Genomic DNA, 57038 nt, shown 5'->3' on the forward strand with positions numbered 1-57038 from the left:
GACTTGATCCTCAAACCGGCGGTTTGAGGATCAAGTCAGCACGCTCGACGCCCGTCAGGGGGTGAGCTCGCGGACGACGGAGTCGGCGAGCAGGCGGCCCTGGCGGGTGAGCACGACGCGGCCGCGCACGGCCTCGACCCCGTCGAGCAGGCCGCGCGCCACGAGTCCGGCGACCGCCGCCCGGCGCGACGGGTCCAGCGCGTCGACGTCCAGGCCCTCGCGCACGCGCACGCCGAGCAGCACCCGCTCGAGCTGGGCCTCGGCGGTCGTGAGCAGCTCTCGCCCGGCGCCCGGGGACGAACCGTCCTCCAGGAGCGCCGCGTACCGACGAGGGTGCTTGACGTTCCACCAGCGCACGCCGGCGTGCTCGCCGTCGTCCGCGCCGGCCACGTAGGAGTGCGCCCCGGGACCGACGCCCCACCAGTCGTCGCCGCGCCAGTACGCCTGGTTGTGCCGGCACGCGTGCTCGGGCCCGCGCGCCCAGTTGCTCACCTCGTACCAGCCGAGGCCTGCCTCGGTGAGGAGGTCGTCGGCCAGCTCGTACTTCGCCGCCTGATCGTCCTCGTCGGGCAGGGCGACCTCGCCCCGCCGCACCTGGGCGTGCATCTTCGTCCCGGGCTCCACCACGAGCGCGTACGCCGACACGTGGTCGACGCCGGTGGCCAGCACGGCCTCCAGCGACGTCCGCCAGTCGTCGAGGGACTCCCCGGGCGTGCCGTAGATGAGGTCGAGGGAGACGTCCAGGCCTGCGTCACGGGCCCAGCGCACGACGTCGGGCACGCGCCGCGGGTCGTGGGTGCGCTCCAGCGTGGCCAGCACGTGCGGCACGGCCGACTGCATCCCGAACGAGACCCGGGTGAAGCCTGCGTCGGCGAGCACCTGCAGCGACTCGGGGGTGACCGAGTCCGGGTTCGCCTCGGTGGTCACCTCCGCGTCGTCGGCCAGCCCCCACGCGTCGTCCACGCCGCGCAGCACCCGCGCCAGGTCGGCGGCAGGCAGCATGGTGGGCGTGCCGCCGCCGAAGAAGACGGTGGAGACGGGACGGCCGCCCAGCCCCGCGTCGTCGAGCACGCGGGCGGCCAGAGCGACCTCCCGCAGCGCCGTCGTCGCGTACGCCGCCTGGTTGGCGCCGCCGCCGAGCTCGGCCGCCGTGTACGTGTTGAAGTCGCAGTACCCGCACCGGACCGTGCAGAACGGCACGTGCACGTACACGCCGAACGGCCGGGCACCGGCCGCCCCGGCCGGCGCGCGCACCCACTCGGGCAGGGCGCCGTCGGCCGGCACGGGGACGCCGTCAGGCAGAGCGGGCACTACTTCTTCTTGTCCTTGGCGTCCTTGCCGCCGCCGCCGTCGGAGGAGAGCGCGGCGATGAAGGCGTCCTTCGGGACCTCGACGGACCCGATGTTCTTCATGCGCTTCTTGCCCTCCTTCTGCTTCTCGAGCAGCTTGCGCTTGCGGCTGATGTCGCCGCCGTAGCACTTGGCGAGGACGTCCTTGCGCATCGCGCGCACGGTCTCCCGGGCGATGACGCGGGCTCCGACCGCGGCCTGGATCGGCACCTCGAACTGCTGGCGCGGGATGATCTCCTTGAGCTTCGCCGTCATCATGACGCCGTAGTCGTACGCCTTGTCCTTGTGCACGATGGCGCTGAACGCGTCCACCTGCTCGCCCTGGAGCAGGATGTCGACCTTCACGAGGTCGGCGGCCTGGTCGCCCGAGGGCTCGTAGTCCAGCGACGCGTAGCCGCGGGTGCGGGACTTGAGGTGGTCGAAGAAGTCGAACACGATCTCGGCGAGGGGAAGCGTGAAGCGCAGCTCCACGCGGTCCTCCGAGAGATAGTCCATGCCGAGCATCTGGCCGCGCCGGTCGTTGCACAGGCCCATGACGGTGCCCACGAACTCGCTCGGCGCGAGGATGGTCGCGCGCACCACGGGCTCGCGGACCTCCTTGATCTTGCCGCCCGGGAACTCGGACGGGTTGGTCACCTTCACCTCGGTGCCGTCGTCGAGCGTGACGTCGTAGACGACGTTCGGCGCGGTGGAGATGAGGTCCAGGTCGAACTCGCGCTCGAGCCGCTCGCGCACGATCTCCAGGTGCAGCAGGCCGAGGAACCCGACGCGGAAGCCGAAGCCCAGCGCTACCGACGTCTCCGGCTCGTAGTTGAGCGCGGCGTCGTTGAGCTTGAGCTTGTCGAGGGCGTCGCGCAGGGCCGGGTAGTCGGTGCCGTCCACCGGGTACAGGCCCGAGAACACCATCGGCTTGGGGTCGCTGTACCCGCCGAGCGCCGTCCCGGCCGGCTTGGCCATGTTGGTGACCGTGTCGCCGACCTTCGACTGGCGCACGTCCTTCACACCGGTGATGAGGTAACCGACCTCGCCCGGGCCCAGGCCCTTCGTGGGGATCGGCTCCGGCGAGATGACGCCGATCTCGAGCAGCTCGTGCGTCGCGCGCGTCGACATCATCGCGATGCGCTCGCGCGGGTTGAGGTTGCCGTCCACGACGCGCACGTAGGTGACGACGCCGCGGTAGGTGTCGTAGACCGAGTCGAAGATCATCGCGCGGGCCGGGGCGTCGGCGTCGCCGACCGGCGCCGGGATCCGCTCCACGATGCGGTCGAGCAGGGCCTCGACTCCCGCTCCCGTCTTGCCCGAGACCTTGAGCACGTCCGCCGGGTCGCCGCCGACGAGGTTCGCGAGCTCCTCCGCGTACTTCTCCGGCTGCGCGGCGGGCAGGTCGATCTTGTTGAGGACCGGGATGATCTCGAGGTCGTTCTCCATCGCCAGGTACAGGTTGGCGAGCGTCTGGGCCTCGATGCCCTGAGCGGCGTCCACGAGCAGGACGGCGCCCTCGCACGCCGCGAGGGAACGGGACACCTCGTAGGTGAAGTCCACGTGGCCCGGCGTGTCGATCATGTTGAGGGCGAACGGCTCGTCGGCCACCTGCCACGGCATGCGCACGGCCTGCGACTTGATCGTGATGCCACGCTCGCGCTCGATGTCCATGCGGTCGAGGTACTGCGCCCGCATCGCCCGGGGCTCCACGACGCCGGTCAGCTGCAGCATGCGGTCGGCGAGGGTCGACTTGCCGTGGTCGATGTGCGCGATGATGCAGAAGTTGCGGATGAGCTCCGGCGCAGTGGCGTTCGGCTCGATGCGCGCACGCAGCGCGGGTCCGGGGATGGGCAACGCGATCTCGCTCCGTCAGGGTCTCTGGGTGGGTGCCGTCGGTGGTGGCGAGGCCCGGCCATTGTCCCACGACCCCGCCCCGTGCCGTCCGGCCCCCGCGACGTCGCGCGCGCCGGCGCCGCGACCCACCCGCGTGCGGGCATCCCGCGTCGCTGCCTACGGTCGGGGAACACCCGGCAAGACGACGTGAGGAGCCCTGACATGGCCGACCAGACCGACCTGACCGGCAAGCGCGTGCTGGCGATCGCGACGAGCTACGGCGTCGAGCAGGACGAGCTGGTGGTCCCGCTCGAGCACCTGCGCGGCGCGGGAGCCGAGGTCGTCGTCGCCTCGGACGAGGCGGGCGAGGTGCGCACCCTCGTCGGCGACAAGGACCCCGGACGCACCGTGCCCGCCGACACCGGCCTCCAGGACGTCGACGGCGCGTCGTTCGACCTCCTGCTCGTCCCCGGCGGCACGCTGAACGCCGACGCCCTGCGCCTGCAGGACCGCGCCGTCGAGCTCGTCCGCGAGTTCGCGACGTCCGGACGTCCCGTCGCGGCGATCTGCCACGGCCCGTGGGCGCTGGTCGAGGCCGACCTCGTGCGCGGCGCGACGCTCACCTCGTACCCCTCGCTGGCCACGGACGTCCGCAACGCCGGGGGCACCTGGGTGGACCGCGCCGTCGTGCACGACGACGGCGCCGGGTTCCCGCTGGTGACCTCGCGCACGCCCGACGACCTGGACGACTTCCTCGGCCAGGTCGACGCCGTCCTCACCGCCTGACCTGCGAGGGCGCTAGCCTCGGCGCATGCGCGAGCCCACCGCAGCCCCGTCCCGTCCCGACGTCGACCCGCGGACCGGGCGTCGCACCGACCGCGGGCCCGAGCCGGACCGGCTCGCGCTGCTCGCCACGCTCCAGCACGAGTTCGCCGCGGCCGTCGCCGACGCCGACCTCGACGCCCGCGTCCCGGCGTGCGGCGACTGGCGGGCGCGCGACCTGGTCCTCCACCTCGCCGGGGTGCACCACTGGGCGGCCGGGATGGCGGTGGGCGACCCGACCCGGTCGGAGGAGCTGCCCGAGCCCGCGGGCGGGGCGCCCGGGCTCGCCGCCCTCTACCGCCGGCACGCGACCGCCCTGCGCGCCACGCTCGACGCCGCAGGACCGGACGGCGCGGCGCGGACCTTGCTCGGCGACGGACCCGCGTCGTTCTGGTGGCGGCGGCAGGTGCACGAGACGCTCGTGCACCTGCACGACCTGCACGCAGCCCGCGCCGGCTCGGCGACGGCCGCCCTCGGCGACGTCGCGGTCGAGGCCACCGTGTGGGGGGACGCCGTCGACGAGGTGATCACGATGTTCCAGCCCCGGCAGGTGCACCTGGGGCGGATGGCACCGCCCGCCGACGCCGTGCGCGTCGAGGCGACCGACCTCGGCTGGTCGTGGCTGCTCGGCGCCCCCGAGGCTGACGCCACCGCGGCCGTGCGCGGGCCCGCGCACCGGCTCGCCCTGCTCCTGTGGGGGCGCCTGACGGCCGAGGAGGCCGGCATCGTCGTCGACGGCGACGCAGCCGCCGCGCGGCGGCTGCTGGACGCACCGCTCGTTCCCTGACGGCCAGACCTGGCCGGACCTGGCCGGACCACAGCAGGGACGCGGCCCGGCGCCTGCCACGCGGGGACACCGGAGACGACGGCGGTCCCCCGCCCCGGATTCGCTCTCGGACGAGCCGCACGTAGGCTGTCGGCCGTGGCGAACCGATGGCTGAACCTGCTGGTGGACGTGCTGCGCTCGGCGACACGGTCGTCCTCTCGAGGGTCGTCCCGCACGACCACGAAGCCCCGCTCCCAGCACGCGGCCCCGACCTCCCCGCACCCCGGGGGCGCGGGCTACCCCGGCGACTACTCCGGCCCTGTGAAGACCGTGTACGCGCCGCGGCCGGACGGCGACCCGGACCCGGGTGAGGTCGTGTGGACCTGGGTGCCCTTCGAGGAGGACCACGCGCGGGGCAAGGACCGGCCGGTGCTGCTGGTCGGCCGCGACGGGCCGTGGCTGCTCGGCCTGCAGCTCACCAGCAAGGACCACGACCGCGACGCGGCCCAGGAGGCGCGGTACGGGCGGCTGTGGATGGACGTCGGCACCGGTGCCTGGGACTCGCAGGGTCGCCCGAGCGAGGTCCGACTGAACCGGGTGATCCGGGTGGACCCCGGGGCCGTACGCCGCGAGGGCGCGGTCCTGGACCGTCGGACGTTCGACGAGGTCGCCCGGGCGATGGCGCGAGCGCGTCGCTGACGACCGCTGGATGCTCGACCTGGCGCCCCGCGGTGCGGAACGCCACACACTCCGGCGGTTCTCCCGCCGAGGAGCCCTCTGCTATCGTTGATGTTTGCGTGTCCGCCCAGGTCGGCGGGCACCGCCGCAGTTCCTCTCCACGGGTTCCCCACCCCAGTCCCGGAGCTGTGGCCGCCCTCTACGACCTATCCGCTCGCCGGCAGGCGAACACACCAGGAAGTCCACACGTGGCCAACATCAAGTCCCAGATCAAGCGCATCAAGACGAACGAGAAGGCGCGCCAGCGCAACAAGGCCGTCAAGTCTGAGCTGAAGACCTACGTGCGCAAGGTGCGCGAGGCCGTCGCCGCGGGCGACAAGGAGGCCGCTGCCACCGCGCTGCAGGCTGCCTCGCGCAAGCTCGACAAGGCTGTCTCGAAGGGCGTCATCCACGCCAACCAGGCCGCGAACCGCAAGTCGGCCATCGCGAAGTCCGTCGAGGCTCTCTGAGTCGTCGCGCTCGGCCCGTCTGACGGCGGGCCGGCAAGACTTCGAAGGGCGTCGCACCTCCGGGTGCGGCGCCCTTCGCGCGTCCCGGCCGACGTTGTGGGCGGGCTGTTGGCCCTCGAAACGGCGGGACGAGGGCCAACAGCCCGCTCACAGCACAGCGGGCGGTCAGCCCCGGCGGGAGCCGGCGATGGTCAGCACGGCCTTCTCGACCGCGTAGACCGGGTCGCGCCCGCCGCCCTTGACGTCGGCATCGGCCTGCGCGACAGCACCGATGGCGGTGGCCAGCCCTTCGGGCGTCCAGCGGGACAGGTCTCGCTGGGCGTTGCGCACCTGCCAGTCCTGCAGCCCCAGCTCGCGTGCCGTGACGGCACCGCCGCGGATCGCCGCGACCCGTGCGAGCGTCCGGAGCCGCAGGGCCAGGGCTGCGACGATCGGCACGGGGTCGGCGCCCGTGGCCAGGGCGTGCCGCAGGAGCGCGACGGCGCCGCCGGCGTCGCCCGCCACCGCGGCGTCCGCCACCTTGAAGCCCGTGGCCTCGACCCGGCCGCCGTAGTAGCGGTCGACGACGGTCTCGCTGATGGTGCCGGTCGTGTCGGCCACGAGCTGGGAGCACGCCGAGGCGAGCTCGCGCAGGTCGCTGCCGAGAGCGTCGACCAGCGCGCGGACCGCGGCAGCGTCCGCCCGGCGACGCGCCGCCCGGAACTCGGCAGTCACGAACTGGACCTTCTCGGCGTCCTTGGTGATCGGGTCGCACTCCAGCACCGGCGCGCCGCTGGCGATGATCGCGTCCAGCATCTTCTTGCCGCGCTGCCCGCCGCCGTGCACCACCACGACGACCGTCTCCGGGTCGGGTGACGCGACGTAGGCGACCACGTCGGCGACGAGGTCCTCGGTGGCCGCCTCGGCGCCCCGCACGACGACCACGCTCGGTTCGCCGAAGAGCGACGGGCTGGCCGCGACGGCGAGCTGCCCGGCCGCGTAGGTACCGCCCTCGAGCTCCGCCTTCTCCGTGGTCGCTTCACGCTCGCGCGCGAGCCCGACCACGCCGTCGACCGCGCGCTCGGCGAGGAGCCCCTCGGGTCCGCGCACCAGCAGCACGGGCGCGAGGGTCGGCTCGTCCCACGGCCGGCTGTTTGCTGCCGAGGTGCGGCCACCTCGTCGCGGGGGGCGGGACTGGCGGGAGGTCGAGGCGGCGGGCACGCCCCCAGCCTGCCACGAACCGCCGACGCGGCCGCCACCGCGCTACCCGCAGGCCAGCCCGATCTCGTCCCCCCGTGAGACCAGCGCAGCGGTGCCGCACTCGTCCGTGCGCACCAGCGCCGACCCGACCGAGCCGTACAGCTCGAGGGCGTCGTCCGTGGGGTGCCCGTACGTGTTGCCGGCCCCGACGCTCACGAGCGTGACCCGCGGGGACAGGAGTCGGGCGAGCGCCCTCGACTGCGACCGCGAACCGTGGTGGGCCATCTTCACCACGTCGACGTCGGCCGCGCGGCCGGTCCCCACGAGCGTGCGGGCCAGCGACTCCTGTCCCGGCTCCTCCAGGTCGCCGAGCGCCACCACGTCGAGCCCCGAAGCCGTCCGCAGCTCCAGCGCGACGCTGGCGTCGTTCGCCCCGTCCGCCTCGCCGCTGCCCGTCCGGCCGTAAGGCGCGCGCTCACCTCGGCCGTCGGCGCTGCCGCCGGCCGCGGCGAGCACCTGCCAGGCGACCTGGCCGGCGGTCCCTGTGTCGCCCGCGGCGGCCGTGCGGACGGGCACCCGCGCGGCCGCGAGCTCCGCGCGCACCGCGGCGGCCTGCGCGGCGGGCGCGTCGAGACGTGAGACCAGGGCGGACGTCACCGTGCGGCCGCGCAGCACCCCGGCCAGCCCGCCCACGTGGTCGGCGTGGAAGTGGCTGAGCACCAGGAGGTCGACGGTGGTGACGCCCAGCCGGTCGAGGCAGCGGCCGGCGTCGGTTCCGTCCGGTCCGGCGTCGACGACCACCGCGGCCGCCGGGCCCGAGCGCACCACGAGCGAGTCGCCCTGACCGACGTCGCACGCGACCACCTGCCAGTCCGGCGGCGCCCGGTGCCCCGCGGCGACGAGCCGCGGCACGGTCAGGACGAGTGCGGCGAGCAGTGCGAGCCCGGCCAGCCCCGCCAGCCCCGCGACGGCGGACGCGCGACCCCTGCCGTGGCGCTCCATCGCTCGCCGGACCCTTCTCCGGACCCCTCGTCGCATCCGCCGCACCGTGCGCGGTGCCGCCTCCCGCCACTCCCGTCGCCAGCCCTCCCCAGGCGGGCGACGCAGCACGAGGGCCAGTCCCGTGGCCGTCAGGAGCGCCAGGGCCGCGGCACCCAGGAGCCCGCCAGGCCAGGGCAGGCGCGCCCCGGGGACGGCGGCGAACGTCGTGGCCACCGTGGCGATCCATCCCGTGGCGACCCCCGCCAGCCAGGCCACCGCGGAGGCCAGCCCGGGCACCCACGGCGCAAGGAGGGTCGCGACCAGGCCGAGCACCGTCGCCGGGACCAGCGCGGGGGTCGCCAGCAGGTTGGCCGGGACCGAGAGGAGCGGCACGTGCGGGTCGATCAGGAGCAGCACCGGGCCGCACGCAGCCTGCGCGGCCCACGGCACCGCGAGGGCGAACGCGAGCGGACGACCCGTCCACGGCGCGAGCCGGCGCGCGAGCGGGCCGGCGAGCAGCACGAGCCCGGCCGTCGCCGCGCACGACAGGACGAACCCGTAGGAGCGCGCCATCCACGGGTCCACGACGAGCAGCACCGTCGCGGCCGCCGCGAGCGCCGGGGCGCCCGACGAGGGCCGCCCGAGCGCGACCCCGAGCAGGGCCGCGGCACACGTCCAGGCGGCGCGCAGCACGCTGGGCTCCGGACGCACGAGCAGCACGAACGCAGCGGCGACGAGCGCCACGACCGCGACCCGCACGCCGCGTGGAGCCCGCACCAGCGCGCACAGGAGGGTGAGCGTGGCGACGACGATCGCGAAGTGGCCGCCGGACACCGCGGTGATGTGGGTGAGGCTCGTGGCGCGCATGGCCTGGTCGACGTCGTCCGGCACGCGGGTCGTGTCACCCACCGCGACGCCGGGGACCAGCCCGCGTGCCTGCGGTGACAGGGACGCGGTGACGTCCAGCAGCGCCGACCGCAGGACATGGGTGGTCCGTAGCACCGCGTGCGGCGGCGCCCGCTCGACGACCGGCCCCGCCGCGGCGAGCCGGGCGAGCGGGCCGTCGCCCGCCGGCAGGGACCGCAGCACGCCGGCCACCGCGACGGTGGCCCCGTACCGCGGCGCCGGGCCGTCGGAGGTGACCTCGACGAGTCCGGTGGCGTCGGAGCCCGTGCCCCGTGCAGAGATCTCCCGCACGGAGACCTCCCACCGGGTCCCGGTGCCGAACGTCGCTGGCCTCCCCTCCGACGCGACCCGGCCCACCAGCTCCGCGCGGGCCCCCTGGGCGGCGAGCTCCCGCAGGGGGAGCTGTCGGGCGGTCTGGACGTGCGCGCTCAGGGCGACGGCAGCGAGGCAGACCAGCAGGAGGACAGCCTGGGTTCCGACGGATCGGACCGCCCGCGGCGGGCGTGTCCGCGACACCGCCCGTGCGAGCGTCGCGCCCACACCCACTCCCACGCCCACGGAGGCAAGGAGCGCGCCGGCGGAGACGGCCTGCGCCCAGGGGGCCGCGGGGCCCGTGCACGCCCAGGCCGCTCCCCAGGCGACCAGCGCTGCCGGCACCAGACGCAGGTCCACGCGCCGGGGAGGAGCCACCGGCGCCGCCATCGGCATGTGGCTTGCGAGGCCGGCCGCGCCTCCTGGCTCCAGGGGGTCGAGCGTCGCCGACCGCGTCACAGGGTCACCAGGTCGCGGACCTGGCCGAGGACGGAGGGCCCGATGCCCGACACCTCGTCCAGCTCGTCGACGCTGGTGAACGGACCGTTCTCGTCCCGCCAGGTGACGATCCGCCCGGCGAGCGCGGGCCCGATCCCGGGCAGCTCCTCCAGCTCCACGGCGGTCGCGGTGTTGAGGGAGACGGGACCGCCCGCGCCGTTGCCGTCGGCACGGCTGAGGTCGCCGGTGCCGCCCCGGGTGCCCGCGCCGGCATCGGTGGGCACGACCTGCTCCCCCGGCTGCGGCACCCGGATCTGCTCACCGTCGACCACGGCGCGGGCCAGGTTGAGCGCCCCCGGGTCCGCGCGCCGGGTCGTGCCGCCCGCCGCAGCGACGGCGTCCGCCACGCGGGCTCCCGCCGGCACCGTGACGAGGCCGGGCTCGCGCACCTCACCCACGACGTGCACCACGACGGTCCCCGTGCCCGTGCCGCCCGCCGTCGTCTCGGCGCCCCGGTCCTCGCCGTCGACCGGTGTGACCGCCCCGGACGGCTCCGTGCCAGGTGCGGCGGAGGGGGCGGGGGTCGCGACGGCGCCGGGGCTCGCTGTCCCGACTGCTCCACGGTCGTCTCCGGCGAGGGTGACGACGTCGTCGGGCTGCATCATCGCCAGGGCGGCGACGACCGCGGCCACGACGAGCACCCCCACCGAGGCCACCACGGCGGCACGCAGGCCGAGCGACCATCGACGCCTGCCACCGCCGTGGTCGGTGTGGTCGTCGAGCTGCGGGTGCCCGTGCGCGGCGGCGTACGCGGCGGCCACGTGCCGGGCCGACCGCCGTGCTCGGAGGCGGGCACCGAGCTCGTCCCCGTCGGCCGGCCCGTCGTCGTCGGGCAGCGGTTCCCCGCCGTCGGGCTCCCACCGGGGACCCGCCGCCTGACCCGGAACGACCCGGTCCCTGGCGCTCTCGACGGAGGGGGCGCGCTCCGGTCCGGGCGGTCCGGTGGCCGCTCCGGGCGGTTCGCGGACAGCGCGCCAGGCCCGCAGGCGCGCTGCAGCGTCGTCCAGGGCCGCGGACGGTCCGGCGGTGGGCGGCCGGCGGTCCGGGGCGCCCGGGGTGGCGGGCCCGGTCTCGGTGGCTGCGGGGTCGGGAGGGAGCGTCGTGGTCACGCGCCGACGCTAGGTTCGCACCCTCTCGCGGTGGGGTGCCATGGCGGCTCCTGTGGACGACGCCGGCCTGGGGGCAGTGTCCTCAGCGCACGGCGCCGTGATCGTGTCCGCCGAGCTCGGCGACGACCACGGCGAGCGCCCCCGGCCCGGCGTGCGCGCCGAGCACGGCGCTCACGGGCGTCACGACCGGCTCGGCCCCGCTGCCGGCACGCAGCCGCTCGGCGAGGTCTGCGGCCCGGTCCGGCACGCCCAGGTGGTGCACGGCGACCCCTGGCTGCTCGCACGCCTCGGCAGCGTGCAGGGCGAGGTCGACCAGCCGGTCCAGCGCGGCCCGCCGCGTGCGCACCCGGTGCGCCATCTCGAGCCGCCCGTCACGGACGGTGAGGATCGGCCGCACGCCCAGCGCGGTGCCCAGAGCCGCGGCGGGAGCCGACAGGCGGCCACCGCGGCGCAGGTGGTCCAGCGAGTCGACGAGGAAGATCGTGGTGCTGGACGCCGCGACCTGCCGCGCTCGGGCGGCGACCGCCACGGCGTCGTGACCTGCGGCTGCGCACCGGGCGGCCTCCTGCGCGGCAAAGCCCAGGGCCATCGCCACCGTCCGGGAGTCGATCGCCTGGACGGGGAGCATGCTGCGCTGCCCGGCGGCGGCCGCCACCCGCACGGTGCCGGACAGGTCACCGGACAGGTGCACCCCGACCACGGCACGCGCACCGTCTGCGGCGAGCTCCCGGTAGGCGGCGGCGAACTCCCCCGGCGAGGGCTGCGAGGTGCTGAGGCGCTCTCCCCGCGCGATCCGGGCGGCGACCTCCTCCGGCGTGATGTCCACGCCCTCGCGCCACGACTCCTCCCCCGCGACGACACGGAGCGGGACGACGACGGGCGCGTCAACGCCGGCCGTGCCGGCGGGAAGGCAGGCCGTCGAGTCGGTGACGACGCGGACGGCGGGCGGGTCGATGAGCATCGGCGGGAGTCTACCGACGCCGCCCGGGCGCACCGGGCGGCGTCGGAGCGATCACTCGTGCTCGTGGTCCCCGTGCTCACCGTGCTGCCCCGGCGCCTCCGCACCGCCCGGGACACCGCTGAGCTCGTTCGGCACGACGTCCAGGGTCGTCGACCGCCACACGGTGCGGGTCTCGACGTCGACGGCGTGCACCGTCCGCGTGGCCGGGTCGGTCACGTAGACCGAGCCGTCGAGCGCGAGCACGGCTGGGCGCGGCTCCTGCCACTGCGCGGGCTCCTCCCAGGGGTCGATCACCGGGATCGACGCCTGGAGCGTGCCGTCGTCGGGGTCGATGACGTGCAACGCACCGTCCGTGCCGAGCACCAGCGCCTCGCCGTCGACGCCCCGGGCGAGGGACCGGAAGGTGTAGCTGGCGGGCAGGTCGACCAGCGACAGCGTGCCGGTGCGGGTGTCGACGAGGGAGACGCGGGTGGGTTCCTCGAGCTCGGCGTCCGGGTCCACCTTGTAGTCCCCGAGCACGACCGGCGACGCCTCGGAGCCTGCCTGGTTGCCGATGCGGCCGTAGTCGTCGGGCGCGTCGACCTTGGTGAGCGTGCCGTCCGCGTACACGAGCACCCCGTCCTCGCAGCCGAGGACGACGGCCTCGTCCGCCGCGACCGCCTCGCCGTGGACGCCGGGGCACGCGTCGCTCGCCGCCACCTCGTGACCGTCCGCGTCCAGGACGCGCACGCCCGACCGTGACTCCTCGGTGCCCTCGGTGACGACCAGCGTGTCGTCGGCGAGCGCCACGGCGACGCCGTGGTGCGCGGACGGCGTGGTGAGCTCTCGCACCGGGGCGTCACCCGCGGCCACGTGCGCGGAGTCCAGTACCGTCACCTGCCCGGTCCCGTCGTCGAACAGCGCGGTACGGCCGTCGTGGACGACGACGTGCCCCGGTTCTGCGGCGGGGTAGGTGACCTCGGTGAGGCGCGGCTCCGCGCGCCAGTAGTGGTGATGGTCGCCGTGGGCCTCCCCCCAGGCGCCGAGGTCGAGCGCGCGGAACCCGCCGGTCGTGGAGGCGAGCAGGTGCCGCCCGTCCCCGGCAGGGTTGAGTCGGGTGAAGCCCTCGAGCGGCAGGTCGGCCACCTGGTCGAGCGTCTGCGCGTCCAGGACGACGACGCCGCCGTCGTACGTGAGGGCCAGGCGCGGCGTCGGTGCCGCCGCCTCGGTGGCCTGCGCCGTCGTCTCCGCGGTGGAGGCGGTGGAGGCGGCAGGGTCGGCCGCGGGCTCGGCCGTGCCGCAGGCGGCGAGCGCCGCCGGGACGGACAGGGCGACGCCGAGCGCCGGCAGGCGGCGGGCGCGACGCGGGGCGCGCGGCGGGCGGGTGGGGGAAGGCATGGGTGTCTCCAGGATCGACAGAGGGACCGCATTTGAGAATGCTTCTCAGGTGCGCGTTCAGTGAAGCAGATGTGAGAACGGTTCTCAACTGTTGTGTCCGGACTCTCGACGCTCGCCGCGCACCTCGTCGGGCCCCGCGCTAGCGTGCGGCGCATGGCCGAGGGGACACCGCCCACCGAGGACGCCGGGCTGGCCGCGCTCCGGGCCGCCGCGGCCCAGGCAGCGGCCGAGGCCGCGGAGGCCAGGGCTGCCGCCGCGCAAGCCGCCCTCGAGGCGGCCGAGGCCGCGCACAGGACCGCGCCGCCGTCGCTCACCGACGACCCGGCGCCCGAGGCGAAGGCACCCGAGGCGAAGGCACCCGCGGACGCGCCCGACGCCGCGCCCACGACCGAGCTGCCGGCCGCGCAGGCCGCGGCACCACCGGGATATGCGGACGAGGTGCGCGCGGGCTATGCGTCGCAGGGCGCCACGCTCGCGCTCGGGGCGCTCCTGACGGGACCGCTCGGCGGCGACCCGACCCCCGACCCGACGGTCCAGGTGGGCTTTCCCCTGGCGACCCTCAACCGGCACGGCCTCGTCGCCGGCGCCACGGGCACCGGCAAGACCAAGACCCTCCAGGGGATGGCCGAGGGACTCTCGGCCCAGGGCGTCCCGGTGTTCCTGGCGGACGTCAAGGGCGACCTGTCCGGCCTCGCCGTCGCCGGCCGGGACGACCCGAAGGTCGCGGCGCGGGCGGCGAGCATCGGGCAGGGCTGGGCCCCGACGTCGTACCCGGTGGAGCTCTACTCCCTCGGCGGCCTGGGTACCGGCGTCCCGATCCGCACCACCGTCACCGACTTCGGACCCCTGCTGCTGAGCAAGGTGCTCGGCCTCAACGCCACGCAGTCCTCCAGCCTGGAGCTGATCTTCCACTGGGCGGACGCACAGCAGCTCGCGCTGCTCGACCTCAAGGACCTGCAGTCGACGGTCGCCTACCTGACCTCCGACGAGGGCAGGCACGAGCTCAAGGGCATCGGTGGCGTGTCCGCCGCGACGGCCGGGGTCATCCTGCGCGAGATCGTCGGGCTGCAGGCCCAGGGCGGCGACGTGTTCTTCGGCGAGCCCGCGTTCGACACCGCCGACCTGCTGCGCACCGCGCCGGACGGACGCGGTCTGATCTCGGCGCTGGAGCTCCCGGGGGTGCAGGACCGGCCCGCCCTGTTCTCCACGTTCCTCATGTGGCTGCTCGCCGAGCTGTTCCAGGAGCTCCCGGAGGTGGGCGACCCCGACAAGCCGCGGCTCGTGTTCTTCTTCGACGAGGCGCACCTGCTGTTCACCGACGCCTCCAAGGACTTCCGGCAGCAGGTGGTCCAGACGGTGCGGCTGATCCGCAGCAAGGGCGTGGGCGTCTTCTTCGTGACCCAGTCCCCCAAGGACGTTCCCGCCGACGTGCTGGCCCAGCTCGGCAACCGCGTCCAGCACGCGCTGCGCGCGTTCACCCCCGACGACGCCACGGCGCTGCGGGCCGCGGCCAGGACCTTCCCCAGGTCGCCGTACGACCTCGAGAGGCTGCTGCAGTCGCTGGGCACCGGGGAGGCCGTCGTCACCCTGCTCGACGAGAAGGGCGCCCCCACCCCTGTGGCATGGACCCGGGTCCGGGCTCCGCAGGCGTCCATGGACCCCGCCCCCCAGCAGGTGCTCGACGCCGTGGTGGCGGCGTCGCCCGGCCAGGCCCGCTACGGCGCGGCCGTGGACCGCGAGTCCGCGTACGAGCTGCTGCAGGCACGCGCCGCGCAGGACGCCGCGATCCGGGAGGCTGCCCAGCGCGCCGCCGAGCTGGAGAAGGAGGCGGCGCAGGCGCGCCGGCAGGACGGCGCGGGCTCCCGCAGGACCCGGCCGTCCGGCACCACGGAGCGGGGTTCCCGCAGTCCCGTGGACGCCATCCTCACGACCGTCGGCACGACGTTGGCACGGGAGATCACCCGCACCGTCCTCGGCACGCGCCGGCGGCGCTGACCGCGGCCCGACCTGTCGTCACCCGACCGGGTCGCCCGGTCGCCGCTGCCCCGTCAGTCGGTCGTCAGCGGCGCCGCGTGCCAGATGCGGCTCAGGTAGTCACGCATCGAGCGGTCGGATGAGAAGAACCCCGAGCGCGCCACGTTGAGCACGGCCGACCTGCTCCACGCGTCCGGGTCGGCGTACGCCCGCTCCACCCGCTCCTGGGCGTCGAGGTAGGCCTGGTAGTCCGCGAGCACCATGAACCGGTCCTCGTTGAGCAGGTTGGACACGACGGGCTCGAAGACGGACGCGTCACCCCCGGAGAACGTGCCCCGCGCGACGAGGTCGAGCGCGCGCCGCAACGAGGCGTTCTCCTCGTAGTAGGCCGACGGGCGGTAGCCGGCCTCCGCCATGGCGCTCGCCTCCGGCTCCGTGAGGCCGAACAGGAAGAAGTTCTCGTCGCCCACGAGCTGCCGGATCTCGACGTTCGCGCCGTCGTCGGTGCCGATGGTCAGGGCGCCGTTGAGGGCGAACTTCATGTTGCCCGTCCCGGACGCCTCCTTGCCTGCCAGCGAGATCTGCTCCGACAGGTCGGCCGCCGGGATGAGGGTCTCGGCGACGGTGACGTTGTAGTTCGCCGGGAACGCGACGCGCAGCACCGTCGAGACGTCGGGGTGCGCGTTGACGACCGCCCCGACGTGGTTGATCAGCGCGATGATCTCCTTGGCCATCACGTAGCCCGGCGCGGCCTTCGCGCCGAACACGACCGTGCGCGGCGTGACGTCCTGCACGGCCAGCTCCCCGGACGTGATCCGGTCGTAGAGCGTCACGACGTGCAGCAGCTTGAGGAGCTGGCGCTTGTACTCGTGCAGGCGCTTGACCATGACGTCGAGCATCGTGGCCGGGTCGATGTCGATGCCGTCGCGGGCCGCGAGCAACGACACCAGCCGATCCTTGTTCGCCGCCTTCACCTCGCGGAACCGACGGCGGAACTCGGCGTCGTCGGCGAGCGGCTCGAGCTCCCGCAGCCGGTCGAGGTCGGTGACCCAGCCGTCGCCGATCGCCTCGGTGACCAGCGCCGACAGCCCCGGGTTGGCGAGCTTGAGGAAGCGTCGCGGCGTGACGCCGTTCGTGACGTTCGTGAACTTCTCCGGCCAGAACGCGGCGAAGTCGGCGAGCACCTTGTCGCGCAGCAGCTGCGAGTGCAGCTCGGCCACGCCGTTGACCTTCGCACCTCCGACGGTCGCGAGGTACGCCATCCGCACCGACCGCTCGGGGTGCTCCGCGATGATCGACATGCGCCGCACCAGGAGCTCGTCGCCGCCGGAGCGCTCGCGCACCTGCGCCAGGAACTCCTCGTTGATCCGGTAGATGATCTCCAGGTGGCGAGGCAGCAGCCGCCCCACCAGCTCCACCGGCCACACCTCCAGGGCCTCGGGCAGCAGCGTGTGGCACGTGTACGCGAAGCAGCGCTGCGTCACCTGCCAGGCGTCGTCCCACTCGAAGCCGCGCTCGTCCACGAGGATCCGCATGAGCTCGGGGATCGCGATCACCGGGTGGGTGTCGTTGAGCTGGAAGACGATGCGGTCGGGCAGGTCGTGCAGGTCGAAGCCCGGCGGGAGCAGCTGGTCGAGGAAGTCGCGGATCGAGCACGCGACGAAGAAGTACTGCTGCTGCAGCCGCAGCTCCTTGCCCTGCGGCGTGGAGTCCTCCGGGTACAGCACCTTGGAGATGTTCTCCGCGAACGTCTGCGAGCGGACCGCCTCGGCATAGTCGCCGTAGTTGAAGATCTTGAGGTCGAACGCGTGCGTCGCCCGGGCGCTCCACAGCCGCAGCGTGTTGACCCGCCCGTTCCGGTAGCCCGGCACCATGTAGTTGTAGGGGACGCCGAGCACCTGCCACCCCGGCACCCACCGGGAGCGCTCGCGGCCGCCGTCGTCCGTGTACTTCTCGGTGTGCCCGCCGAACCCGACGGTGACCTCGTGCTCGGGGTGCGCGAACTCCCACGGCGCGCCGTTGTCGAGCCAGTTGTCCGGCTCCTCCACCTGACGTCCGTCGGTGAAGGTCTGCCGGAAGATGCCGTACTCGTACCGGATGCCGTACCCGATCGCCGGCACGCTCATCGTCGCGAGGGAGTCGACGAAGCACGCGGCGAGGCGACCCAGGCCGCCGTTGCCGAGGCCAGGCTCGACCTCGACCGCGCGCAGCTCGTCGAGGTCGATGCCGAGGCTCGCGAGCGCCTCGACGGCGACCTCCTCCAGCCCCGTCGCGATGAGCGCGTTGTCGAGCTGACGCCCCAGGAGGTACTCCGCCGACAGGTAGGCCACCGCCTTGGTCTGGGTGCGGTACTGGCTCACCGTGGTCTGCATCCACCGGGACATCAGATAGTGCCGCACCGTGCGCGCGAGGGCGAGGTACTGGTCGTTGGGCGTGGCCCGCTCCAGGATCGTGCCCTGCGAGAAGTTCAGCTCGCGCAGGTACTCGCGCACGAACCCCTCGACGGTCGGCTCCGGGCTGGTGATCAGAGGCGTGGTCTCGGTCACGTCATGACCCTACACACGGGCCCGGCCGCCGTCCCCGCGTGGGACGACGGCCGGGCCGCACGGCAGGCCTTCCGGACGGCTCAGGCCCGGGCAGGCTGCGCCGCGCCGGCGACCGGGGCGGGCGTGGGGGCCGTGCCGACCTGGGCGGCGGCCGACGCCGCCCGGCGGTCGCGCGCGCCCCGGGTCCGGAAGAGCACGCCCGTCAGCAGCGCGCCGCACAGGAAGATCCCGGCCGACCAGGTGAAGGCGAGGTCGTAGCTCTGCACCGCGGCCTGGGCCACGACGGCGGGCGTGGTCGGGAGGTGGTCGGCGACGTACGTCGTCGCGGCGGTCGCCGCGAGCGTGTTGAGCACGGCCGTCCCGACCGCGCCGCCCACCTGCTGGGACGTCGAGACCATCGCCGACGCCACGCCCGCGTACGGCCCCTGGACACCGCTCGTCGCCGTCTGGATCGACGGCGGCATCACGCTGCCCATGCCGATGCCGAGGAGCACGAGCCCCGGCAGGACACCGAAGGCGTACGTGCTGTCGACGTCGAGGCGCGAGAGCCAGGCCATCGCGACCGCGCCGCTCGCGAGGCCGGCGGGGACCAGCACCTTGGCACCCAGGCGGGGCAGGGTGAGGTTGGTGGCGACCTGGGCAGCGGCGATCGTCGCCACCACCATCGGCAGGAACGCCACGCCGGTGCGCATCGGGTCGTAGCCCATCGTCGCCTGCAGGTAGTACGTCAGGAACAGGGAGACGCCGAACATGCCCACTCCGGCGACGAAGATGCCGACGTACGACCCTGCGCGGTCGCGGTCGCGGACGATGGACAGCGGCAGCAGCGGCTGCGCCGTGCGTCCCTGCCAGCGGGCGAACGCCACCAGGAGCACGGCGGAGGCGACGAGCGGGCCCCACGTCCAGGGCGAGTCCCAGCCCTGGGGCTCCGCCTGGGAGAAGCCGTACACCAGGAGGAACAGTCCGCCCGAGCCGAGGACGACACCGGGGACGTCGAGCCGCTGGCGGCGGACCTGCTCGTGGCGAGGCAGCAGGACGAGCCCTGCGACGACGGCGATCGCCGCGAAGACGAGGTTGACGTAGAGGTTCCAGCGCCAGTCGAAGTTCTGGGTGAGGAAGCCGCCGAGCAGCAGGCCGACCGCTCCGCCCACGCCGGCGATCGCGCCGAAGACGCCGAACGCCCGACCGCGCTCGGCCGGCTCGGTGAAGGTGGTGGTCAGGAGCGAGAGGGCGGACGGGGCGAGGACGGCGGCGAAGACGCCTTGGAGCGCGCGGGCGGCCACGAGCATCTCGAAGCTCTGGGCCGCACCACCGAGCGCGGACGCGACGGCGAAGCCGACGAGCCCCACGAGGAACGTGCGCCGACGCCCGAGCAGGTCCGAGAGCCTGCCACCGAGGAGCAGCAGGCTGCCGAACGCGAGGGCGTAGGCGGTGACGACCCACTGGCGGTCGTTGTCGCTGAAGCCGAGCTCGGCCTGGGCGGAGGGCATGGCGATGTTCACGATGGTCGCGTCGAGCACGACCATGAGCTGTGCGATGGCGACCGTGGCCAGGACCAGCCAACGGCGAGGATCCGTGGCGGCGCGCGAGGGCGCCGGAGGGGTGGTCATGAAGGGTGCTCCCGAGGGGACGGAGGGACCCGGCCGCCGGACGTGCCGGCGCGGGTACGATCGACCCTAAGCGGTACTCAGCAGTTTCGAAACCGCTGAGTATCGAAATACTCCGACAGTTCACCCAGAGCGAACACCCGCCCGGGAGGCGAGCCGGAGGCCGAGGAACGGACGGAAGGACCACCATGAAGGCCGCCGACGACGTCGTCGACGACGCACCGACCGCTCCCGTCGTGCGCGGCGGGCGACCCCGCGACGCGTCCCGCGACGTCGCGATCCTCGACGCCGCCCGGGAGCTCCTCGCCGAGGTCGGCTACGAGGGCATGACGATGGACGCCGTCGCCGGGCGCGCGGGAGCGAGCAAGGCCACGCTCTACCGCCGTTGGACGACCAAGTCGGACCTCGCCGTCGACGCCGTGACCTGCGGGCTGGGGAACGACCTGGACCCCGCGGACGTCCCGGACACCGGCTCGCTCGAGGGCGACCTGCGGGCGCTCGAGCAGCTGCGGCGCGCCCGCAAGAACGCGGCCACCGACCGCCTGATCCCCGGCCTGATGGCGGAGGTCCGTCGCGACCCGGAGATCGCCCAGCAGTTCCACGCGAGCTTCGTGCGGCCGAAGGTCCAGCAGATGCGAGCGCTCCTCGAGCGCGCCCGCGACCGCGGGGAGGTGCCGGCCGACCGCGACCTCGACCTGGTGAGCACGGTGGTCCCGGCGCTCGTCTCCTACCGCAAGGTCGTCGAGGGCGCCGAGATCGACCCCGCCTACGTGGACCGGCTCCTCCTGGAGGTGCTGGTCCCGCTGGCTACCGCCCCGTCGACGTCCCGCTCGCTGCCCGAGCCGGGCTGATCCGAGGTCGGACGACCTGCCGCTCGGTGCGGGGCCGCGGATCCCTGTCGCGCCGACCGGTGTCGCGGCACCTCACGCCCCGACGAGCGTCACCAGCCGCGAGCGCCCTGTGGCGTCCTTGATGGCCTGCAGGACGACGTCGGCGTGCGGTTCCAGCGCGCTCACCTTGTCCAGCGGGGCGCCCACCACCAGCTGGAAGCCGAGGCCGCGCCACGCGCCGACGGCGCGCCCCGCGAACCGGGCGTCGGCCTTGATGAACGCCTCGTCGAGGAAGACGGGCGCGTAGCGGGGCCGCTCGGCACCCGCGTCGCCGAGCTGGTAGCGCAGCGCGGCTCCGACGATGAACGCCACGAGCTCCTGCGACTCGCCGCCCGACTTGCCGGCGATGTGGTCGTACACGCTCACGTGGTTGCCCTGGAGGTCCACGCACTCGGCGCTGATGCGCACGTGGTCGCGCACGTCCACCAGCCGGCGCCGCTCCGGGCTGTCGGGCCGGATGCGGTCGACGAGACGCGTCATCCGCGCGTAGCGGCGCTCGTGGTCGGCGAGCGGGACGTCACCGGCCGGCGCGGTGGCCAACTCGCGCAGCAGCCGGCGGAACGACGCCACGTCGTTGCCCTCGACGGGCGTGGCCGTGATGCGCAGCCGGTGGCCGTCGTCGCGGAACGGCAGCGTCGCGAGGATCGCGTTGACCGGCTCCATGCGGTCCCGGATCTCCGCCACCGCCTGCGCGATGCCGTTGTTGAGGCGGGTGAGCTGGTCCCCGGACATCTGCCGCAGGTGCGCCGACCACCGGTCGCGCAGGCGGTACAGCTGCTGGTACTCGAGCTCCTCGAAGATCCGCAGGAAGTCCGCGTACGCGGCGTCCGGGTCCGCGGTCCGGTTGGGGTCGGGCCACGTGTCGTTGAACCGCTCGAACAGCGCCCGGAGGGCCGCACGCGCAGCACGTTCCGCCTCGACCGCTGCCTCCTGCTCGTGGCGCAGCTCGCGCACCACGGCCGCCACGGCGGTGGTGAGGTCGGCGAGCCCGCCGCCGGGGGCGCCCGCCACCCCGGACCAGCCGACCTGGGTCATCAGCTCGCTGAGGCGCCGCTCCTGCTCGGGCGTGGGCTCGACGCCGTCCGCGTCGGCACGCTCGACGGAGTCCGCGACCTGGTCCACGAGATCGCTGATCTGCTCCCACGCGGCGCCCAGCTCGGTGACGCGGTGCTGCGCTGCCGCCCGCTCGCGGTGGAGCTCGGTGATGCGGGCCCGCAGGGCGTCCTCGTCCGCCTTGAGCTCACGCAGCACGTCGGAGCCCGCGACGAGCGCCTCGAGCCGCTCGCGACGCTCCGCGAGCCGACCCTCGGCGCCGTGGACGTCGACGTCGTCCCAGGAGGCGCGCAGCGCGTGGGAGTACGCGACGAAGTGGTCCGCCTCGCCCTTCTGCCGCAGCCGGGCGCCCGCCAGGGCCTCCGACGCCTGCCGCAGCTCCTGGTGCGCCGCGCCGATCTGCTCGGCGAGCTGCTCCAGCCGGCGGTGGTTGCTGAAGCCCAGCACCGACGCCCTGCCCTGGCCGCCGTGCGCGCCGCGGCGCCCCTCGGACGTCTGGCCCGTCCGGGTGAGCGCCAGGTCGTGGCGCGCCAGCTCGGCCGGGTCGTCGACGCAGACGTAGGCGAACCGTTCGGCCAGCCGTCCCGCGAGCCAGCCGCCGAACGGCCCGGCCTTGACCTCGAGCCGGCCGGGCAGCAGCGCGCGGTCGGTCTCCTCGTGCAGGGGCAGCCCGGTCGGCACGCCCTCGAAGCGCACCCGCACCGGGGACCGGACCGCGTCGATCGCGGCGCGGAAGGCGTCGAGGCGCGCGTCGTCGACGAGCATCGTCACGGCGAAGCCGCCCAGGGCGAGGCCGACGGCGTCGCGCCACGGCTCGTACTCGCCGCGGACCTCCAGGAGCTCGCCGACGAACGGGACGTCGTCGGCGCGCATCCCCGCGGCACGGGCGAGGGCCTCGCGCGCCTCGTGCAGCTCGCGCGGCACGTTGCCGCGCCGCGCCTTGAGCGAGGCCTCCTCGCGCTCGAGCTCGGCCAGCGCCCGGCCGGCCTCCTTCTCGCGCGCGGCCGCCTCGACCACGGCCTCGGAGAGCGCGTCCGTGTGCGTGTCCCGCTCGTCCAGGTAGCGCCTGGCGTCGGCGTGCAGGGCGTCCAGCTCGCGCCGGGTGCCGATGTCACGCTCCAGCGGCGCCAGGTGACCCTCGAGCTCCGCGCGGGCACGGCGCGTCTCGGCGAGCCGCTGCTCTGCCGTGCGCACGTCGCGCTCCGCCGCCTCGATGGCGTCCCCACCGTTGCGCCGCTGGTCGGCGCGTACCTGCTCCAGCTCGGCGTCGGCCGCACCGAGCCGCTCGTCGGCGACGGCGACCCGCTCGGCCGCCGCCTTGTGCTGCGCGCGGTTCTCGGTTTCGGCCGCTCGGAGCAGGTCGAGCTGGGTGCGGTCGCGCCAGGCGGTGAACGGAGTGACGGCGCCGTCCGGGCCGCCGTCGAGACCGAGCTCGTCCACCAGCCGCGCCGCGGCGGCAGCCTGGTCGATCGCCGCCCGGTGCTCGAGCATCGGGCGCAGCACCTCGACCTGACGCTGCGCGGTCGTCATCTCGGCCCGCGCCTCGCTGAGCTCGTCGAAGTGCTCGACGGCGCGCTCCGCCACCCGGATCGTCTCCGGCTCCTCGAGCACCATCGCCTTGTAGAGCGAGTCGACCGTGGTGATCTGCTGGCCGGCCTGGATGCGTCCGAGCAGCTGCATCGCCTTCTCGCCGTCGCCGGCGGCGCCGATGCCGAGCGCGGCGTGCAGGCGGGTGGCGAACGCCTTGTCGGTGTCGAACGTCGTCAGCCCGGCCGCCGTGAGCCCGGCCTTGGCGAACCGCTGCGCCACCAGGGGCTCCAGCGCCCGCAGGCTGAAGTCGGCGTCGACGACGGCGCGGACGGCCACCGTCTCGTCCGCTCGCTGCGCCCCGCGGGGCACGTACCACGCACGCAGGGCGGTGAACCGCTCCCCCGCCTGCGAGGACCAGGTCATCGCGATGGCCGACCACGTGTCCGACGTCTCGCCCCGCAGCACGCGGTCCTTGGCTCGCGCCGCCCCGGCGCTGCGCTCCTCGTCGAGCTTGCCGCGGGCGTACGAGACGATGTTGCGCTGCTCCTGGCCGCGGGCACGTCCGCTCGTCGCCGTGTTGGACGCGCCGTTGAACGGCGTCGTGTGGCTCATCATCAGCGCGATGTACGCGTCGAGCAGCGTGGACTTGCCGGACCCGGACGCTCCCGTGAGCAGCGTCGTCGTCCCCGCGAACCGCACCTCGTGGTAGCCGTGGTACCCGCCCCAGCTCACCAGCTGCATGGACCGGGCCGTCCACTGCCGCCCGTCCGAGGCCGTCGGGATCAGCCCGAACAGCGACTGCTGCATGCGCGGGGCGGCGGTCTGCTCCGCCGCGTCGCTCGTGACCGTCATGCGCGGGCCTCCTCGTCCTCGTCCACCGCGTCCACCGCGTCCACCGCGTCCGTCTCGTCGACCTCGCCGACCTCGTCTGCCTCGTCGTCGGTGGCCCCGGCGCGTCCGTCCGACGGCGCGACCGCGGCAGGACCGCGAAGCCACGACGTCAGCTCCCGCAACCGGTCCACCGGCAGCAAGATCTCCACCACCGGCTGGACCCGGTACCTGCCCTCGGCGACCTCGTCGAGCACGTGCTCGCGCACGAGCGTGGCGACCGCGTTGTCGATCTCGCGGCGGCGTGCCGCCAGGTTGGTCTCGTCGGCGGCCAGGAAGCCGAGCGCGTAGTCCACCAGCTCCTCGGCATCCACGTGCGCGGCCCGCTCCCCTGCGCCCTGCTCCTGCCGGAACCGGTTGCGCGCGAACAGCATGAGCAGCGTCTCGACGCGCTTGTACGGCTCGTCCTTCAGCAGTACGGGGATGCTCAGGCCCGGCTCCCGCACCTGCCGCTTGTAGGCGATCTCGTAGTCCCGGTCCACGACGAGCTCCACGAACAGGTCGTGACAGCGGGAGGCGAGCACGTTCTGGTGCGCCAGCAGCGCCTTCCACTCCGCAGGGTGCGCGGCAGCGGACAGGTAGCGCCGCTGCAGCACCAGCGCCAGGGCGCGGCGGGCCTCGTAGGGCAGGACGCCCGTGTCACCCGCGAACAGGGCGGGGTTGTCGTCGGCGATCGCGGGCGCCTCGACGAACGAGGCCGCCCCGTGCGCGGTCCCGGCCGTCGCCTCGGAGGCCGGCCCCGTGGTCGTGTCGGTCATGCGTCCTCCTCGTCGTGGCGGGCGAGCGTGTCGTCCTGCACCTCGGTCGGTACCTCGATCGGCACCTGCGGCACGACCAGCTCGCGGGTGCTGCCGTCGGCCCGCACCGTCGTCACCCGCCGCAGCCGGTCGGCCGGTACGTCCCCGTCCGCGAGCGCCGCGTCGAGCGCCCCGGGCACGGCGAGCTCGAGGTACCCGAGCAGCTCGACGGGGCGCCGCAGCTCGGGCGGCGCCGCGGCGAACACCTCGTCGGCCGTGGCGTCGCCGCGCTCACGCAGGACCCGTGCGGCGTGCGCGGTGGTCTCGTCGTAGCGGGGGCCGCCCATGCCGAGCAGTCCGCCGAGCGCCTGCGCACCCTCGGCCGGGTCGTGGTCGGCGAGGTCGAGGTCGGTCAGCGGGTCCGGGAGCGCGTCGGGCCGCAGGTCGTGCAGCTGGGCGCGGAACCGCCCGAGGCGTGCTCGCTCGAGCCAGCGCAGGGGTTCGACGCGTGCGGCACGGCCCGACTCCGGAAACCACTCCGCCATGGCGGCGGTCGCCTCCCGCAGGGCGGCGTCGAGCTCACGGTCGCGCAGCGGGTTGTGGACGGTGAGCTGCTGGGTGATGGTCCGTGACGCCCGCGCCTGGGCGTCGAGGACGCCGTCGACGGCGGTGAGGAGCTGGGAGTGCAGGGCACGGACGACCTCGCGGCGGTCCGGTGGGAGGTCGGCCGCGAACGGGTGCGCCAGCACGGCCCGGACCCGCTCGTCGACCTGGCCGAGCAGCTGCGGGTCGCGGAGCAGCTCCATGGCGCCGGAGAACGCCCGTCCCTCGGGCGTGCGCTGCATCAGCGAGTCGGACGCCTCCAGGTAGGCGCCGAGCACCTCTCCGGTCGGCCGCTCGTCCTGGCGCAGGCTGGTGACGATGCTGCGCTGCAGCTCCGCGATGGACTCGGCCACGCGGGCGAAGTCGGCCGGGAGCTCGCGCACCAGGGCGGCGACGTTGTCGAACTGCTCGACCAGCCGTTCCGTGGGCGCCTGCACGACGGGGCCGCCGGCCTCGAGCCGCGCGAGCTCCGCCTCCGCCGCGGCGATCTCGTCGCGCGCGCGTGCCACCTGTTCGCGCAGCGCCCGCTGCTGCGACTCGCGGTCGGGGCGGGCGTCCCGCGCGAGCCCGTCCAGCGCGACGAGGAGGGTGCGGATGCGCGACTCGCTCACCAGGGCTCGCGCACCCTGGGTGCGGTCGACGAAGGCGAGCGCCTCGGCCGCGTGCGAGCTCACCTGGTACTGCTCGACGCCGTCGTCGTCGAGCGCGCGCACGAGCCAGCGCCCCGCCACCCAGCGGGAGCACAGCGCCCGGGCGGCGTCGTCGGGCACGTCGTGGCCGGCGACCCGCGCCTCGGCGAGCAGGTCCTCGACCTCCACGTGCATCTGCTCGGTGGGTACCGTCGCACGGCCGGGCGTGAAGATCAGCGCGAGCAGGGCGACGACCAGGGGCCCCTCCTTGCGGTGCAGGAGGGCGAGCGCGGGCGTGCCGAAGGCGCCCTGGCTGCGCGCCAGGGCACCCTCGAGGCGCGAGCCCGCGGGACGGGTGCGCGGCGACGGCGTCGACAAGCTCAGACGACGATGTTGACGAGCTTCGGTGCGCGCACGATCACCTTGCGCACCGGGGCACCGTCGATCGCGCGGACCACGTTCGGCTCCGCCAGGGCGGCCGCCTCCAGGTCCGCGTCCGAGATGGTCGGCGGCACCTCCAGGCGCCCACGCACCTTGCCCTTGACCTGGACGACGCAGGTCACCGTGTCCTCGACCAGGTACTGCTCGTCCGCGGTCGGGAACGGCTGCCGAGCCAGGGAGCCCTCGTGCCCGAGCCGCTGCCACAGCTCTTCCGCGATGTGCGGGGCGATGGGCGCGACCATCAGCACCAGCGGCTCGACCGCCGAGCGGGGCACCCGGTCCAGGGACGTCAAGTGGTTGTTGTACGTGATGAGCTTCGCGATCGCCGTGTTGGGCCGCATGTGCTCCATCTCGACGCGGACGTCCGCGATCGCCCGGTGCATCGCCCGCAGCGTGGCGGTGTCCGGCTCGTCGTCGGTGACGACCAGCGCGCCCGTCTCCTCGTCCACGACGTTGCGCCACAGCCGCTGCAGGAAGCGCTGCGAGCCGACGACGGCGCGCGTCTCCCACGGCCGCGACAGGTCCAGGGGGCCCATCGACATCTCGTACACGCGGAAGGTGTCGGCGCCGTACTGCTCGTACATCTCGTCCGGCGTGACGACGTTCTTCAGGGACTTGCCCATCTTCCCGTACTCACGGTTGACGGTCTCGCCCTGGTACGTGAAGCCGGTCTGCTCGTCTCCCTCGACCTCGCCGGCGGGCACGTAGACGCCGCGGGAGTCGGTGTAGGCGTACGCCTGGATGTAGCCCTGGTTGAACAGCTTGCCGAACGGCTCCACCGAGGAGACGTAGCCCAGGTCCAGCAGCACCTTGTGCCAGAAGCGCGCGTACAGCAGGTGCAGCACGGCGTGCTCCACGCCGCCCACGTACAGGTCGACGCCGCCGGCCGGCCCGGAGGTCGCGTTGTGGCGCGGGCCCATCCAGTACGACTCCAGCTCGGGGTCGACGACGGCGGTGCCCTCCGACGGCCCGTCGGTGGAGTCCGTCGGGTCCAGGTAGCGCAGGTAGTACCAGCACGACCCGGCCCAGTTGGGCATGGTGTTGGTGTCGCGGCGGTAGGACTTCGGCCCGTCGCCCAGGTCCAGGGTGACGTGCACCCACTCGTCGTTGCGGCCCAGCGGTGCCTCGGGGTTGGAGTCGGCGTCCTGCGGGTCGAACGTGCGCGGCGCGAAGTCCGGCACCTCGGGCAGGTCGACGGGCAGCAGGTGGGCGGGGATCGCGACCGGGCGGTCCTGGTCGTCCCACAGGACGGGGAACGGCTCGCCCCAGTAGCGCTGGCGGCTGAACAGCCAGTCGCGCAGGCGGTACGTGGTGGTGCCCTCGCCGGCACCGCGGGCCTGCAGCCACGCGACGACCTTCTCCTTGGCCTCCGCCACGCCCAGCCCGTCCAGGCTGATCTCGTCGTTGGCGGAGTTCACGGTGACGCCGTCGCCCGTGTACGCGCCGGCGAAGTCCTCCGGCAGGCCGCCGGCGGGCTCCACGGTGCGGATCACGGGCAGCTCGAACGCCTCGGCGAAGTCGAAGTCGCGCTGGTCGCCGCCCGGCACCGCCATGATGGCGCCGGTGCCGTAGCCCATCAGCACGTAGTCGGCGGTGAACACCGGCACGGTGGCACCGTTGACGGGGTTCACGGCCAGGTGGCCGGTGAAGACGCCGGTCTTCTTCCCCGCGTCGGCCTGTCGCTCGACGGCGGTCTTGGACGCCGCCTCGCGGCGGTACGCGGCCACGGCCTCGACCGGGGTGTCGTGCCCGCCGGTCCAGACGCTGCGCGTGCCGTCGGGCCAGGCCGCGGGCACCTCGTCCAGCAGCGGGTGCTCGGGCGCCACGACCATGAACGTCGCGCCGAACAGCGTGTCCGGGCGGGTGGTGAAGACCTCGACCTGCGCGCCCGCGCCGGCCGCGTCGTGGTCGGCGGTGCCGACGACGTCGAACCGGACGTTCGCGCCCGTGGAGCGGCCGATCCAGTTGCGCTGCATCGACTTGACCTTCTCGGGCCAGTCGATCAGCGCCAGGTCGTCGGTCAGGCGGTCGGCGTAGGCGGTGATCCGCATCTTCCACTGGCGCAGCTCGCGCTGGAAGACGGGGAAGTTGCCGCGCTCGGAGCGGCCGTCGGCCGTGACCTCCTCGTTGGCCAGCACGGTGCCCAGGCCCGGGCACCAGTTGACGACGGACTCGTCGACGTACGCCAGGCGCTGTGAATCCAGCACGTCGCGGCGCTCCAGGTCGCTCAGGTCGGACCAGGCGCGGCCGTCGGCCAGCGCGCGGGCGCCCGAGGCATACTCCGCCTCCAGCTCGGCGATGCGGCGGGCGCGGCCCTTGCCGCCGTCCGCCTCGGTGTCGTACCAGGAGTCGAAGATCTGCAGGAAGATCCACTGCGTCCAGCGGACGTAGTCGCTGTCGATGGTCGCGAAGCTCCGGCGCGGGTCGTGCGCGAGGCCCATGCGCCGCAGCTGCCGCTGGTACACCTTGATGTTCCGCTCGGTCACCAGCCGCGGGTGCTCGCCCGTCTGGACGGCGTACTGCTCCGCCGGCAGGCCGAACGCGTCGAAGGCCATGGCGTGCAGCACGTTGTCGCCGTTCATCATCCGGTAGCGCCCGACGACGTCCGTCGCGATGAATCCCAGCGGGTGCCCCACGTGCAGCCCCGCCCCCGAGGGGTACGGGAACATGTCCATGATGAAGAACGGCTTGCCCGAGCCGTGCTCGCCGTCGCCGTCCGTGAGCGCGCCGCCCGGGTTGGCCGCCCAGAAGGTGCCGCGCTCCTCCCACAGGTCCTGCCAGCGCTCCTCGATCTGCTGGGCGAGGGCGGGCGTGTAGCGGTGGACGGGCTCGGTCGGAGCCTCGGATCGGGCGGGTGCGGTGTCGGGCGTGCTCACCCGCTGAGTCTACCGGCCGGAGATGCTGGCCCCGGCCGGTTTTTCACACCCCGAAGGAGTCGACGAGCGGCCCGCCGACGGCCACCAGCAGCCAGCCCACCGCGACGACGTAGCCGATGAGCAGCACCAGCCCGCGGTTGCGCACGACGGCGCGCCGCAGGCCCTCGCCCGCGGGCAGGTGACCCTCCCGGAACGCGTGCACCACCTGGAACCACAGCAGCGGCCACACGATCGTCCACACGACCATGCACGCGGGGCACAGCCGCACGAGGGCGTAGAAGCTGGTCCACATCAGGAAGAAGATGAACAGCTGCGCGACCACCGTCACCGCGAGCAGCGACCGGTGGTACCAGCGCGGCAGCCGCGCGCCGGCGAGCAGCACCACGCCCGTGGTGATCACGACGGGGAACGCCGCGACACCGAGGTACGGGTTGGGGAAGCCGAGCAGCGTGCCCTGCCACGACATCATGGCGACGCCGCAGTCGAGGAAGACGTTGAAGCTGCAGCTCGTGACCCGGTTCGGGTCCAGCAGCTTGAGGTACTCCTCGATCGCGAGCCACGACGCGGCGCCGAAGCCGATCGAGCCCAGCACGGTCAGCAGCACGCCGTAGGTTCGGGCGGTCAGGCCGCGCAGGCCGACGGCAGGGGCCGCGCCGGCCACCCCGTCGATGTCGTCGTCGTGGGTCTCGTCACGCACGCTCGGGCTCACGGGCGCGACCGTACCTCACCATCCTGAGGTCGGTGGACGGCGCCTCGACGACCTCGCGCAGCCGGAGCAGCATGTGGACCTCGTCCCGGTCGTCTCCCTCGCCGAGGCGGAGCGCGCCCGGCCACCGGCCGACCTCGACCCAGCCGCAGCGCTCGTAGAACGACTCCAGTCCCATCCCCCCGCGGGCCGACAGCCGGAGCTGCTCCAGGCCCATCTCGTCACGCGCGACGCGCCGTGCCTCACGCATCAGCGCGGCCCCGACGCCCTGCCCGCGGACGTCGGGGCGGGTCTGCACGTGGTGCACGGTCCCCCAGTGCGCGACGAGCGGGTCGAGCGCGCGCCGGACCACGAGCCAGCCGACGAGGCGCCCGGGGACGACCGCGCACAGGAGGCGCGCGCTGCGGTCGTCGAGCGCTCGCACCACTGCCTCCACGGCGAGCCGCACCCGCGCCGGGTCGACGGGGGCGAACGGGAAGCCGGCCGCGCCGCCGGCGTCGGTGACCTCCACCCAGCAGTCGGTGAGTGCCTCGACCAGCGCGGGAGGAACGCCCTCGGGCGACGTGTGCTGGACGAGATCTGGGACGGGCGGCGTCATCGGTCTCCTCGGGGGCGGGTGGGTGGGGCGGTCAGCCGGCGTGCGCGACCCGTTGCCGGCCGAACGCGAGCACCATCGCCAGCCCGACGAGGGTGAGCGCGAGACCGACCCACGCGGGGGCGAGATAGCCGTAGCCCGCGGCGATGACGAGGCCGCCGAAGAACGCACCGCTCGCGTTGCCGATGTTCAGCGCGGAGTGGCACAGCGCGGCACCGAGGGACTGGGCCCGCGGCGAGAGGTCCATGAGCCGGGTCTGCATGGCCAGCCCGAGGACCTGCGACGTCACGGCCAGCAGGAACAGTCCCAGCACGGCGGGGACGGGCGAGGTGCCGGCGACGGCGAACACGACCAGCGAGAGGGCGGTCGCGACGAACCCGCCGACCACGGTCCGCAGCACGTTGCGGTCCACGAGGCGGCCACCCAGCAGGGTGCCGACCGTCATACCGACGCCGAAGACGGCGAGGACCCACGGCACGGCAGCCTCGGACATGCCGGCGACCTTCGTGACCGTCGGCGCGACGTAGGTGTACACCGCGAACAGCCCGCCGAAGCCGATGGCACCCGCCGCGAACGAGATCCACAGCGGCCCGTTGCGAAGCGTGGCGAGCTCCTGCCGGACGCTGGAGTCGACGGCTCCACGCTCCGGGACGAAGCGCCAGATGCCGAGCAGGGTGACGGCACCCAGCGCGCCGATGACGACGAAGGCGGCACGCCATCCGAGGCTCTGGCCGACCGCGGTGGACAGCGGCACGCCCACGACGTTCGCGACCGTCAGCCCGGTCATCATCATCGAGACGGCGTGCCCCCTGCGCCCCGGCCCGGCCACCGCGGCGCCGACCGCGGCGCCCACGCCGAAGAAGGCGCCGTGCGGCAGCCCGGCGAGGAACCGCCCCAGCACCAGGGTCTCGATGCCGGGCGCGGCGGCCGACGCGACGTTGGCGACCGTGTAGAAGCCCATGAGGCACAGCAGCAGCCGCTTGCGAGACATGCGCGCGGCCGCGACGGTCAGCAGCGGCGCGCCCACCACGACGCCGACGGCGTACGCGGTGATGGCGTGGCCGACCACGGGGTCGCTGACGCCGAGGTCCGCCCCGATCTGGGGCAGCAGCCCCATCGTGGCGAACTCCGTGGTGCCGATGGTGAACCCGCCGGCGGCGAGCGCGAAGAGCGCCGCCCCGACGTGCTCGGGCCGCGGGGCACGCGAGGTCGCCCCCTGCGGGAGGGTCGTCTGGGTCACGGGCGCTCGCTCTCGGCGGTGTGGTCGAGCACGCCGCCGCGGGCTCGAAACGATTCGACGATGCGGCACGGGGACAGCGTGCGCACATCGTCGGGGAACCGGGTCAGCCTACGCGGGCACGACCCAGATGCGCGAGGCCGCCAGCAGGCCCAGGTCCACCGACCTCTGCTGCCCGTCCGCCTCCCACGCGACGCCGACCGTGCCCGCGAACTCGCGCCGCGACGTCAGCCGCACCGGCAGGTCGAGGTCGATGCCGAGGTCCGCCAGGTAGCGCAACGCCTCCGGGTCGGCGTCGGAGATGCGCGCGACCACGCCCGTGGCCCCGGCCGCGAGGTCGACCAGCGGGACCGCCTGGGGGCGCACCACGCGGCCGTCGGCGAACGGGATCGGGTCGCCGTGCGGGTCCCGCTCCGGGTGGCCGAGCCGTGCGGAGATGCGCTCGACGAGCGTGTCGGAGACGGCGTGCTCCAGCACCTCCGCCTCGTCGTGCACCTCGTCCCAGCCGTATCCGAGATCACGCACGAGCCAGGTCTCCAGCAGGCGGTGGCGCCGCACCATCACCAGCGCGTAGCGGCGGCCCAGCTCGGTGAGCCAGACCCCGCCGTACGGCTCGTGGCCCAGCAGCCCTTGCGTCGTGAGCCGGCGCACCGTCTCCGAGACGGTCGACGGCCCCACGCCGAGGCGGTCCGCCAGCAGCCCGGTGGTGACCTTCTCGTCGGACCACTCCTGGGCCGACCAGACCGCCTTGAGGTAGTCCTGGGCGACAGGGGTCAGCTCGTTCGGGTCCACGGTGTGGTCATCGGCACGGGCGGGCAGCGCGGGTTCGGACACGCTCCCGAGCCTATCCGGGACGTTCTGGACCGTGCCCGTGAGCCCCGTGACGGTCTGCGCGGCAGTTCGCGTTCAGATCGGCACCTTGAACTGCCGCGCTGAACAGGAACTGCCGCGGTGATCGGGCTGGCGGCCGCACCGCCGGACCGGGTCCAGCGGGGTCACGAGGGCATCGCGTCGTCGGACGGCGGCACGATCTCGGGGACGGGCTCCCGCTCGCCCACGGTCGCGTCGCCGCCGGGGGTGACGCTCACCACCTGCACGTCGACCATCCGTCGCGCCTCGGGGTCGAAGCGCAGCAGCGTCATCTGGGCGGTGCCGTGCAGCGGCCCGACCGTGGGCTGGTTCGGCGCCGCACCGGCCGTGGAGCCGCTGACGTACCGGATGCCCTGCCCCACCTGCTCCGGCCCCGACCTCTTGTGGGTGTGTCCGGAGACCTGGAACGGCACGCACCCGGTGTCGAGGGCGTCGAGACCCACGGGCGGCGTGTGGATGAGCAGCAGGTCCACCCCGTCCTTGTCGTCACAGGCGGTGGCGGCGAGGTCCGCCGCCTCCTCGTCCGGCGTGCGCTCGCGGGCCACCGCGGTGCCGCCGCCGACGCGGGTCTCCAGCGCGTCGCGGTCGCCCAGGATGCGCACCCCCTTCACCTCGACGACCTTGCCGTCGAGCACCGTCTGCCCCCGGGCCGCCTCCTGCGCGGACGTGACCTGCGAGTCGTGGTTGCCGTCCGCCACGACCATCGGCACACCGCGCGGCGGCGCCGACGCGAACGAGTCCACGCAGACCTTCTCCACCGAGGTGCCGTTCATGGTGGTGTCGCCGGCGTTGAGGACGACGTCGGCGCCTGCGCGCTCCGCCGTGGTGCGGATCAGGGGCGTCATACCCGTGTTGCAGTGCAGGTCGGAGACGACGAGCAGGGTCACGAGGTCCTCGTCGGCGGGCGACGGCGACGGCGATGCCGAGAACGGCGGGCTGGACGTGCCGGAAGCGTCCGGCGTGCCGGACGAGCCCGAGGTCAGCGAGGGTGCTTGGATCGCGTCCGCGGCATCGACGTGCGTGGCGTCCCAGGCGTCCCACGCGGCGACGAGGTCGTCGTTCGCGGCCGCGTAGAACTCCTCGTTCTGGTGGTACAGGTCCACCAGCTGCCCCCCGTAGGTGTCCACGACCCCGGCCAGCCGACCCGTGATCGTGGCGCCCTCGAGCGCGGTCCCGGCGAACACCGGCGACGCCGTCCGCCCCCGCGGCTCCGGCTGCGCCACTCCCCCGGACGCCACCGTCACCACGACGAGGCTCCCGACGGCCACGCCCGCGGTGATCTCCCACGTGCGGGGCGCCAGCCGGTCGGACAGCTCCCGGCGCCGCGCCGCACCCAGCAGCAGCCGCACCCCGGCGCCGACGGCCGCGACGACGAGCATGGCGGCCACCGCACGCCGGCCTGCGTCCCACAGGAGCGCCCGCGCGACGGTGCTCGCCGTCTCCTGCGGGCTGGAGAAGAACTGCAGGTAGTTCTGGAGGTCGCCCGCGAGCTTGTCGAGCGTGCCCGCCTGGCTGACGGCGGACAGGTCGGCGGGGATCTCCTTGACGACGACGTCGAGGCCGAGGCCCAGCGGCAGCGGCGAGTCGATCTCCAGCGTGCCCAGCGGCCCGAGGTCGGCCACGACCAGGCCGTCGGTGTCGACGGCATAGACCGCCTCGTGCGGGCCGAGGCTCAGGTTCACCTGCGCCGTCGTGACGCCGAAGACGAGGCAGGCCAGAGCCGCCGCCACCGAGACGAGGGTCCATCTCACCCACCGGGGCGGCGTGCGTCGTGGGCGGGCTGCGTGGGCGGGAGGGGTGGCGGGGCCGGGCGTCTCGTCGTGCTGGTCGGTCATCGCGTCCCACCTTCGCGGAACACGGCCGACGACGCCACCCTGCTCGCGGGGCGGCGCCGTCGCGCCTGGGTCAGGACCGCGCGTCGCGCAGCGTGGTGAGGGCGATCCCGGCCGCGACGAGCACGGCGACGAAACCGATCGCCGACGTCACGACGACGCCGCTGCCGAACGCCGCGTGCGCGGAGTCGAGCAGCGCCTGCGCCTGCCCGCCGGGCAGGCCGGACGCGACGCTGGTCGCACCCCCGAGGGTCTCGCCCGCCGCGGCGGTGTCCGCCGCCGAGAGCCCGGACGGGACCACGACGTTCGCGTGGTACGACCCGGTGAGGATCCCCCCGAGGACGGCGGTGCCGAGGACGGCACCGACCTCGTACGCCGTCTCGGAGATCGCGGAGGCCGCACCGGCCTTCGCCGCCGGCACCGTCGAGACGATGAGGTCGTTCGAGACCGTCTCGGCCGAGCCGACGCCGATCGCGAGCACCACGAACGCGAGCCCGAGCCAGCCGGACTCGCCGCGCCCCGCCACGAGAGCGGTGACCAGGTAGCCGACGGCCGACATCGCGAGCCCCGCGGCCACCACGTGCGACGGCCGCACCCGGCGCACCACCTTCACCACGGCCAGCCCGGACACGACCATCGCGACCGTGCCCGGCAGCAGCACCATCCCCGCCTGCACCGGCGAGAGCCCGATGACGAGCTGGAGGTCCTGCGACACGAAGAACAGGAAGCCGACCAGCGAGAACACCGACAGCAGGTTGACCAGGACGCTGCCCGTGAACGCGGGGACGGCGAACAGCCGCACGTCCAGCATCGGGTCCGGGCGGCGCAGCTGGCGGCGGACGAACAGCACGGCCATGAGCAGGCCGACAGCGATCGCGGCGAGGCCCAACGACGGCAGACCGCCCTTCGCGAGCGTCTTGATGCCGAACACGACCGGCGTCATCGCGGCCATGACGAGCACGATCGACATGGGGTCGAGCCGGCCCGGTGCAGGGTCGCGCGACTCGGGCACGAAGATCGGCGCGAGGACGAGCAGCAGCGCCAGCACGGGCACGGCGAGGAGGAACACGGAGCCCCACCAGAAGTGCTCGAGCAGCAGGCCGCCGACGATCGGCCCGACGGCGGAGCCCGCGGCGAAGCCGGCGGCCCAGATGGCGATGGCGAGGCGGCGCTCGTCGCGGTCGGTGAACACGTTGCGCAGCAGGGACAGCGTGGACGGCATGAGCATCGCGCCGAAGAAGCCGAGGCCTGCGCGCGCGGCGATCAGGGCGCCCGCCGTCGGTGCGAACGCCGCGACCGCGGACACGGCGGCGAAGCCGACCGCCCCGACCAGGAGCAGCCGACGGCGCCCGACGCGGTCGGCGACCGACCCCATCGGCACGAGGAGGCCGGCGAGGACGAGGGGGTACACGTCGACGATCCACAGCAGCTGGGTGCCGCCGGGGGCCAGGGCCTCCGAGATCTGCGGCAGGGCGAAGCTGAGGACCGTGTTGTCGATCGAGACGAGCAGCACCGGCAGCATCAGCACGGCGAGGGCCGCCCAGCGTCGCCCGGCGGAGCGGATGCTGCCGGGGCGCGTGGGGACGGCGGGGCGTCGCGCGGCGGAAGGGGCGCGGTGCGTCGTCACCTGGGATGTCGCCATGAGGTGCCTTTCACACGCTGCGGACGGCCGGGGCGACATGGTGATGCCGAACTTCCGTACCGTCCAGCCGGTACAGTAACAGTCCGACATTAGGCTGTCCACATGCCCCCACCCCCCGCCGCCCGTGCCAAGGTCCTGCGTGCGTTCGCCGAGCTCCTCGTCGAGTCCGGGGAACGCTCCGCCACTCTCGAGGCGGTCGCGGAGCGGGCCGGGGTCTCCAAGGGTGGCCTGCTGTACCACTTCCCCTCCAAGGACGCCCTCGTCGACGGCCTCCTCGACCACCTGGGGGTCCTCACCGCCGCGGACGTCGAGGCGATGCGCAGCGCGCCCGAGGGGGCGTCCGACTACCTGCTGCGCACGTCCACGGTGATCGGCGGCGAGTTCGAGATCGTCTACCTGGCGGCGTCCCGCGTGGCGCAGGGCGCCTCTCCCCGCGCCCGCGCCGTCCTCGACGACGCGCAGGCCGCCTGGACCGCCGCCGTGCAGGACGAGCTCGGCGACCCGGTGCTCGCCCGCGCCGTGTCGCTCATGGGCGAGGGCCTGTACGCGCTCGCCTCGGTCGGGGCGAGCGGCCCCGACGACCACGAGATCGACGAGCTGCTGGCGCTCGTGCGCGACGTCGCCGCGCGACGTCCGGGGGCAGCCCGGGCCTGAGGCCGCTCAGCCGGTCTTGCGCTCCGGGGTGGCCACCTTCTTTGCTGGGGCCTTCTTCGCCGCCGGCTTCTTCGCGGGCGCCTTTTTCGCCGCCGGCTTCTTCGCGGACGCCTTCTTCGTCGCGGGCTCCTTCGCCGTCGACCCCTTCACGGGAGTCTTCTTCGCGGAGTCCGGCGCGTCCTCCTTCGACGCTCCCTTCCCGCCGCCCTTGGACCCCGACACGCTCCGGCGCAGGGCCTCCATGAGGTCGATGACGTCGGCGTCCTCCTTCTCCGGCTGCTCGCCGAACGTCTCCGAGGTGTCCAGCGCCTCGCCCTGCTCGATCTTCGCGTCGATCAGCGTGCGCAGCTGGGTCTGGTACTCGTCCTCGTAGTCCTCGGGCGCGAAGTCCGCCTCGTAGCTGGCGACCAGTTGGCCGGACATGGCCAGCTCCTTGTCGGAGACGGTCACCGACCCGTCGAGGGACGGGAACGCCGCCTCGCGCACCTCGTCGGCCCACAGCAGGGTCTGGATGACGAGCACCTCGTCGCGCACCCGCAGCGCTGCCAGCCGGGTGCGCTGGCGCAGCGCGAACTTCACGATCGCCGTCCGGTCCGTCTCCTCCAGCGTGCGACGCAGCAGCACGTAGGCCTTGGGGCTCTTGGAGTCCGGCTCCAGGTAGTAGGTGCGATCGAGCATGATCGGGTCGATCTGGTCGCTGGGCACGAACTCCACGACCTCGATCTCGCGGTTCGTCTCCGCCGGCAGCGCCGCGAGGTCGTCCTTGGTGAGCACGACCGTGCGCTCGCCGTCGTCGTAGGCGCGGTCGATGTGCTGGTACTGCACCTCCTCGCCGTCCAGCTCGCACACCCGGCGGTAGCGGATGCGCCCGCCGTCCGCGTCGTGCACCTGGTGCAGCGGCACGTCGTGGTCCTCGGTCGCGCTGTACAGCTTGACCGGGACGTTGACGAGACCGAAGGTCACGGCACCCTTCCAGATGGACCTCATGCGACCATCGTCACGCGAGGTGGCAGGTCACGCCACCGCCCCGGGCACAGGTGTCGGCGGCGGCGTCTACCGTCGCGGCATGGACACGGCCACCACGCGCGACGTCGCGCACGCCTACGTCGAGACGCTGGAGCGACGCGACTGGACCGCCTTCGGTGCGCTCCTCGACCCCGACGTCGTGTACGAGATGCCGCAGAGCCGCGAACGGATCCGCGGCCGTGACCGCTATCTCCGCTTCAACCAGGAGTACCCGGGCGACTGGCACCTGACGATCCGGCACCTCGTCGCGGACGGGGCGCGCGCCGCCGTCTGGCTCGACGCCCGCGTGGGCGAGGAGCGCATGTTCGCGAACGTCTGGCTCGACGTCTCCGACGACGGCCTCGTCCGGCACGTCACCGACGTCTGGCCCGAGCCCTTCGAGCCTCCCGCGGGGCGCGAGCACCTGGTCGAGCGCGACGACGTCGGCTGACCGGCCGCGCCGTCAGCCGACGAGGCCGAGCACCCCGACCACCCCGACCAGGACGGCGAGGAGCATCGAGACGCCCACCAGCACGGCGTGCACGGTGAAGAAGCGGGTCGGGCGCCCCGCGTCGTCCCGGGCGCGCGGGTCCTTGGCGACCCGCCGCCAGAACGGGGGCCACACCAGGAGGTTCCACACGGCGGCGACGATCAGGACGAGCGCCCAGCCGACGGGCAGGCTCACAGGCCGACCGCCTCCAGCTTCGCGGTGAGCTCCGCGTCGGTCGGCTCGACGAAGAACTCGCCGTCGGGGAAGACGACGACAGGGATGTTCTTGCGGCCGCTGATCGCCTCGGCGTCGTCCGCCCGCAGCGGGTCGGCCACGAGGTCCACGTTCACGTACTCCACGCCACGGGAGTCGAGCACGCGCTTGGCGCGGCGGCAGTCGCCGCACCACTGCGCCCCGTACATCGTGAGGGTCTGCGGGCGCCGGAGCTGGTCGGTCGTCGAGGTGTCGTCGGTCATGCGCAGCACCATACCCCCCAGGGGTGACTGGTCCCGAACCTCGGCGCGCGCGACTCAGTGCACCGAGAACCCGCCGTCGACGTGCAGCGCCTGCCCGGTGACGTAGGCCGACGCGCCGCTGGCGAGGAAGACCGCCGCCCCGGCGAAGTCCTCGGCCAGGCCGTTGCGACCGACCATGGTGCGCGCCGCGAGCGCCTCGACCCGGGCGGGGTCGGACTGCAGCCGCGCGTTCAGCGGCGTCAGCACGAAGCCCGGCACCAGGGTGTTCGCCGTCACGCCGCGGCCCGACCAGGCCTCCGCCTGCGAGCGGGCCAGGGACTCCAGGCCGCCCTTGGACACCCCGTAGACGCCCGACTGCACGAACGCCCGGTGCGCCTGCTGCGACGACACGTGGATGAGGCGGCCGAACCCTCGCTCGGCCATGCCGGGCCCGAAGCGCTGCCCCAGCAGGTAGGGCGCCTCGAGGTTGAGCGCGATGGTCGCGTCCCAGGTGGCGTCGTCCGTCTCGCCCAGCGGGGGGCGCAGGTTGATGCCCGCGGAGCTGACCACCACGTCGGGCTCTCCGAAGACGGTGGCGGCCGCCTCGGCCGCCTCGCGCACGCCCGCGCGCGTGCCGAGGTCGGCGCTGACACGGTCGGCGGTGCAGCCGTCCGCGCGCAGCTCGGCGACCGTGTCGTCGAGCTCTGTCTCCCGCCGCGCCACGACGACCACACGCGCTCCCGCACGGGCCAGGGCTCCGGCGATCGCGCGGCCGATGCCGGAGCTGCCGCCGGTGACCAGAGCGACGCGGCCGTCGAGGGAGAACAGGGAGGAGAGGTACGTTTCCGTCACGCGGGACACTCTGTCACCTCGGGCAGGGTGGCCGCCCCGGCGCTTGCCGATAGCCTCGAGCAATGAGCGATGACGATGTCGAGGTCGTGTGGCGCAAGTTCGACGGCAGCCTGCACTGGCACCACCGCATGACACGCCTCGGCGAGGACGAGTACGGCGTGTGGTTGGGCGGTCCGGCCGGGACGGTCTACACCAGGGGCGAGCAGGAGCGGGTTTTCACGGTCGAGGACGACCGGGTCCTGCTCCTCCCCCACGACGCGTGGTGGACGGCCGAGTTCCAGGCGGCGCCGGCGCGGCTGGACGCGTACTGCGACGTCGCCACCCGGGCGACGTGGTCGCGCGGCGAGGTGACGATGGTCGACCTGGACCTCGACGTCTGCCGGATCCGGGAGGACATGTCGGTGTTCGTCGACGACGAGGACGAGTTCGCCGACCACCAGGTGCGGTACGCCTACCCGCCGGACATCGTGCGGGAGGCGGTGGCGTCCGCCGCCTGGCTGACGACCGCGCTGCGCGACGGCGTCGAGCCCTTCGGCTCGCGCTACCGCGCCTGGCTCGACCGCGTGTGCGCGGGCGACGTCGCGGGGAGCATGTCCCGGCGCGAGCCCCCGCCGGAGTCCGGCGGTGGGACGTCACCACACGGGCGTGTCAGCCGCCTGCCCACGCGCTAAGAGCAGTCGCCCACGGTGGGCCGGAAGTCGTTCTCTTGGATCCTCCCTCGCAATTCGCGCGTCGTACTTTCAGCAGGGATGACGGACACCTCGACATAACTCGCGTCGTCGATCGTCGCGCTGTCGGCACACGCGGCAAGGATGATCCAGGACTCAGGGGCGCCCACGGGGTAGGAGGGTTCAAGATCGACGATGGTCGAGACGTCTTGCACGACTACCTGGGCGCTAGCGGGTGTGTGCTGGTTGAGTACATCAAGCGTCTGCCCGCGCGCCGCCTCCGGCGCAAGGGCGGCTTGGCCGCCGCACGCGCACAGCAGGAAGGCCGCGCAAGCAATGAGCCCGAACCGCGCATGGCGAGACGTCATCCGAGCCCGCATGTGATGTAGGCCGGGTTCGGGTTGAATGCATAGAGCCAGCCACTTTTATTACCGAAGATCGTGAAGCCAGCCACACGGGACTTGGACTGGATCTTGTAGCGGTAACGGCTCCCCTGAGCCCACCCCACCCAGGACTTGCCCTTCTTCATCTTGGGCGAGGTGCACGCCGCCTGTGTAGTCACCGACTTGGCCGACGAGATACCCAGGCTGGACGCCACCGAGTAGCGCGAGAGGCCGTAGGTGGTCTGGATAGTTCGCGTTGCAGTCTTGCCCTTGCTGATGGAGCAGGTCGCGCCAGAAGTCCTGATCGTGCACCGTCCGATCTGCCGGGACCGGTCGGTGTAGTACTTCGAGATGCGCCTCTTGTTGACGACCGATTTGACACTGGTTGGAATAGCTGGGAAGTACGTGTTCGCCGAGCTCACAGACCGAGCGGAAACCGCTACCGCAGGAGTTGGCGCAGCGACGGCTGCCGGACCACCGCTGCCGAGGAGAATTATGGCGGCCAAGCCAGCGGTAAGAAACCTGGGATTCATTCCCACGGGTGCACTCCGATCGCTGAAGGTCGCCGTGCTCGATTCGCCCGGCAACGAACGTGTGGACCGAGAGTATCCGGCACGCGCGACGAAACTGGCCTGATTGCAGAATCTGCATCGACTGTGCCAGGAGCGCACGATCGCCCTCATGTGCGGGTCTTCACAGCATCGTCGCGACGTGCGTCCCTCGTGCCAGTCCAAGGCGCGAACGCGAGAGCCCCGGCTACCCGGGGCGCGCACATCCGCCGCCCGCGCGACGATGTGGCCATGGCACGCGCGTCGTCGAGCAAGCCCCAGACGGTCACGGTCGACGGTCGGCGGCTGCAGCTGACCAACCTGGACAAGGTGTACTACCCGGCCACGGGGACGACGAAGGGCGAGGTGCTGCAGTACCTGGCCCACGTGGCGCCCGCGCTGCTGCGGCACGCGGCGTACCGGCCCGCGACGCGCAAGCGGTGGCCGGACGGCGTCGCGGGGCAGATGTTCTTCCAGAAGAACCTGGACGCGTCGACGCCGTCGTGGATCCCTCGCCAGGACATCCAGCACCGCACGTCGACCAACAGCTACGTCCTGGTCAACGACCTGGCCACGCTGACGTGGCTGGGGCAGACGGCGACGCTGGAGGTCCACGTGCCGCAGTGGAGGTTCGGGCGAACGGGCGCGCCGATGCCGCCGGACCGACTGGTGCTCGACCTCGACCCCGGGCCGGGCGCGGGCCTGCCCGAGTGCGCGGAGGTGGCGCGCCTGGCCCGCGACATCCTGCGTGGCATGGACCTGGACCCGCTGCCCGTGACGAGCGGCTCCAAGGGCATCCACCTGTACGCCGCGCTCACCGGTCAGGACGACTCGCTCACCACCGACGCGGTCTCCGCCGTCGCGCACGAGCTGGCCCGGCACCTGGAGTCGGAGCATCCCGACCTGGTGGTGAGCGACATGAAGAAGTCGTTGCGCGCGGGCAAGGTGCTGGTGGACTGGTCGCAGAACAACGGCGCCAAGACCACGATCGCCCCGTACTCGCTGCGCGGCCGCGACGAGCCGACGGTCGCCGCCCCGCGCACGTGGGAGGAGCTCGACGACCCCGGCCTGCGCCACCTGTCCTTCACCGAGGTGGTGGAACGGCTGGACCGCGACGGCGACCTCCTGGAGCCGTTGGCGGCCGGGCACCTGGCCCAGCTCGAGCCCACGCCGGAACGCATGGCCACCTTCGACAAGCTCGGGACGTACCGCGCCAAGCGGGACCCGGACAAGACGCCCGAGCCGTTCGGTCCCGAGCACCCGGACGACCGCGACGGCGCCCCGACGTTCGTCATCCAGGAGCACCACGCCCGCCGCCTGCACTGGGACTTCCGCCTGGAGCACGAAGGGGTGCTCGTGAGCTGGGCGCTGCCCAAGGGTGAGCCGACCGACCCGAAGCAGAACCACCTCGCCGTGCAGACGGAGGACCACCCGCTCGAGTACGGGGCGTTCGAGGGCACCATCCCCGCCGGCGAGTACGGCGGCGGGGAGGTGACGATCTGGGACGCCGGCACGTACGACCTCGAGAAGTGGCGCGAGGGCGAGGTGATCGCCACGCTGCACAGCGAGCGGCGCGGCTCGCGCCGCCTCGCGCTCATCCGCACCGGGGGTCGCGGTGGCGAGGACCAGAACTCCTGGCTGATCCATCGCACCAAGTCCCAGCCCGGTGACACCGACGACGTTGACGGCGACGTTGACGGCGACGTTGACGGCGGCGTTGACGGCGGCGTGGACGATGGCGCGGAGGACGGCGTGCCGGCCAGCGGCGCCGCCAAGGGTCCCCAGGCGCCGGGGCTGCCGGCGGAGGCGCCGCGCCCGATGCTCGCGACGACCGCGCCCTCGGCGGAGCTCGCCCGCCTCTCCCCCGACGACTGGGCCTTCGAGGTCAAGTGGGACGGCTTCCGCGCGGTCGTCGAGGTGCTCACGGACGACGACGGGCCCCGCGTGCGGCTCACGTCCCGCTCCGGGCAGGACCTCACGACGACGTTCCCTGAGCTGCAGGCGCTCGCGGGGATGGTCGCGCCCGACCAGCTGCCGGTGGTGCTCGACGGCGAGATCGTGGCGCTCGACGCGGACGGCCGCCCCTCGTTCCACCGCCTGCAGCAGCGGGCCAACCTGCTCAAGCCGCGCGACGTCGAGAAGGCCCGCCGCAAGGTCGGCGTCGACCTGGTCCTGTTCGACGCGCTGGCCGTCGCCGGGCGCGCGGTGACCGACCGCCCGTACGACGAGCGCCGGGACGCGCTCGCGCGCGTCGTGGACCCGCGCCGCCCCGTGCACGTCCCGGACGCGCTCGACGGCGACCTGGACGAGGCGCTGGAGACCTCCCGGCTCATGCGGCTCGAGGGTGTCGTGGCGAAGCGGCGGCGCGCCCCGTACACCCCGGGGCGCCGCTCCCGCGACTGGCTGAAGATCAAGCACGCCCGCGCCCAGGAGGTGGTCGTGGTCGGCTGGCGCCCCCTGCACGCGGGCACGGGCCGGGAGGACGCCCGCGTCGCCGGGTCGCTCCTGCTGGCGGTGCCCGACGACGAGGGCACGCTGCGCTACGTGGGCAAGGTCGGCACGGGCTTCAAGGAGGCGGAGCGGCGACAGGTCGTGCGGCGCCTGCGGCCGGTCGACGACGTCCCGCTGTCCGGCGTCCCCCGCGCGGAGGCCGTGCACGCCCGGTGGGCCGCCCCGGAGCACGTGGCCGAGGTCGAGTACGGCGACTGGACGGGCGAGGCCGCGGACCTCCGCCGCGCCGGCGCGGACCGCCCCGACGACGAGGGGCCGCGGCTGCGCCACTCCGTGTGGCGCGGCTGGCGGGACGACAAGCGCCCGCAGGACGTCGTCGTCGAGCGCTAGCTGTACTGACCCGGGAGCGCCCGGCCGGTCAGGCTTGCGCTCTTCAGGCCCTGCGCTCGGCGACCGCGGTTCGGCTGGTCCGCAGGTGCTGGCCGGCCAGCCGCGCCGCGGCCTCCTCGTCGGCGTCGCGGACGGCGTCCAGGAGGGCGCGGTGCTCGTCGGCCATCGCCGTGAGGTCGGTGTGCTGGCCCAGCAGCCAGCGCACGCGGCTGGCCGTGACGACGTGCAGCTCGGCGAGGACCGGGTTGCCCGCGGCGTCGACCACCCGCTCGTGGAAGTCGGCGGCCGCGCGTCGCGCGGCGGGGGCGTCGCCGGCACGTGCCGCCCTGTCCTCCCGCTGCCAGGCCTCGGTGAGCATGGCGAGCTGCGCCTCGGTGCGCCGCCGGGCCGCGAGCCGGAACTGCAACGGCTCGGTGGCCTCGCGCACCTCCTGCAGCTGCGCGACGTCGGCGTCCGTGAACTCCCGCACCACGGCCCAGGTCCGCGGTCGCGGGGTGACGAGGCCTTCCGCCACGAGGGTGCGGAGCGCGTCCCGCACCGGGATCCGGCTCACGCCCAGCTCGGCGGCGAGGTCGCGCTCGACCAGCCTGCTGCCGGGCTCGCGCACGCCGTCCACGATCTGCTCGCGGACCGCGCGGGCCACCCGCACCGACTCGGGCTCGAAGACCGCCGAGGGTTCGCTGGACATGCGCACATCCTGCCAGCCGATCCTCGGCAAAATGGCATACCATTCATGCGACATCCTGCCCCTCCCGGGACCGACGCGCAGCGGCGCCGGGACGGCGCCGTCGACGAGGAGGAACCTGATGCCCAGCACCCCCACCACCGTCACCGTGCTCCGTGACGTGCGCCCCTGGGGCGGCCAGCGGGCCGACCTGCACGTGGCGGACGGCCTGATCACCGCGGTGGTCCCGCACGACCCGGCGGCAGCGCCGGCGGACGGCACGGTGGAGGGTGGCGGCCTGCTCGCCCTCCCGGGCCTGGTCAACGCGCACGCGCACGTCGACAAGTCCTGGTGGGGCAAGCCGTGGGTGAGCTACGGCGGCGAGGGTGGCACGCAGGGTCGCATCGCGCACGAGCGCGCGCACCGCGACGAGCTCGGCATCCCCGGGGTCGACGTCACGCTGGCCGTGCTGCGCGAGTCCGTCCGCACCGGCACGACGGCGGTGCGCACGCACGTCGACGTCGACCTCGGCGTCGGGCTGCGCGGGCTCGAGGTGGTGCGCGAGGCCGTCGCGACGCTGGGCGGCGCGGTGCACGCGGAGATCGTCGCGTTCCCGCAGGACGGTGTGCTGCGCCGCCCCGGCGTCCTGGAGCTGCTCGACCAGGCGGCGGCCGCGGGCGCGCAGCACGTCGGGGGCCTGGACCCGGCCTCGATCGACCGCGACCCGGTGGGCCAGCTCGACGGGTTGTTCGCGATCGCGGAGCGCCACGGCGTCGGCATCGACGTGCACCTGCACGACGGTGGCGAGCTCGGCGCGTTCCAGATCGAGCTGATGATCGACCGCACCGTGCGCGCCGGGCTGCAGGGCAGGGTGAACGTGGCGCACGGCTTCGCCGTCGGCCAGCTCCCCGTGGCGCGGCAGGCCGACCTCGTCGCCGCGATGGGCGAGGCAGGCATCACCATGACCACCGTGGCGCCGATCGGCGCCGCCCCGCTGCCGCTGCACGCGCTGCGCGCCGCCGGGGTGGACGTCGGGCTCGGCACCGACGGCATCCGCGACCTGTGGTCCCCCTACGGCACGGGCGACCTCCTGGCGCTGACCACCCAGCTCGCGCGGCTGTCAGGCTTCCGCCACGACGAGGACCTCGTCACGGCGGCCCGCATCGCCTCCTCGGACGCGGCGCGGTTCGTGGGGCGCGACGTCCACGACCTGGTGCCCGGGGCCCCGGCGGACGTCGTCCTCGTCGACGCCGAGAACGTGCCGGACGCCGTGGTGCGCGCACCGCGCCGCGCCATCGTCGTCGCCGGTGGCCGGGTGGTCGCGCGCGACGGCGACGTATTGGTCTGACGCGTCGCTGCCGGACCGGACCGGGCTCCTCCGCGCGACGCCTCCGCCCGCGGGCAGGCGATCCTTCGACGCGCGCCGTGGTTCGCCGTGCTCCACGATGGGCCCGTAGATGGACGACCGCTCGGCCGTCGGCCGCCTGCCGGCGGCGGACGCCGAGCGATCTCGACCGCCCGTGCTCGAGCGCCGCGAGAGGTGACATATCCATGGCTGCAGACCTGTCAGACCGGACGGACTTCGAGAACGCCGAGCGAGGGCTCGTGGCCCGGCTCGAGCCCGGCCAGGTCACGAACGCCGAGGGACGGGTCGTCTTCGACGCCGACGTCTACGCCGAGGCGACCGCGGGCGAGTGCCCCGAGACGGTCCACCCGAGCCTCTGGCGCCAGAGCCAGCTCACCGCGATCCAGGGTTTGTTCGAAGTCAGGGAGGGGATCTACCAGCTTCGGGGGATCGAGCTGTCGAACATGACGCTCATCGAGGGGGAGACCGGGGTCGTCGTGATCGACCCGGCGGTGTCGGCCGAGGTCGCGACCGCCGGGCTCGCCCTGTACCGCGAGCACCGCGGAGACCGGCCCGTGACGGCGGTGATCTTCACGCACTCCCACATCGACCACTTCGGCGGTGTCCTGGGCGTCGTCGACGCCGACACGACCGTCCCGATCGTCGCGCCCGCCGGCTTCCTGGAGCACGCGGTCTCGGAGAACGTCTACGCAGGCGGGGCGATGCTGCGACGCGGGGTCTACCACACGGGCGTCGCCCTCCCGGTGAGCGCGACCGGCACGCTCGGCGTGGGGCTGGGCTCGGGGACCTCGACCGGCACGGTGGGCCTGCTCGCCCCCACCCTGGACATCACGCACACCGGCCAGGTGGAGACGCTCGACGGCGTGCGGATCGTCTTCCAGGTCACGCCGGGCACCGAGGCCCCGGCGGAGATGAACTTCCACTTCCCCGACCTCCGCGCGCTGTGCCTGGCCGAGAACGCGACGCACAACCTCCACAACCTGCTGACGCTGCGCGGGGCGGAGGTCCGCGACGCGCGGGCCTGGTCCCGGTACATCGCCGAGGCGATCGAGCTGTTCGCCGACGAGACCGACGTCGCGTTCGCGTCGCACCACTGGCCTACCTGGGGCCGCGACGAGATCGTGCAGTTCCTGCGGGAGCAGCGCGACCTGTACGCGTTCCTGCACGACCAGACGCTGCGCCGGATGAACCAGGGCGAGATCGGCACCGAGATCGCGGAGGACTTCCCGATGCCGCCCGCGCTCGAAGCGGCGTGGCACACCCACGGCTACTACGGGTCCGTGAGCCACAACGTCAAGGCGATCTACCAGCGCTACCTCGGCTGGTACGACGGCAACCCGGCGCACCTCTGGCTCTACCCGCCCGAGGACGCCGCGGCTCGCTACGTGGACGTCATCGGCGGGGTGGACGCGACGGTCGAGCACGCGCGCCGGTACCTCGAGAAGGGCGACCTGCGGTTCGCCGCCGAGCTCGCGAGCCACGCCGTGTTCGCCGACCCCTCCCACCAGGGTGCCCGGGTCCTCTTGGGTGACGCGCTGACCCGGCTCGGCCACGGGTCCGAGTGCGCCACGTGGCGCAACAACTTCCTCACCGGGGCGCAGGAGCTCCGCGAGGTGACGTCGCCGGCCGGGGTCGACGCGACCGGACTCTCCCGGGCGCTCACCGTAACGCAGCTGTTCGACAGCGTCGCGATCCGGGTGGACGCCGCGCGGGGCTGGGACATGCAGGTCTCGATCCGGTGGCACGTCGTCGACTTCGGGGAGACCTACCGGATGGAGCTGTCGAACGGCGTTCTGATCCATCACCCGACCGAGCGCGAGGAGCCGGCCGACCTCGTCGTGACCCTGACGCGCGCGCAGCTGCTGGCGCTGCTGGCGGATGCCGGGCACGACGGCGTCACCTTCGACGGCGACCCGCGCGCGCTCACCACGATCCTGTCCCTCCTGGACTCTCCGGACGCCGGGTTCGCCATCGTCACCCCGTGATCGGGAGTGTGGCTCGACGCCCACCTCCCACCGGCACCGGCCGGGCCGGGCCGCGGGAAGTCTCGCGGCCTGCCTCGTGTTGTGGGCACCATGCGAGCCATCACCTATTCCCGCTTCGGCGGCGCCGACGTCCTCGAGCTCACCGAGCAGCCCGACCCGCACCCCGGTGCCGACGTCGTCGTCGTGCGCGTCCGCGCCGCGTCCGTCAACCCCGTCGACTGGATGGTCCGCCAGGGCTACCTGGAAGGAACCCTGGACACCCAGTTCCCGGTCGTCCCCGGCTGGGACGTGGCGGGCGTCGTCGAGCAGGTCGGCCTCGACACCCCTGAGTTCCAGGTGGGCGACGAGGTCTACGGCTACGTCCGCAAGGACTGGGTGCACGGCGGCACCTTCGCCGAGCTCGTCGCCGCGCCCGTGCGCACCCTGGCCCGCAAGCCCGCCTCGCTGAGCTTCGAGGAGGCCGCGGCCGTCCCGCTCGCAGGCCTGACCGCGTACCAGACGGTGCTGCGCTCGGGGGTCCGCGAGGGCCAGACGGTGCTGGTGCACGCCGCCGCCGGCGGCGTGGGCTCCTTCGCCGTCCAGATCGCGCGCAGCCTCGGCGCGCGCGTGATCGGCACCGCCAGCGACGCCAACCACGACTACCTGCGTGGCCTCGGCGCCGAGCCCGTCGCGTACGGCGACGGGCTGGCCGACCGCGTCCGCGCGCTCGCGCCGGACGGCGTCGACGTCGCGCTCGACTACGCGGGCGGCGACGCCGTGGCGACGAGCGCCCAGGTGCTCGCAGACGACGGCACGATCACGTCGATCGTGGACGCCACGGCCCGCACCGAGCACGGCGGCCTCTACGTGTGGGTGCGACCCTCGAGCGCGGACCTCGAGGCGCTCGGCGCGCTGATCGACGCCGGCAAGGTCGCCGTCGAGGTGGGGCAGGTCTTCGACCTGGCCGACGCCGCCGACGCCCACCGCGCCAGCGAGTCGCGCCACGGCCGCGGGAAGATCGTCGTGCGCGTCTGAGTGCGGGGCGGGGGCCCGGGCGGCACGCTGTGCACATGACGCCCTTCTCCCCCACCGTGTACGCCGACCGCCGCCGCCGGGCCGCCGAGCAGGCTGCCGCCGCCGGCCTCGCCGGGCTGCTCGTCACCCCCGGCCCGGACCTGCGCTACTTCCTCGGCTACACGCCCTCCGCGGACACCGAGCGGCTCACGCTGCTCACGATCCCTGCGGAGGGCGACGCCGTCGCCGTCGTCCCCCGGCTCGAGGCGCACGACCTCGAGGTGGGCGCGGTCGGCGGCATCGAGGCGGTGGCGTGGTCGGACAACGAGGACGAGCACGCGGTGGCGGGCCGGCTCCTGCGGCCGGACGGCCGCTACGCGATCTCCGACGCCGCGTGGGCTCTGCACGTGCTCGGCATGCAGCGCACGCTGCCGCAGTCGTCGTACGCGGCCGTCACGACGGTGCTGCCGATGCTGCGGGCCGCGAAGTCGCCCGAGGAGGTCGCCCGGCTCGCCGCAGCGGGCGCCGGCGCGGACGCCGTCTTCGACGAGATCGTCCGCCGCCGGTTCGCGGGCCGCGCCGAGCGGGACGTGTCCGACGACCTCGACGCGCTGCTGCGCTCCCACGGGCACGAGCAGGTGGACTTCACCCTGGTGTGCGCGGGCGAGAACGGCGCCGACCCGCACCACGAGGCGGGCGACCGCGTCATCCGCGAGGGCGACATGGTGGTCATGGACTTCGGCGGCCTCGCCGACGGCTACGGCTCGGACACCACCCGCACGGTGCACGTCGGGGCCCTGACGGCGCGCGAGCAGGAGGTGCATGACGTCGTGCGTGCCGCGCAGCAGGCGGGCGTGGACGCCGTCCGGCCGGGTGCCACCTGCCAGGACGTGGACCGCGCGTCCCGTGGCGTCATCACGGACGCCGGGTACGGCGAGTTCTTCGTGCACCGCACCGGCCACGGGATCGGCCTGACGACCCACGAGCCGCCCTACATGGTGGAGGGCGAGGAGACCCCGATCCAGGCGGGGATGTGCTTCTCCGTGGAGCCAGGGATCTACCTGCCCGGCGAGTTCGGCGTGCGGATCGAGGACATCGTCGTCGCGTTCCCGACCGGCGTCACCGGCCTGGCCGACGCGCCCGGCTCCGGCGCACGGCTCAACACCTCGCCGCACGAGGTCGTCGTCGTCGAGTAGCCGTCAGCTGGGCGACGCCTTGCCGTGCCGCCAGTAGCCGACGAAGTCGACCTGGCCCTTCGGCCACCGCCGGTCGTTCACCAGGTGACGACGCACGCCCGCGGCGAGCGCCTGCTCCCCCGCCACCAGCGCGTACCCGGGTCCCGCCGGGAGCTCGGCACCCCGGACGAACGCGAGGGCTGCACGTCCCGGCACCTCGCCGAGGGCGGGGTCGTCGGCGGCGGCCCGGTCCCGCTCCACCCACCGCACGTCGACGCCGGCGGGCGCCCGGAAGTCCTGGCGGTCCTCGGAGCCGGCCACCTCGACGACGACCACACCGCGCGCGTCGTCGGGCAGCGACTCGCAGATGCCGGCCACGGCGGGCAGCCCGCTCTCGTCGGCGACCAGGAGTCGCCACGCACACTCGGCGTCCGGCCGGTGGTACGTGCCCTGGTCGAGGATGCCGACCCGGTCGCCCGCCTGCGCGGCGAGGGCGAAGCCGGCGCCGGGACCGACCGGCTCGTCGCCGGCGCCCCCGATGCCCACAGCGCCGTCGTGACCGTCTGGGCGATCGTGACCGTCCGGGCCGTCGTGACCGTGCAGGACGAAGTCGACGTCGATCTCACGCAGCTCCGGCCGCGAGGCGCGGATCGTGTAGTTGCGGACCAGGGGGCGCCGTGCGCGCGGGGTCGCGAGGTACTGCGCGTACCAGCCGAGGTTGGACGTGCGCGTGGGCAGCCGCAGCGTGTCCTGGCCCGGGCGCGGCAGGAACAGGCGGAACCACTGGTCGTCGCCGACCAGCGTCAGACGGTCGATGTCCTCGATGCCGAAGGTCACCCGCTGCAGGTGCGGGCTGAGGCGTTTGGTCGTGACGACCTCGGCGACGAGGACGTGCGGGTCGACCGGCTTCGACAGGTTCCGGGTGCTCACGACGCTAGGTTAGGTGAGGCTCACCTATTTGCCTAGACCGTCCCGGGTCGAGCTCATCGCTCGTCACCGGTCGTCCGTGGGCCCCAGGTCCTCGAGCATGACCTCGACCAGCGCGTCCGCGGTCATCGTCCCCAGGTCGTCGGGCGCGTAGTCCAGCGCTCGCCAGGGTTCGACCCCGATCCGCGCCGCCACGTTCTCGACCTGGGCGTTCAGCGCGGCGTCGATCAGCCCGGGGAGCACGGGGGCGCCGCTCAGCGCGAGCTCCATCTCCACCAGGGAGGCGAGCTGCGCGAACCGCGGGGTCGCTCGTGTCAACACCATCGTCGTCACACTATGCCCCTCGCGACCTCCTCGGCGCGAGGGGCACCGCTCGTCCGCGCGAGCGGGGACGGCAGCACGGACGGTGCCCGAGACTGGGCACATGCCGCGCCACCCTCCGCCCACCACCGTCGCGCTCGCCCTGCTCGCCGCAGCGGCGGCCGTGCTCGGCGGGTGCTCGCCGTCAGCCCCGGTGCCGACCGGCGCGACCGCGAGCCCGACGCCGACGCCCCCGGCGCCCGTCGTCGTGCGCGCCGGAGAGGTCACGCTGGAGGTCACCGAGCCAGGCTCGTCGGGCGAGCCGAACGTGACGGTGGACGGCGACGACGAGGCGGGCACCCGGGTGCTGACCTTCGACGCAGCGACGCTCGACGAGGCGACCGGGGGCCAGGCCGGACCGGTGGAGATCGCCCTGACCTCCCCGGGCACGTTCGAGGATCTTCCCGACGGCAGCGTCACCGTGCGCGACGACGACGGCGCCGTCGGGGGCCTCTCCGCGCCGCGCGGCGCGCGGCTCACCGCCGTCGACGACACCCACCTCGAGGTGCGCGCGACGGGCGCGTCCGCGGCGTCGCCCGACGAGGCCGAGGTGACGACCACCCTCGGGACCCGCGGGGTCGACTCGGCCACCTGGGGCGACCGGGAAGGCGGCCGCTCGCTCGCCGTCGACCCGACGGCCTGGGCGCGCGACGCCGGCCAGGCAGGCGTGGCCCTCGTGTGGGCGGAACTGGTGGCGACCGAACCGGAGGTCGACTCCGCGACCATGCACGACCAGCTCGAGTGTCACGCGATCGGGGCGCCCGACAAGGCCACCTGGAACCTGGAGCCGTGGCGGCCGGACGTCGGCCTCGTCGCGACGATGGCCGCGCGCTGCAACCCCGCCACTTGACACATTCCGATATAGGAATACTTTGGTGACGTGGCACGTGCAGCGACGACGACGGACGCGTTCAACGCGGTGGCCGAGCCCCGGCGCCGCGAGATCCTCGACGCCCTCGCGCTGCGCGAGCGCAGCGTCGGCGAGCTCGTCGAGCTGCTCCACGTCGCCCAGCCCGTGGTCTCCAAGCACCTGAAGGTGCTGCGGGAGGTCGGGCTGGTCGAGGTCCGCGACGACGGCCGTCGTCGCCTCTACCGCATCGACAGCCGGCCCCTGCGAGAGATCCACGCCTGGGCCGGCAGGTACGAGCGGCTCTGGGAGGAACGGTTCGCGCTGGTCGACGAGGTGCTCGCCGAGCTGGCACGCGAAGGCGCGGACGACCCGGGCCCCCGGGACTGAACCCGGCGGGACCGGACATCGACGAGGAGACACCATGGCCACCACCACCCCCGCACAGCAGCGGGGCAGCGCCGTCCTGACGCTGCCGAACGACACCGACATCCACGTCGTCCGCCGGTTCGCCGCGCCCGCGGCCGCCGTCTGGCGCGTCTTCACCGAGCCGGACCTGGTCGCACGCTGGTGGGCCGGGCGGCGTGGCACCGTCACGAGCATCGAGATCGACCTGCGGCCGGGCGGCACGTACCGCTACGTCATGGAGGCGGACGGCGGCTTCGAGGTCGCCTTCCACGGCGAGTTCACGGAGGTGGCGGCGCCCCAGCGGCTGGTGCACACCGAGGTCTTCGAGGGCGTCCCCGACGGCGAGGCGGCGGCCACGCTCAACACCTACACCTTCACCGAGGGGGACGGCGGCACCACGCTGACGCTCGTCACCCGCGCCCCGAACCGCGAGGTGCGCGACGCGATCGTCGGGTCTGGCATGGAGGGCGGTCTCCAGGAGGGCTTCGACCTCGTCGACGAGCTCGCCGCAGGGATCGCCGCGGGCGCCTGAACCGCGCGCGACGACGGCCGCGCCCGGTCCAGGGGGCGCGGCCGTCGTCACGGCAGGGGCGAGGGGCGGTCAGACCGCCGTGTAGCCACCGTCCACGAGCCAGTAGGCGCCCGTGACGAACGACGCGTCGCCCGAGAGCAGGAAGCGCACCACGGTCGCGACCTCCTCGGGGCTGCCGAGCCGGCCCAGGACGTGCTTGCCCTCCAGCGCCTCGCGCACCTCGGGCGAGAGGCTGGACTCCACCAGCGGCGTCCGGATGTAGCCCGGACCGACGGCGTTGATCCGCAGACCCTGGGGCCCGTACTCGGCGGCGGCGTTCTTCGTGATGCCGACGACGCCGTGCTTCGCGGCCGTGTAGGCGCTGTTGCCGAGCGCGGCGACCGTGCCGTGGATCGAGGCCATGTTGACGATCGCGCTCTCGGCGGCGCCCTGCTCCAGCATCGCCGGGATCTGTGCCCGCATGCCGTAGAGGACACCGTTGAGGTTGATGTCGATGACGCGGTCCCAGTCGTCGAGGTCGGTCTCGCCGGCCGGCGCCTGCTTGCCGCCGATGCCCGCGTTGTTGACCGCGTAGTTCAGCCCGCCGAAGGTGGACCTGGCGAACTCGACGGCCTTCTCCGAGTCGGCCTTCACCGCGGTGTTCTGCTCGAACGCCGCGGCCTCGCCGCCGGCCGCCTTGATCTCGTCGACGACGCGCTGGGCGGCGTCCAGCCGGATGTCCGTCACCACGACCTTCGCGCCGAGGCCTGCCAGCTCCTTGCTGATCGCCTCGCCCAGGCCTGAGCCGCCGCCCGTCACGAGCGCGACGCGTCCCTCGAAGCTGTCACCTGTCGCCATGTCCGTACTCCTTCGCACCACGCCCCGGCGGGCGGGGTGCGGGGTGCGCGACGACGGCCCGGACGGGACGAATGACCGCCCCGTCGGCCCTGGTGGGGCGGGGGCGCTGACTCCTCGACCGTAACCCCGCCTGCCGGACCTCAGACGCTGCTCGCGGCCGAAAGTGACGCATCACACCCCGGCGTCAGAACCTTCGCGGGCCGACGTCGCCGCGTCGCGGAGGGCGGACAGCACCCCGGCCTCCTCGTCGGCCGTGAGCCCCGTAACCGCCGCGTCGGGCGCCGCCCGCCACCAGTCGAGAGTGTCGCGCGCGCTCTCCTCGACCGGGCGGCACGAGAGCCCGGCCGCGGCCGCCGGGCCCGCGTCGTGGGCCGGCATCCCGTCGTACTCGGGCCGCGGCAGCCACAGCGGCAGCGAGCGCTCCCCCGACCACGGACGCACGTCGACCGCCTCGAGACGTTCCCGGTCCGCCCAGACCCAGCCCGGCTCCGCCCCTGTCCCGCGGGCCACCGCCGCGAGCAGGTCACCGACCGGCGTCGCGGGCCCGACGGCGTCGAAGTCCCCCGCCGTGCGGCGCTCCGCCAGGTCGACCACCCACGCCGCGAGGTCGCGCACGTCGATCACCTGCACGGGGTCCGCCGGGTCTCCGGGCGCCAGCACCTCGACGGCGCCGTCGAGCACGCGTGACATCCGGGCGGGCCAGTAGGTGAAGCGCCCGCTGGGGTCGCCGGGGCCCACGATCAGGCCCGGGCGCACGACAGCAGCTCCCGCGGCCCCCGCACGCACGATCTCCTCGCACGCGACCTTCATGGCCCCGTACGCCTCGGCGCTCGCGGCCGGGTCCACGTCCTCGGGCTCGGGGTCGCGCAGCCGGCCCGCGCCCGGACCGCCCGGGTCCGCGTCGTCGGCGTACACGTTGACGGTCGAGACGAACACCCAGTGCGCGCCGGGCAGCGCGGCCACCGCGCGGCGCACGTGCGACGGCGTGCGCGACACGTCCACGACCGCGTCGAAGCGCTCCGCCGCGAGCGCCGCCGGGAACGGGTCGGCACGGTCCAGGGCCACGTGCCGCACGCCGTCCGGCACCGGCCCCGACCGGCCGCGGTTCGCTGCGACCACCTCGTGGCCGCGGGCCGCGGCGTCCGCCGCGACCGCCTTCGACAGGAACACGGACCCACCCAGCACCAGGAGCTTCATGACCCCACTCTGACCTGGCCGGGTGCCGGGCGGGGTGCCGGGTGACGCGATTTCCGCGCACCGCAGAACGCGCCGCCGGTCACCAGCGCTGTGCGACGTCCTCGGCCCAGCCGTCCAGGCCGTCGAGGTGGACCCGGGAGCCGTCGTCAACGGCGACCCAGCCCGACCAGGTGCCGAAGCACTGGTGGGTGGAGGAGGCGACCAGCCCGAGCTGGGTCCGGCTCACGCGGTCGTGGGCGGGGACGAAGACGAGGTCCAGCCGCTCGCCGCGCACCCGCCACGGCTCCGTGTACGCACGGGGGTCGAACGCCCAGTCGAGCTCTTCGTGGATCTTGTGGAGGCGCCCGTCCACGAAGATGCCGTTCTCCGTCGTCGGCCCGGTGCGGGTCCAGGTGCCGCCGAGCTGGAGCGCCACCTCGCGCGACGCGCCCCGGGCGTCGACCCCGCGCCCGAACCCGACGCCCCACTGCCACGCGGCGCGATACGGCCACCGCCCGCGCCCGTGGTCCAGCACGGCCCACGCCCCCGACTCCACCGGGTGCTCGACACCGTCGACGCGGAGCATGCCGTCGGCCGGGCGGCCGACGTCCTTCACGGTGTACTGGAAGCGCCGGTCGGACCAGGGGACCACCACCCCCAGCAGCTCCCTGCCCGCCGGTCGGGCGACCGTCACGTCCAGCTCGACCCGGTCCGTCCGCGCCCGCAGGCGCGTGCCGTCGGCCCGCTCGTCCACGGCGATCGCTACCGCGCGCGTCCGTGACCGGACCGGTCCGGCACCGAGGCGCCCGGGCAGCGACGCCGACCGGTTCAGCGGCGCGATCGCCACGGCGTCGACCTCCTCGCCGGCGCTCCGGTCCAGCACCCACACCTGGTGCAGTGCGGCGTAGTCCAGCGCGGACGTCGTGAGCGCGACGACGTGGTCGGGCGTGACCACGGCCCGGTACTCCCAGCGCTTGTTCCGCCCGAGCCCCCGCAGGCCGCGCCCCACGGCCGACGTGTCGTGCAGCGGCCGGCGTGACCACCCGACCGCGTCGGGGTTCAGGCGCCCGTCGGGACGACACAGGGCCACGGCGGCGGTGATCTCGTGCTCGGTCGGGTGGTCGGTCACACCGCGAGGCTAGCGGCGCCTGCTAGCGTCCCGCCGTGCCCCCTGCTCCCGCCTCCGCCGTCACGTTCCGTCTCGCCACCCGTGACGACCTGCCCCGCGTCGTCGCCCTCATCGCCGACGACGCCGTCGCGGCGGCCCGCACGGGCTCCTTCGGCCCGGCGCACGTCGCCGGCTTCGAGGCGATCGAGGCGAGCCCGAACGACGAGCTGGTCGTCGCGGAGCTCGACGGCGAGGTCGTGGGCGTCATGCAGCTGACGTTCGTGCCCGGCATCTCGCGCAACGGCGCCACCCGCCTCCTCGTGGAGGCGGTGCGCGTGGACGCCGCCCTGCGCGGCCAGGGCCTGGGCCGTGCGCTCATGACGTACGCGCACCAGCGCGGCCGCGAGCGAGGCTGCGTGCTGGCCCAGCTCACGTCCGACAAGCAGCGCGAGGACGCGCACCGGTTCTACCGCTCCCTCGGCTACGCGCAGTCCCACGAGGGGTTCAAGCTGCCGTTGTGACCTCGGGCCGCACGTCGCGGATGCCCACCGCGCTCACCAGGCCGCCGAGCACCAGCAGGCCCGCCGTGACGAGCAGCGCGCGGTGGAACGACGCGACGTCGAGCACGCCTCCGAGGATGACGCCGGCGAACGCGACCGTCAGCAGGCCGGCCACTCGCGAGACGGCGTTGTTCACCGCAGACGCGATCCCGGCGTCCGCGGGCGGCGCAGCGCCCAGGATCGCCGCGGTCAGCGGCGCCACGGTGATGGACAGGCCGAGGCCGAACACGAGGAGGCCCGGGAGCACCTGCGTGACGTAGGCGGCGGTCTCGTCGATCGACAGCAG

At 74.0% G+C, this 57038-nt stretch carries 50 protein-coding genes (1 of these 50 running past the window's edge); 18 read left to right on the forward strand and 32 right to left on the reverse strand.

Translation table 11 applies throughout. The annotated features are described in order from the left end of the window. Positions 1-54: 54 nt before the first annotated feature. Together hemW and lepA are read right to left on the reverse strand one after the other, a co-directional pair. Positions 55-1311 (reverse strand): radical SAM family heme chaperone HemW, encoded by a 1257-nt coding sequence (gene hemW / locus ACWGKI_RS04950; protein ID WP_452185143.1) that lies wholly within the window; start codon positions 1309-1311, stop codon positions 55-57. Continuing rightward, complete coding sequence (lepA, locus tag ACWGKI_RS04955; RefSeq protein WP_380245320.1) at positions 1311-3185, reverse strand: translation elongation factor 4; 1875 nt, start codon at positions 3183-3185, stop codon at positions 1311-1313. Before lepA ends, hemW begins: the two co-directional genes overlap by 1 nt. A gap of 201 nt (positions 3186-3386) precedes the next feature. Here lepA and ACWGKI_RS04960 point away from each other — a divergent pair, with 201 nt between their 5' ends. The 4 genes from ACWGKI_RS04960 (at position 3387) to rpsT (ending at position 5939) form a co-directional block, all read left to right on the forward strand. Next, entirely contained in the window at positions 3387-3950 is a 564-nt protein-coding gene (locus ACWGKI_RS04960; RefSeq protein ID WP_452185146.1) for a type 1 glutamine amidotransferase domain-containing protein, read from the forward strand. A 25-nt stretch (positions 3951-3975) separates the two neighbouring features. Beyond that, positions 3976-4773 carry a maleylpyruvate isomerase N-terminal domain-containing protein gene (locus tag ACWGKI_RS04965; RefSeq protein WP_452185148.1) on the forward strand — a complete coding sequence of 266 codons (798 nt, stop codon included), beginning with the start codon at positions 3976-3978 and terminating at the stop codon, positions 4771-4773. A gap of 135 nt (positions 4774-4908) precedes the next feature. Continuing rightward, entirely contained in the window at positions 4909-5451 is a 543-nt protein-coding gene (locus ACWGKI_RS04970; RefSeq protein ID WP_452185150.1) for a type II toxin-antitoxin system PemK/MazF family toxin, read from the forward strand. Between the two features lie 227 nt (positions 5452-5678). Then, on the forward strand, positions 5679-5939 hold the full coding sequence (gene rpsT / locus ACWGKI_RS04975; protein WP_380245324.1) for a 30S ribosomal protein S20: 261 nt from the start codon (positions 5679-5681) through the stop codon (positions 5937-5939). A 165-nt stretch (positions 5940-6104) separates the two neighbouring features. On the opposite strand, the gene holA is transcribed toward rpsT, so the two are convergent. The 5 genes from holA to aztD all read right to left on the reverse strand — a co-directional run bounded on the left by holA (position 6105) and on the right by aztD (position 13262). Next, entirely contained in the window at positions 6105-7139 is a 1035-nt protein-coding gene (gene holA, locus ACWGKI_RS04980; protein WP_452185152.1) for a DNA polymerase III subunit delta, read from the reverse strand. Positions 7140-7181: 42 nt separating this feature from the next. Continuing rightward, positions 7182-9695 (reverse strand): ComEC/Rec2 family competence protein, encoded by a 2514-nt coding sequence (locus ACWGKI_RS04985; RefSeq protein ID WP_452185154.1) that lies wholly within the window; start codon positions 9693-9695, stop codon positions 7182-7184. A gap of 77 nt (positions 9696-9772) precedes the next feature. Beyond that, a complete protein-coding gene (locus ACWGKI_RS04990; RefSeq protein WP_452185156.1) occupies positions 9773-10924 on the reverse strand; it encodes a ComEA family DNA-binding protein in 1152 nt (383 codons plus the stop codon). 82 nt (positions 10925-11006) lie between these two features. Beyond that, the gene (locus ACWGKI_RS04995; protein ID WP_380241923.1) at positions 11007-11885 is read right to left on the reverse strand and encodes a DegV family protein; all 879 of its coding nucleotides are present in this window, start codon (positions 11883-11885) and stop codon (positions 11007-11009) included. A gap of 51 nt (positions 11886-11936) precedes the next feature. Next, entirely contained in the window at positions 11937-13262 is a 1326-nt protein-coding gene (gene aztD / locus ACWGKI_RS05000; protein ID WP_452185158.1) for a zinc metallochaperone AztD, read from the reverse strand. 153 nt (positions 13263-13415) lie between these two features. On the opposite strand from aztD, the gene ACWGKI_RS05005 reads away from it, so the two are divergent. Beyond that, the gene (locus ACWGKI_RS05005) at positions 13416-15257 is read left to right on the forward strand and encodes a helicase HerA-like domain-containing protein (RefSeq protein WP_452185160.1); all 1842 of its coding nucleotides are present in this window, start codon (positions 13416-13418) and stop codon (positions 15255-15257) included. Between the two features lie 53 nt (positions 15258-15310). Here ACWGKI_RS05005 and ACWGKI_RS05010 read toward each other — a convergent pair whose 3' ends face one another. Together ACWGKI_RS05010 and ACWGKI_RS05015 are read right to left on the reverse strand one after the other, a co-directional pair. Beyond that, positions 15311-17782 (reverse strand): glycogen/starch/alpha-glucan phosphorylase, encoded by a 2472-nt coding sequence (locus ACWGKI_RS05010; RefSeq protein ID WP_452185162.1) that lies wholly within the window; start codon positions 17780-17782, stop codon positions 15311-15313. A gap of 80 nt (positions 17783-17862) precedes the next feature. Continuing rightward, positions 17863-19392: an MFS transporter gene (locus ACWGKI_RS05015; RefSeq protein ID WP_452185164.1), complete on the reverse strand. Its 1530-nt coding sequence runs from the start codon at positions 19390-19392 to the stop codon at positions 17863-17865. 185 nt (positions 19393-19577) lie between these two features. On the opposite strand from ACWGKI_RS05015, the gene ACWGKI_RS05020 reads away from it, so the two are divergent. Then, positions 19578-20240, forward strand: a complete 663-nt coding sequence (locus ACWGKI_RS05020; protein ID WP_452185166.1) for a TetR/AcrR family transcriptional regulator — start codon at positions 19578-19580, stop codon at positions 20238-20240. A 72-nt stretch (positions 20241-20312) separates the two neighbouring features. Here the strand turns inward: ACWGKI_RS05020 and ACWGKI_RS05025 are convergent, their stop codons facing one another. From ACWGKI_RS05025 to ACWGKI_RS05070, 10 genes are all read right to left on the reverse strand, one after another. Next, the gene (locus ACWGKI_RS05025) at positions 20313-23714 is read right to left on the reverse strand and encodes an ATP-binding protein (RefSeq protein ID WP_452185168.1); all 3402 of its coding nucleotides are present in this window, start codon (positions 23712-23714) and stop codon (positions 20313-20315) included. Next, positions 23711-24508: a DUF4194 domain-containing protein gene (locus ACWGKI_RS05030; protein ID WP_452185170.1), complete on the reverse strand. Its 798-nt coding sequence runs from the start codon at positions 24506-24508 to the stop codon at positions 23711-23713. The genes ACWGKI_RS05025 and ACWGKI_RS05030 overlap by 4 nt, the downstream gene beginning before the upstream one ends. After that, a complete protein-coding gene (locus ACWGKI_RS05035; RefSeq protein ID WP_452185172.1) occupies positions 24505-26097 on the reverse strand; it encodes a DUF3375 family protein in 1593 nt (530 codons plus the stop codon). Before ACWGKI_RS05035 ends, ACWGKI_RS05030 begins: the two co-directional genes overlap by 4 nt. A gap of 2 nt (positions 26098-26099) precedes the next feature. Further along, complete coding sequence (gene leuS / locus ACWGKI_RS05040) at positions 26100-29036, reverse strand: leucine--tRNA ligase (protein ID WP_452185174.1); 2937 nt, start codon at positions 29034-29036, stop codon at positions 26100-26102. Between the two features lie 43 nt (positions 29037-29079). Next, positions 29080-29745 carry a vitamin K epoxide reductase family protein gene (locus ACWGKI_RS05045; protein WP_452185176.1) on the reverse strand — a complete coding sequence of 222 codons (666 nt, stop codon included), beginning with the start codon at positions 29743-29745 and terminating at the stop codon, positions 29080-29082. Next, positions 29726-30340, reverse strand: coding sequence for an N-acetyltransferase family protein (locus ACWGKI_RS05050; protein WP_452185178.1), 615 nt, complete (start codon positions 30338-30340; stop codon positions 29726-29728). Before ACWGKI_RS05050 ends, ACWGKI_RS05045 begins: the two co-directional genes overlap by 20 nt. A gap of 31 nt (positions 30341-30371) precedes the next feature. Beyond that, the gene (locus ACWGKI_RS05055) at positions 30372-31577 is read right to left on the reverse strand and encodes an MFS transporter (protein ID WP_452185179.1); all 1206 of its coding nucleotides are present in this window, start codon (positions 31575-31577) and stop codon (positions 30372-30374) included. 108 nt (positions 31578-31685) lie between these two features. Beyond that, a complete protein-coding gene (locus tag ACWGKI_RS05060) occupies positions 31686-32408 on the reverse strand; it encodes a metal-dependent transcriptional regulator (protein WP_380241897.1) in 723 nt (240 codons plus the stop codon). A gap of 161 nt (positions 32409-32569) precedes the next feature. Beyond that, the gene (locus ACWGKI_RS05065; RefSeq protein WP_452185180.1) at positions 32570-34279 is read right to left on the reverse strand and encodes a metallophosphoesterase family protein; all 1710 of its coding nucleotides are present in this window, start codon (positions 34277-34279) and stop codon (positions 32570-32572) included. Positions 34280-34349: 70 nt separating this feature from the next. Beyond that, complete coding sequence (locus ACWGKI_RS05070) at positions 34350-35918, reverse strand: MFS transporter (protein WP_452185182.1); 1569 nt, start codon at positions 35916-35918, stop codon at positions 34350-34352. Positions 35919-36020: 102 nt separating this feature from the next. Here ACWGKI_RS05070 and ACWGKI_RS05075 point away from each other — a divergent pair, with 102 nt between their 5' ends. Continuing rightward, positions 36021-36572, forward strand: a complete 552-nt coding sequence (locus ACWGKI_RS05075) for a TetR/AcrR family transcriptional regulator (RefSeq protein ID WP_380241891.1) — start codon at positions 36021-36023, stop codon at positions 36570-36572. A gap of 6 nt (positions 36573-36578) precedes the next feature. Here the strand turns inward: ACWGKI_RS05075 and ku are convergent, their stop codons facing one another. Then, positions 36579-37559 carry a non-homologous end joining protein Ku gene (gene ku, locus ACWGKI_RS05080; RefSeq protein ID WP_452185183.1) on the reverse strand — a complete coding sequence of 327 codons (981 nt, stop codon included), beginning with the start codon at positions 37557-37559 and terminating at the stop codon, positions 36579-36581. A 79-nt stretch (positions 37560-37638) separates the two neighbouring features. On the opposite strand from ku, the gene ACWGKI_RS05085 reads away from it, so the two are divergent. Then, complete coding sequence (locus tag ACWGKI_RS05085) at positions 37639-38028, forward strand: nuclear transport factor 2 family protein (RefSeq protein WP_380241887.1); 390 nt, start codon at positions 37639-37641, stop codon at positions 38026-38028. A 12-nt stretch (positions 38029-38040) separates the two neighbouring features. Here ACWGKI_RS05085 and ACWGKI_RS05090 read toward each other — a convergent pair whose 3' ends face one another. Genes ACWGKI_RS05090 through ACWGKI_RS05100 form a run of 3 tightly spaced genes read right to left on the reverse strand, consistent with a single transcriptional unit; the run spans position 38041 to position 39374 of the window. Beyond that, complete coding sequence (locus ACWGKI_RS05090; protein ID WP_452185184.1) at positions 38041-38262, reverse strand: SCO4848 family membrane protein; 222 nt, start codon at positions 38260-38262, stop codon at positions 38041-38043. Next, on the reverse strand, positions 38259-38543 hold the full coding sequence (locus tag ACWGKI_RS05095; protein WP_380241883.1) for a glutaredoxin family protein: 285 nt from the start codon (positions 38541-38543) through the stop codon (positions 38259-38261). The genes ACWGKI_RS05090 and ACWGKI_RS05095 overlap by 4 nt, the downstream gene beginning before the upstream one ends. A 54-nt stretch (positions 38544-38597) precedes the next feature. Further along, positions 38598-39374 (reverse strand): SDR family NAD(P)-dependent oxidoreductase, encoded by a 777-nt coding sequence (locus ACWGKI_RS05100; protein WP_452185186.1) that lies wholly within the window; start codon positions 39372-39374, stop codon positions 38598-38600. Positions 39375-39436: 62 nt separating this feature from the next. On the opposite strand from ACWGKI_RS05100, the gene ACWGKI_RS05105 reads away from it, so the two are divergent. Beyond that, the gene (locus tag ACWGKI_RS05105; RefSeq protein ID WP_452185188.1) at positions 39437-40045 is read left to right on the forward strand and encodes a DUF402 domain-containing protein; all 609 of its coding nucleotides are present in this window, start codon (positions 39437-39439) and stop codon (positions 40043-40045) included. Here the strand turns inward: ACWGKI_RS05105 and ACWGKI_RS05110 are convergent. Further along, positions 40042-40410, reverse strand: coding sequence for a hypothetical protein (locus ACWGKI_RS05110; protein WP_452185190.1), 369 nt, complete (start codon positions 40408-40410; stop codon positions 40042-40044). The two genes, ACWGKI_RS05105 and ACWGKI_RS05110, sit on opposite strands and share 4 nt — an antisense overlap. After that, positions 40407-40847: a hypothetical protein gene (locus ACWGKI_RS05115; protein WP_452185192.1), complete on the reverse strand. Its 441-nt coding sequence runs from the start codon at positions 40845-40847 to the stop codon at positions 40407-40409. The genes ACWGKI_RS05110 and ACWGKI_RS05115 overlap by 4 nt, the downstream gene beginning before the upstream one ends. A gap of 378 nt (positions 40848-41225) precedes the next feature. Here ACWGKI_RS05115 and ACWGKI_RS05120 point away from each other — a divergent pair, with 378 nt between their 5' ends. Beyond that, entirely contained in the window at positions 41226-43814 is a 2589-nt protein-coding gene (locus ACWGKI_RS05120) for an ATP-dependent DNA ligase (protein ID WP_452185194.1), read from the forward strand. 43 nt (positions 43815-43857) lie between these two features. Here ACWGKI_RS05120 and ACWGKI_RS05125 read toward each other — a convergent pair whose 3' ends face one another. Further along, positions 43858-44502: a GntR family transcriptional regulator gene (locus ACWGKI_RS05125; protein ID WP_452185196.1), complete on the reverse strand. Its 645-nt coding sequence runs from the start codon at positions 44500-44502 to the stop codon at positions 43858-43860. A 118-nt stretch (positions 44503-44620) separates the two neighbouring features. Between ACWGKI_RS05125 and ACWGKI_RS05130 the strand changes: the two genes are divergently transcribed. The 4 genes from ACWGKI_RS05130 to ACWGKI_RS05145 all read left to right on the forward strand — a co-directional run bounded on the left by ACWGKI_RS05130 (position 44621) and on the right by ACWGKI_RS05145 (position 50018). Further along, on the forward strand, positions 44621-45826 hold the full coding sequence (locus ACWGKI_RS05130) for an amidohydrolase (protein WP_452185198.1): 1206 nt from the start codon (positions 44621-44623) through the stop codon (positions 45824-45826). Positions 45827-46029: 203 nt separating this feature from the next. Continuing rightward, a complete protein-coding gene (locus tag ACWGKI_RS05135) occupies positions 46030-47829 on the forward strand; it encodes an alkyl/aryl-sulfatase (protein ID WP_380241864.1) in 1800 nt (599 codons plus the stop codon). Between the two features lie 90 nt (positions 47830-47919). Next, positions 47920-48843: an NADP-dependent oxidoreductase gene (locus tag ACWGKI_RS05140; protein ID WP_452185200.1), complete on the forward strand. Its 924-nt coding sequence runs from the start codon at positions 47920-47922 to the stop codon at positions 48841-48843. Between the two features lie 35 nt (positions 48844-48878). Further along, a complete protein-coding gene (locus ACWGKI_RS05145) occupies positions 48879-50018 on the forward strand; it encodes a M24 family metallopeptidase (RefSeq protein ID WP_452185202.1) in 1140 nt (379 codons plus the stop codon). A 3-nt stretch (positions 50019-50021) separates the two neighbouring features. On the opposite strand, the gene ACWGKI_RS05150 is transcribed toward ACWGKI_RS05145, so the two are convergent. Further along, positions 50022-50927, reverse strand: coding sequence for a siderophore-interacting protein (locus ACWGKI_RS05150; RefSeq protein ID WP_452185204.1), 906 nt, complete (start codon positions 50925-50927; stop codon positions 50022-50024). 63 nt (positions 50928-50990) lie between these two features. Beyond that, on the reverse strand, positions 50991-51248 hold the full coding sequence (locus tag ACWGKI_RS05155) for a hypothetical protein (protein WP_452185206.1): 258 nt from the start codon (positions 51246-51248) through the stop codon (positions 50991-50993). Positions 51249-51348: 100 nt separating this feature from the next. On the opposite strand from ACWGKI_RS05155, the gene ACWGKI_RS05160 reads away from it, so the two are divergent. Genes ACWGKI_RS05160 through ACWGKI_RS05170 form a run of 3 tightly spaced genes read left to right on the forward strand, consistent with a single transcriptional unit; the run spans position 51349 to position 53071 of the window. Further along, positions 51349-52134: a DUF2599 domain-containing protein gene (locus ACWGKI_RS05160; protein WP_452185208.1), complete on the forward strand. Its 786-nt coding sequence runs from the start codon at positions 51349-51351 to the stop codon at positions 52132-52134. 30 nt (positions 52135-52164) lie between these two features. Beyond that, complete coding sequence (locus ACWGKI_RS05165; protein ID WP_380244386.1) at positions 52165-52521, forward strand: ArsR/SmtB family transcription factor; 357 nt, start codon at positions 52165-52167, stop codon at positions 52519-52521. A gap of 34 nt (positions 52522-52555) precedes the next feature. Next, a complete protein-coding gene (locus ACWGKI_RS05170) occupies positions 52556-53071 on the forward strand; it encodes an SRPBCC family protein (RefSeq protein WP_380244387.1) in 516 nt (171 codons plus the stop codon). A 69-nt stretch (positions 53072-53140) separates the two neighbouring features. On the opposite strand, the gene ACWGKI_RS05175 is transcribed toward ACWGKI_RS05170, so the two are convergent. From ACWGKI_RS05175 to ACWGKI_RS05185, 3 genes are all read right to left on the reverse strand, one after another. Then, positions 53141-53908 (reverse strand): SDR family NAD(P)-dependent oxidoreductase, encoded by a 768-nt coding sequence (locus ACWGKI_RS05175; protein WP_452185211.1) that lies wholly within the window; start codon positions 53906-53908, stop codon positions 53141-53143. Positions 53909-54079: 171 nt separating this feature from the next. Beyond that, positions 54080-55105, reverse strand: a complete 1026-nt coding sequence (locus tag ACWGKI_RS05180; RefSeq protein ID WP_452185213.1) for an NAD-dependent epimerase/dehydratase family protein — start codon at positions 55103-55105, stop codon at positions 54080-54082. Positions 55106-55184: 79 nt separating this feature from the next. Further along, complete coding sequence (locus ACWGKI_RS05185; protein WP_452185215.1) at positions 55185-56213, reverse strand: DUF2804 domain-containing protein; 1029 nt, start codon at positions 56211-56213, stop codon at positions 55185-55187. A 35-nt stretch (positions 56214-56248) separates the two neighbouring features. On the opposite strand from ACWGKI_RS05185, the gene ACWGKI_RS05190 reads away from it, so the two are divergent. Continuing rightward, positions 56249-56713, forward strand: a complete 465-nt coding sequence (locus ACWGKI_RS05190; RefSeq protein ID WP_452185217.1) for an N-acetyltransferase family protein — start codon at positions 56249-56251, stop codon at positions 56711-56713. Here ACWGKI_RS05190 and ACWGKI_RS05195 read toward each other — a convergent pair. Then, positions 56697-57038: the final stretch of an MFS transporter gene (locus tag ACWGKI_RS05195; protein ID WP_452185219.1), read on the reverse strand. 1035 nt of this gene lie beyond the right edge of the window; only the last 342 of its 1377 coding nucleotides appear in the window; the start codon falls outside the window, past its right edge; it ends in the stop codon at positions 56697-56699. The two genes, ACWGKI_RS05190 and ACWGKI_RS05195, sit on opposite strands and share 17 nt — an antisense overlap.

The organism is Isoptericola sp. NPDC055881, from assembly GCF_053615895.1.

Bases quoted from the DNA above. Each gene is read 5' to 3' on its own strand.
- ACWGKI_RS05075 (WP_380241891.1), top strand. From the start codon at position 36,021: ATGCCCCCACCCCCCGCCGCCCGTGCCAAGGTCCTGCGTGCGTTCGCC.
- ACWGKI_RS05130 (WP_452185198.1), top strand. From the start codon at position 44,621: ATGCCCAGCACCCCCACCACCGTCACCGTGCTCCGTGACGTGCGCCCC.
- ACWGKI_RS05160 (WP_452185208.1), top strand. From the start codon at position 51,349: ATGCCGCGCCACCCTCCGCCCACCACCGTCGCGCTCGCCCTGCTCGCC.
- ACWGKI_RS05005 (WP_452185160.1), top strand. From the start codon at position 13,416: ATGGCCGAGGGGACACCGCCCACCGAGGACGCCGGGCTGGCCGCGCTC.
- aztD (WP_452185158.1), bottom strand. From the start codon at position 13,262: ATGCCTTCCCCCACCCGCCCGCCGCGCGCCCCGCGTCGCGCCCGCCGC.
- ACWGKI_RS05155 (WP_452185206.1), bottom strand. From the start codon at position 51,248: ATGGTGTTGACACGAGCGACCCCGCGGTTCGCGCAGCTCGCCTCCCTG.
- ACWGKI_RS05050 (WP_452185178.1), bottom strand. From the start codon at position 30,340: ATGACGCCGCCCGTCCCAGATCTCGTCCAGCACACGTCGCCCGAGGGC.
- ACWGKI_RS05120 (WP_452185194.1), top strand. From the start codon at position 41,226: ATGGCACGCGCGTCGTCGAGCAAGCCCCAGACGGTCACGGTCGACGGT.
- ACWGKI_RS04965 (WP_452185148.1), top strand. From the start codon at position 3,976: ATGCGCGAGCCCACCGCAGCCCCGTCCCGTCCCGACGTCGACCCGCGG.
- ACWGKI_RS05030 (WP_452185170.1), bottom strand. From the start codon at position 24,508: ATGACCGACACGACCACGGGGCCGGCCTCCGAGGCGACGGCCGGGACC.
- ACWGKI_RS05110 (WP_452185190.1), bottom strand. From the start codon at position 40,410: ATGACGTCTCGCCATGCGCGGTTCGGGCTCATTGCTTGCGCGGCCTTC.
- ACWGKI_RS05085 (WP_380241887.1), top strand. From the start codon at position 37,639: ATGGACACGGCCACCACGCGCGACGTCGCGCACGCCTACGTCGAGACG.
- ACWGKI_RS05095 (WP_380241883.1), bottom strand. From the start codon at position 38,543: ATGACCGACGACACCTCGACGACCGACCAGCTCCGGCGCCCGCAGACC.
- ACWGKI_RS05025 (WP_452185168.1), bottom strand. From the start codon at position 23,714: ATGACGGTCACGAGCGACGCGGCGGAGCAGACCGCCGCCCCGCGCATG.
- ACWGKI_RS05140 (WP_452185200.1), top strand. From the start codon at position 47,920: ATGCGAGCCATCACCTATTCCCGCTTCGGCGGCGCCGACGTCCTCGAG.
- ACWGKI_RS05145 (WP_452185202.1), top strand. From the start codon at position 48,879: ATGACGCCCTTCTCCCCCACCGTGTACGCCGACCGCCGCCGCCGGGCC.
- ACWGKI_RS05020 (WP_452185166.1), top strand. From the start codon at position 19,578: ATGAAGGCCGCCGACGACGTCGTCGACGACGCACCGACCGCTCCCGTC.
- ACWGKI_RS04960 (WP_452185146.1), top strand. From the start codon at position 3,387: ATGGCCGACCAGACCGACCTGACCGGCAAGCGCGTGCTGGCGATCGCG.
- ACWGKI_RS05170 (WP_380244387.1), top strand. From the start codon at position 52,556: ATGGCCACCACCACCCCCGCACAGCAGCGGGGCAGCGCCGTCCTGACG.
- ACWGKI_RS05135 (WP_380241864.1), top strand. From the start codon at position 46,030: ATGGCTGCAGACCTGTCAGACCGGACGGACTTCGAGAACGCCGAGCGA.
- ACWGKI_RS05070 (WP_452185182.1), bottom strand. From the start codon at position 35,918: ATGGCGACATCCCAGGTGACGACGCACCGCGCCCCTTCCGCCGCGCGA.
- ACWGKI_RS05180 (WP_452185213.1), bottom strand. From the start codon at position 55,105: ATGAAGCTCCTGGTGCTGGGTGGGTCCGTGTTCCTGTCGAAGGCGGTC.
- ACWGKI_RS05065 (WP_452185180.1), bottom strand. From the start codon at position 34,279: ATGACCGACCAGCACGACGAGACGCCCGGCCCCGCCACCCCTCCCGCC.
- ACWGKI_RS05015 (WP_452185164.1), bottom strand. From the start codon at position 19,392: ATGACCACCCCTCCGGCGCCCTCGCGCGCCGCCACGGATCCTCGCCGT.
- ACWGKI_RS04995 (WP_380241923.1), bottom strand. From the start codon at position 11,885: ATGCTCATCGACCCGCCCGCCGTCCGCGTCGTCACCGACTCGACGGCC.
- ACWGKI_RS05175 (WP_452185211.1), bottom strand. From the start codon at position 53,908: ATGGCGACAGGTGACAGCTTCGAGGGACGCGTCGCGCTCGTGACGGGC.
- ACWGKI_RS05125 (WP_452185196.1), bottom strand. From the start codon at position 44,502: ATGTCCAGCGAACCCTCGGCGGTCTTCGAGCCCGAGTCGGTGCGGGTG.
- ku (WP_452185183.1), bottom strand. From the start codon at position 37,559: ATGAGGTCCATCTGGAAGGGTGCCGTGACCTTCGGTCTCGTCAACGTC.
- ACWGKI_RS05105 (WP_452185188.1), top strand. From the start codon at position 39,437: ATGAGCGATGACGATGTCGAGGTCGTGTGGCGCAAGTTCGACGGCAGC.